This is a genomic window from Caldimonas hydrothermalis (assembly GCF_056746695.1).
Window position 1 is genome coordinate 111,952 of record NZ_JBWQXA010000010.1, and the last position, 41,223, is coordinate 153,174.

Annotated in this window: 27 protein-coding genes and 3 pseudogenes (1 of these 30 only partly in view); 25 read left to right on the forward strand and 5 right to left on the reverse strand. The window is 66.6% G+C overall.

Features of this window, described 5'->3' with window-relative positions; genetic code table 11:
• The 3 genes from ugpE to ugpB all read right to left on the reverse strand — a co-directional run.
• Nucleotides 1–415 carry the 5' end (the start) of a sn-glycerol-3-phosphate ABC transporter permease UgpE gene (ugpE, locus tag AC1ECW_RS13105; protein ID WP_409706061.1) on the reverse strand. Its footprint begins 440 nt before the window's first position, so only the first 415 of its 855 coding nucleotides appear in the window; its start codon is at nt 413–415; its stop codon lies beyond the left edge, outside the window.
• Nucleotide 416: 1 nt separating this feature from the next.
• Complete coding sequence (gene ugpA / locus AC1ECW_RS13110) at nt 417–1,298, reverse strand: sn-glycerol-3-phosphate ABC transporter permease UgpA (RefSeq protein ID WP_409706064.1); 882 nt, start codon at nt 1,296–1,298, stop codon at nt 417–419.
• Nucleotides 1,299–1,393: 95 nt separating this feature from the next.
• Entirely contained in the window at nt 1,394–2,710 is a 1,317-nt protein-coding gene (gene ugpB, locus AC1ECW_RS13115) for a sn-glycerol-3-phosphate ABC transporter substrate-binding protein UgpB (RefSeq protein ID WP_409706067.1), read from the reverse strand.
• A gap of 288 nt (nt 2,711–2,998) precedes the next feature.
• On the opposite strand from ugpB, the gene AC1ECW_RS13120 reads away from it, so the two are divergent.
• The 12 genes from AC1ECW_RS13120 (at nt 2,999) to AC1ECW_RS13175 (ending at nt 18,708) form a co-directional block, all read left to right on the forward strand.
• Nucleotides 2,999–6,907, forward strand: a complete 3,909-nt coding sequence (locus AC1ECW_RS13120) for a DUF3683 domain-containing protein (RefSeq protein ID WP_481202001.1) — start codon at nt 2,999–3,001, stop codon at nt 6,905–6,907.
• 14 nt (nt 6,908–6,921) lie between these two features.
• Nucleotides 6,922–7,401 carry an HIT family protein gene (locus AC1ECW_RS13125; protein WP_409708494.1) on the forward strand — a complete coding sequence of 160 codons (480 nt, stop codon included), beginning with the start codon at nt 6,922–6,924 and terminating at the stop codon, nt 7,399–7,401.
• 183 nt (nt 7,402–7,584) lie between these two features.
• Nucleotides 7,585–9,198, forward strand: coding sequence for a ShlB/FhaC/HecB family hemolysin secretion/activation protein (locus AC1ECW_RS13130; protein ID WP_409708497.1), 1,614 nt, complete (start codon nt 7,585–7,587; stop codon nt 9,196–9,198).
• Between the two features lie 73 nt (nt 9,199–9,271).
• Nucleotides 9,272–9,688 carry a gamma-butyrobetaine hydroxylase family protein gene (locus tag AC1ECW_RS13135; RefSeq protein WP_409708500.1) on the forward strand — a complete coding sequence of 139 codons (417 nt, stop codon included), beginning with the start codon at nt 9,272–9,274 and terminating at the stop codon, nt 9,686–9,688.
• Between the two features lie 73 nt (nt 9,689–9,761).
• Complete coding sequence (ubiE, locus tag AC1ECW_RS13140; protein ID WP_409708503.1) at nt 9,762–10,493, forward strand: bifunctional demethylmenaquinone methyltransferase/2-methoxy-6-polyprenyl-1,4-benzoquinol methylase UbiE; 732 nt, start codon at nt 9,762–9,764, stop codon at nt 10,491–10,493.
• A 121-nt stretch (nt 10,494–10,614) separates the two neighbouring features.
• Nucleotides 10,615–11,301 carry a Tim44 domain-containing protein gene (locus tag AC1ECW_RS13145; protein ID WP_481202002.1) on the forward strand — a complete coding sequence of 229 codons (687 nt, stop codon included), beginning with the start codon at nt 10,615–10,617 and terminating at the stop codon, nt 11,299–11,301.
• A 128-nt stretch (nt 11,302–11,429) separates the two neighbouring features.
• Complete coding sequence (gene epsE / locus AC1ECW_RS13150; protein WP_409702514.1) at nt 11,430–12,275, forward strand: polysaccharide export protein EpsE; 846 nt, start codon at nt 11,430–11,432, stop codon at nt 12,273–12,275.
• A gap of 9 nt (nt 12,276–12,284) precedes the next feature.
• A complete protein-coding gene (gene epsF, locus AC1ECW_RS13155) occupies nt 12,285–13,697 on the forward strand; it encodes a chain length determinant protein EpsF (protein ID WP_409702512.1) in 1,413 nt (470 codons plus the stop codon).
• Between the two features lie 14 nt (nt 13,698–13,711).
• Nucleotides 13,712–14,596, forward strand: coding sequence for a chain length determinant protein tyrosine kinase EpsG (epsG, locus tag AC1ECW_RS13160; protein ID WP_481202003.1), 885 nt, complete (start codon nt 13,712–13,714; stop codon nt 14,594–14,596).
• A 37-nt stretch (nt 14,597–14,633) separates the two neighbouring features.
• On the forward strand, nt 14,634–16,220 hold the full coding sequence (locus AC1ECW_RS13165; RefSeq protein WP_409702508.1) for an O-antigen ligase family protein: 1,587 nt from the start codon (nt 14,634–14,636) through the stop codon (nt 16,218–16,220).
• A 74-nt stretch (nt 16,221–16,294) separates the two neighbouring features.
• Nucleotides 16,295–17,755 (forward strand): oligosaccharide flippase family protein, encoded by a 1,461-nt coding sequence (locus AC1ECW_RS13170; protein WP_481202017.1) that lies wholly within the window; start codon nt 16,295–16,297, stop codon nt 17,753–17,755.
• Between the two features lie 233 nt (nt 17,756–17,988).
• Entirely contained in the window at nt 17,989–18,708 is a 720-nt protein-coding gene (locus AC1ECW_RS13175; RefSeq protein WP_481202004.1) for a hypothetical protein, read from the forward strand.
• Nucleotides 18,709–18,729: 21 nt separating this feature from the next.
• Here the strand turns inward: AC1ECW_RS13175 and AC1ECW_RS13180 are convergent, their stop codons facing one another.
• Both AC1ECW_RS13180 and AC1ECW_RS13185 read right to left on the reverse strand, forming a co-directional pair.
• Nucleotides 18,730–20,070 (reverse strand): PIG-L deacetylase family protein, encoded by a 1,341-nt coding sequence (locus AC1ECW_RS13180; protein WP_409702502.1) that lies wholly within the window; start codon nt 20,068–20,070, stop codon nt 18,730–18,732.
• Complete coding sequence (locus AC1ECW_RS13185) at nt 20,067–21,017, reverse strand: glycosyltransferase family 4 protein (RefSeq protein WP_481202005.1); 951 nt, start codon at nt 21,015–21,017, stop codon at nt 20,067–20,069. The genes AC1ECW_RS13180 and AC1ECW_RS13185 overlap by 4 nt, the downstream gene beginning before the upstream one ends.
• Before the next feature lie 570 nt (nt 21,018–21,587).
• Between AC1ECW_RS13185 and AC1ECW_RS13190 the strand changes: the two are divergent.
• The 13 genes and pseudogenes from AC1ECW_RS13190 to AC1ECW_RS13250 form a co-directional block, all read left to right on the forward strand.
• Nucleotides 21,588–21,986 (forward strand): annotated as a pseudogene (locus AC1ECW_RS13190) (formyltransferase family protein); the annotation flags it as partial.
• A gap of 213 nt (nt 21,987–22,199) precedes the next feature.
• Nucleotides 22,200–23,807, forward strand: a pseudogene (locus tag AC1ECW_RS13195) (AMP-binding protein); the annotation flags it as partial.
• A gap of 120 nt (nt 23,808–23,927) precedes the next feature.
• Nucleotides 23,928–25,787 (forward strand): annotated as a pseudogene (locus AC1ECW_RS13200) (MupA/Atu3671 family FMN-dependent luciferase-like monooxygenase); the annotation flags it as partial.
• A gap of 75 nt (nt 25,788–25,862) precedes the next feature.
• Nucleotides 25,863–26,204 carry a phosphopantetheine-binding protein gene (locus AC1ECW_RS13205; protein WP_481202018.1) on the forward strand — a complete coding sequence of 114 codons (342 nt, stop codon included), beginning with the start codon at nt 25,863–25,865 and terminating at the stop codon, nt 26,202–26,204.
• A gap of 34 nt (nt 26,205–26,238) precedes the next feature.
• Nucleotides 26,239–32,811 carry an SDR family NAD(P)-dependent oxidoreductase gene (locus AC1ECW_RS13210; protein WP_481202006.1) on the forward strand — a complete coding sequence of 2,191 codons (6,573 nt, stop codon included), beginning with the start codon at nt 26,239–26,241 and terminating at the stop codon, nt 32,809–32,811.
• A gap of 59 nt (nt 32,812–32,870) precedes the next feature.
• Complete coding sequence (locus AC1ECW_RS13215) at nt 32,871–33,881, forward strand: glycosyltransferase family 2 protein (protein ID WP_409702495.1); 1,011 nt, start codon at nt 32,871–32,873, stop codon at nt 33,879–33,881.
• 14 nt (nt 33,882–33,895) lie between these two features.
• Nucleotides 33,896–35,005, forward strand: a complete 1,110-nt coding sequence (locus AC1ECW_RS13220; RefSeq protein ID WP_481202007.1) for a DegT/DnrJ/EryC1/StrS family aminotransferase — start codon at nt 33,896–33,898, stop codon at nt 35,003–35,005.
• Nucleotides 35,006–35,806, forward strand: coding sequence for a 4'-phosphopantetheinyl transferase family protein (locus AC1ECW_RS13225; protein ID WP_481202008.1), 801 nt, complete (start codon nt 35,006–35,008; stop codon nt 35,804–35,806).
• Nucleotides 35,800–36,855 carry a glycosyltransferase 61 family protein gene (locus tag AC1ECW_RS13230; RefSeq protein ID WP_481202009.1) on the forward strand — a complete coding sequence of 352 codons (1,056 nt, stop codon included), beginning with the start codon at nt 35,800–35,802 and terminating at the stop codon, nt 36,853–36,855. Before AC1ECW_RS13225 ends, AC1ECW_RS13230 begins: the two co-directional genes overlap by 7 nt.
• 24 nt (nt 36,856–36,879) lie before the next feature.
• Nucleotides 36,880–38,151, forward strand: coding sequence for a glycosyltransferase (locus AC1ECW_RS13235; protein ID WP_481202010.1), 1,272 nt, complete (start codon nt 36,880–36,882; stop codon nt 38,149–38,151).
• On the forward strand, nt 38,148–39,125 hold the full coding sequence (locus AC1ECW_RS13240) for a glycosyltransferase family 2 protein (RefSeq protein WP_409702485.1): 978 nt from the start codon (nt 38,148–38,150) through the stop codon (nt 39,123–39,125). The genes AC1ECW_RS13235 and AC1ECW_RS13240 overlap by 4 nt, the downstream gene beginning before the upstream one ends.
• A 76-nt stretch (nt 39,126–39,201) precedes the next feature.
• Nucleotides 39,202–40,482 (forward strand): glycosyltransferase family 4 protein, encoded by a 1,281-nt coding sequence (locus tag AC1ECW_RS13245; protein ID WP_481202011.1) that lies wholly within the window; start codon nt 39,202–39,204, stop codon nt 40,480–40,482.
• A gap of 67 nt (nt 40,483–40,549) precedes the next feature.
• Nucleotides 40,550–41,223, forward strand: a 674-nt coding sequence (locus tag AC1ECW_RS13250) for a PKD domain-containing protein (RefSeq protein WP_481202012.1), incomplete at its 3' end; no start/stop codon positions are given.

Genomic DNA, 41,223 nt, shown 5'->3' on the forward strand with positions numbered 1-41,223 from the left:
CCTCGTAGGTCGGGCCGATGCGCACTTCCACCGGCAGCATCAGGGTGACGAAGATCATCCAGAACACCAGGCTGCGCAACGGGAAGCGGAAGTAGACGATGGCAAAGGCCGACAGCAGCGAGATGGCGATCTTGCCGATCGCGATCACCAGCGCCATCACCAGGCTCACCCCCATCATCGGCAAGGCGGCGGGCACGGTGCTGCCGGCGGCGGTCTCGCCTCCAAACAGTGCCACCTTGTAGGTCTCCCACAGGTGGGTGCCCGGCCGCAGCGACATGGGAACGGTCGAGGCGATCTCCTGCGCGGTCTGCGTCGAGGCCACCAGCGTCAGGTAGACCGGGAAGGCCACGATGGCCACACCGGCGATCAGGATGAAATGGGACAGGAAGGTCAGTCCCGGGCGGCGTTCGATCATGTCAGTACTGCACCTTCTTCTCGACGAAACGGAACTGGATCACCGTCAGCCCGATCACGATGGCCATCAGCACCACCGACTGCGCGGCAGAACCGCCCATGTCCAGCGCCTTGAAACCGTCGTAGTAGACGCGATAGACCAGGATGGAGGTGGACTTGCCCGGCCCGCCCTGTGTGGCCGCATCGATGATGGCAAAGGTGTCGAAAAAGGCGTAGACGATGTTGATGACCAGCAGGAAGAAGGTCGTGGGCGACAGCAGCGGGAAGACAATGGTCCAGAAGCGTCGCCAGAAGCCGGCGCCGTCGATGGCCGCGGCCTCGATCAGCGACCGGGGGATGGATTGCAGTCCGGCCAGGAAGAACAGGAAGTTGTAGGAGATCTGCTTCCACACCGCGGCCATCACGATCAGCGCCATCGCGTGGTTGGGGTTGAGCAGGTGGTTCCACTCCAGGCCCAGCAGGCGCAGCAGGTAGGCGATGGTGCCGAAGGGGGAGGCGAACATGAACAGCCACAGCACCCCGGCCACCACGGGTGCCACGGCGTAGGGCCAGATCAGCAGGGTCTTGTAGAAGCCGGCGCCCTTGATCACGCGGTCGGCCATCACGGCCAGCAGCAGCGAGACGGACAGGCCGATCACCGCCACCAGGACGGAAAACACCGCCGTGGTCTGGAAGGAGGCGACATAGGTCTCGTCGTGGATCAGGCGCTCGAAGTTCTCCAGCCCGACGAACTCGGTGGACATCCCGAAGGCATCCTGGGACAGCACGCTCTGGTACAGCGCCTGCGCGGCGGGCCAGAAGAAGAAGACCAGCACCACGGCCATCTGGGGAGCCACGAGCAGCCAGGGCAGCCACCAGGACTTGAATCGGACGCGTTTTTCCATGGTTGCAAACAATCAGCGCCTGCCTCATGCACGCAGGCATGGGCAGGCGCAGGAGGCCAGGGCCCGGACGCCACGCCGGGCAAAGGGGCGCGATTTTACGAGCGGCCGCTGTTGGCGCGCTCGAAGCGCTCCAACTGTTCGTTGCCGCGCCGCACCGCATCGTCCAGGGCCTGCTTGGCGGTCTTGCGGCCGGCCCAGACCTGTTCCAGCTCCTCGTCGTTGATGGTGCGGATCTGCACGAAGTTGCCCAGGCGGATGCCGCGCGACTTGTCGGTCGTCTTGCGGATCATCTGCTCCACCGAGACATCCGTGCCCGGGTTCTGCTTATAGAAGCCCGACTTCTCGGTCAGCTCATAGGAGGCCTTCGTCAGCGGCAGGTAGCCGGTGCGCTGGTGGCTCTTGGCGGCTTCCTCGGGCTTGGACAGGTGGGCGAAGAACTGGGCCACGCCCTTGTACTCGTTGTCCTTCTTGCCGGCCATCACCCACAGGCTGGCGCCGCCGATCACGGTGTTCTGTGGCGCGCCGGGCACGTCCGGGTAATAGGGCAGGGTGGAGATGCCGTTTTCGAACTTGGCGTTGCGCTTGATGTTGCCGTACAGCGCCGATGAGCCGGTCATCATCGCGCACTCGCCCGAGACGAAGGTGGCATCCGCGGCATTGCCGCGACCCTTGTAGACGAACAGACCCTGCTTGGCCATGTTGGCCAGGTTCTCGATGTGGCGCACATGCAGCGGGCTGTTGAAGGTCAGCCGCGCATCGAGGCCGCGCATCCCGTTGCCCTTGGTGGCGAATTCGGTGTTGTGCCAGGCCGAGAAGCTCTCCAGTTGCGTCCAGCTCACCCAGCTGGTGGTGAAGGGGCATTTGTGGCCGCTGGCCTTGAGCTTGGCCGCTGCCAGGGTCACTTCCGGCCAGGTCTTGGGCGGGGTGTTCGGGTCCAGGCCCGCGGCCCGGAAGGCGTCCTTGTTGTAGTGAAAGACCGTGGTCGAGCTGTTGAAGGGGAAGCTCAGCATCTGCCCGTTGGGGGCGGTGTAGTAGCCGGCCACCGCGGGCACGTAGGCATTGGGGTCGAAGGTCACGCCGGCCTTCTTCATCACCTCGCCCACCGGCACGATGGCGTTGCGGCTGGCCATCATCGTGGCGGTGCCCACTTCGAAGACCTGCAGGATATGCGGCGCGTTGCCGGCACGGAAGGCCGCGATCGCCGCCGTCATCGATTCGTCATAACTGCCCTTGAAGGTGGGCACGACGCGGTAGGTGCTCTGGCTGGCATTGAAGTCCTTGGCCAGGTCGTTCACCCATTCGCCCAGAGCGCCGCCCATCGAATGCCACCACTGGATTTCGACCTGGGCCTGGGCCGGTCCGGCCAGGGTGGCCGCCAGGGCCGTGGACAGCGCGAGAAGTTTCCGTTTCATGACGACTCCGTGAAAGATATGCGGGAGAGAACAAGGCCCGCGAAGGCTAGTGCCTGTTTGTGACAGGAGCGTTTCTGTCATGGAAGGTGCGGGCTCGCAAGCGGGTTAGTCCCATGGTTTGCGTCCGCGCAAAGATGGCAGCCCGTGTCCCCGTGTCCGTGTGTGTGCGCCGACGACAGTAGGCGCGGTGCGCACACGGTTTCCCTGGCCGGCGCCTGCGGCCTTGCTGCGCTGCGGTACGATTCACCTTTGCGCCCTCCCAGACCCAGCCCCACGCGCCAGGCGCCCATGAATGCACCGCTGCCCCTGAAGGATCTCACCGCTCCGGTGGACGCCCCGGTCGACGCGCCACCGCGTCTGCGCGAGATTCCCTACAACTACACTTCCTTTTCAGATCGCGAGATCGTCATCCGTCTCCTGGGTCTGCGGGCCTGGGAGGTGCTGGAGCGTCTGCGCGGCGAGCGCCAGACGGGCCGCTCCGCCCGCATGCTCTACGAGGTGCTCGGCGACATCTGGGTGGTCGAGCGCAATCCCTACCTGCAGGATGATCTGCTGGACAACCCCAGGCGCCGCCGGCTGCTGATCGAGGCCCTGCACCACCGTCTGCGCGAGGTGGAAAAACGCCGCACGCCGCAGCTCGACCCCGAGCGTGATGCTCTGGTTGGCGAGTTGCTCGTGTGCGCCCGCGGTGCCGTCGAGGCCTTTGCCCGCCGCTTCGACGAGGTGGCGGTCCTGCGCCGCCGCGCCATGCGCGTGCTGGGGCGCCACACCCGGCGCGACAACATCAAGTTCGACGGCCTGAGCCGCGTCTCCCACGTCACCGATGCCACCGACTGGCGTGTGGAGTATCCCTTCGTGGTCCTCACGCCCGACACCGAGGCCGAGACGGCCGCCCTCGTGAAGGACTGCATCGAACTGGGGCTGACTATCATCCCGCGCGGCGGCGGCACCGGTTACACCGGCGGCGCCGTGCCGCTGACCTGGAAGAGCGCGGTGATCAACACCGAAAAGCTCGAAGCCATGACCGAGGTGGAGCTGGTGAACCTGCCCGGTGTGAACCATCCCGTGCCCACCATCTGGACCGAGGCCGGCGTCGTCACCCAGCGGGTGGCCGATGCGGCCGAGCGGGCGGGGTTCGTGTTTGCGGTGGACCCTACCTCGGCCGAGGCGTCGTGTGTGGGTGGCAACATCGCGATGAACGCCGGCGGCAAGAAGGCCGTGCTCTGGGGCACCGCGCTGGATAACCTGGCGTCTTGGCGCATGGTCACCCCCGAGGCCCAGTGGCTGGAAGTGGTGCGCCTGAACCACAACCTCGGCAAGATCCACGACGTCGAGGTGGCCAGCTTCGAGTTGCGCTATTTCGAGGCCGACGGCAAGACACTGGTGCGCACCGAGCGGCTGGACATTCCCGGCCGCACCTTCCGCAAGGAAGGCCTGGGCAAGGACGTGACCGACAAGTTCCTGGCCGGCCTGCCGGGCATCCAGAAGGAGGGCTGCGACGGCCTCATCACCAGCGCCCGCTGGGTGGTGCACCGCATGCCGGCCCATGTGCGCACGGTGTGCCTGGAGTTCTTCGGCAATGCCCGCGAGGCCGTGCCCAGCATCGTCGAGATCAAGGACTTCATGTTTGCCGAGGCGAAAAAGCCCGGCGGGGCCATCCTGGCGGGCCTGGAGCACCTCGATGACCGCTACCTCAAGGCGGTGGGCTACGCCACCAAGTCCAAGCGCGGCACCCTGCCCAAGATGGTGCTGATCGGCGACATCGTCGGCGACGACCCGGATGCGGTGGCCCGTGCCGCGTCCGAGGTGGTTCGCATCGCCAACGCCCGTTCAGGCGAGGGCTTCATCGCTATCTCGGCCGACGCGCGCAAGAAGTTCTGGCTCGACCGCAAGCGCACGGCGGCCATCAGCCGCCACACCAACGCCTTCAAGATCAACGAGGACGTGGTGATCCCGCTGCATCGCATGGGCGAATACACCAACGGCATCGAGCGCATCAACATCGAGCTGTCGCTGCGCAATAAGCTGGCCCTGGTCGACCGCCTGGAAGCCTTTTTCACCCAAGGCCAGTTGCCGCTGGGCAAAACCGACGACGCCAGCGAGATTCCCAGCGCCGAGTTGCTGGAGGACCGGGTTCAGCAGGCCCTGGCGCTGCTGCGCGAGGTGCGTGAGCTGTGGTCGCAGTGGATGACCCATCTCGATGTGGCCCCACCGGACGGCGGGCGCAGCATCTTCGAGCAGCTCCAGGACCACAGCCTGCGGGCGTCGTGGAAGACGCAGATTCTCAAGCCGCTGCAGACGGTGTTCGCCGGTGCGGCGTTTGCGCCCATCCTCGACGAATGCCGGCGCATCCACAAGGAGGTGCTGCGTGGCCGCGTCTGGGTGGCGCTGCACATGCATGCCGGCGACGGCAATGTGCACACCAACATCCCCGTCAACTCCGACAACTACGAGATGCTGCAGACCGCCCACGAGGCGGTGGCGCGCATCATGAAGCTGGCGCGCAGCCTGGACGGCGTGATCTCGGGCGAACACGGCATCGGCATCACCAAGCTGGAGTTCCTCTCCGACGAGGAGATCCGCGACTTCATGGCCTACAAGCAGCGCGTCGACCCCGAGGGCCGCTTCAACAAGGGCAAGCTGATGCGCGGCGCGACGGTGAACGGCGAGGTGCTGCATGCCGACCTCACCAACGCCTACACCCCAAGCTTCGGGCTGATGGGTCACGAGTCGCTGATCATGCAGCAGTCCGACATCGGCGAGATCGCCAACTCGGTGAAGGACTGCCTGCGCTGCGGCAAGTGCAAGCCCGTGTGCGCCACCCACGTGCCGCGCGCCAACCTGCTCTACAGCCCACGCAACAAGATCCTGGCCACCTCGCTGCTGGTCGAGGCCTTCCTGTACGAGGAACAGACGCGCCGCGGCGTGTCGATCAAGCACTGGGAGGAGTTCGAAGACGTGGCCGACCACTGCACGGTGTGCCACAAGTGCCTGTCGCCCTGCCCGGTGAAGATCGACTTCGGCGATGTGTCGATGAACATGCGCAACCTGCTGCGCAAGATGGGCAAAAAGAGCTTACGCCCGGGCAACAAGATGGCGATGATGATGCTCAACGCCACCCGGCCCGAGACCATCAAGCTCTTGCGCACGGCCATGGTGGGTGTGGGCTTCAAAGCCCAGCGCCTGGCCAATGACCTGCTCAAGCGCGTCGCGCGCAAGCAGACGGCCCGACCGCATGCCACGGTGGGTACCGCGCCGGTCAAAGAGCAGGTGATCCACTTCATCAACAAGAAGCTGCCGGGGGGGCTGCCCAAGAAGACGGCGCGCGCCCTGCTGGACATCGAGGATAAAAACTACGTCCCCATCATCCGCAACCCCAAGGTCACGACGCCCGAGACCGAGGCGGTGTTCTACTTCCCCGGTTGCGGCTCCGAGCGCCTGTTCAGCCAGGTAGGCCTGGCCACCCAGGCCATGCTCTGGCACGCCGGGGTGCAGACCGTGCTGCCGCCGGGCTACCTGTGCTGCGGCTACCCGCAGCGCGGCTCGGGCCAGTACGACAAGGCCGAGAAGATCATCACCGACAACCGGGTGCTTTTCCACCGCGTGGCCAACACGCTGAACTACCTCGACATCAAGACCGTCGTGGTGAGCTGCGGCACCTGCTACGACCAGCTGCAGGGCTACGAGTTCGAGAAGATCTTCCCCGGCTGCCGCATCGTCGACATCCACGAGTACTTGCTGGAAAAAGGCATCAAGCTCGACGGCAAGGGGGCCTATCTGTACCACGACCCCTGCCACAGCCCGATGAAGCAGCAAGACCCGATGAAGACCGTCAAGGCCCTGGTGGGCGAGCAGGTGCTCAAGAGCGAGCGCTGCTGCGGCGAGTCGGGCACGTTGGGCGTCACCCGGCCGGACATCGCCACGCAGGTGCGCTTCCGCAAGGAACAGGAGATCCGCAAGGGCGAGGCCGCGCTGCGCAGCAGTCGCGCCGTGGGCCAGCAGGACAACATCAAGATCCTCACCTCCTGCCCGAGCTGCCTGCAGGGGCTGTCGCGCTACGGCGAGGACTTGAACAGCGGCCTGCTGGAAGCCGACTACATCGTGGTGGAAATGGCGCGCCAAATCCTCGGTGAGAACTGGATGCCCGACTACGTGAAAGCCGCCAACGACGGGGGCATCGAGCGCGTGCTGGTGTGAGGCGGGCGGCTCCCATGCAGGCGCACACCGCCACGGCCGACGGATTCGAACCCGCGCAACACCCGGTGGCCGGCTGCGAGCTGTGTCATCGGGCGGGCGGACGGCTCGTGGCGCGCCTGCCGGGTTGGCGCGTGATCCGCGCGGATGATGAAGCCTTTCCGGCCTTCTACCGGCTCGTGCGCCGCGAACATGCCTCGGAGATGAGCGATCTCGAGCCGGCCGAGCAACGGCGTTGCCTGGCATGGATGATGGCCATCGAGGCGGTGCTGCGCCGGGAGCTGGCGCCCACCAAGATCAACCTGGCCTCGTTGGGCAATGTCGTGCCCCATCTGCATTGGCACGTGATCGCCCGCTTCGACTGGGACTCCCATTTTCCGCAGCCTGTCTGGGGGCAACGCCAGCGGGTGGCGGAGGCTTCGGCGCTGGGGCTCGTGCGCGAGCGTCTGCCGGCGGTGGACCGGGCGATCGCTGCTGCGCTGCGCGAAGTGCCGTAAGAGGAGCACCTCTCCCCAGAACGAGGGTTGGCCGTCGATGGCTTCGGTGATGTAATCAAGGGTTTACACCTCCGGCAGCCGTGGCCTGCCGGCAACAGGCTCATGGATTTCGCTTGCATTGCCCGTTCTCAGGAACGCCTGCAGGATGGCCTGTGGACGCATTCGTCGCTCGGGAGACTGCGCATGACGGTGCGCGGCGCCGTCCGGTCTTTGCTGTTCGCGCTGGCCCTGGGGGCTGCGGGGCCGTTTGCGCTTGGCCAGGTGCAGCATGGGGTCGCCGAATCCGCCATCAAGGGGTTTGCGATCACGGGCGACAACCCCCTGAGCGCCGCGGAGACGGCGGCCCTGCTGGCGCCCTTCCTGCATCGTGAAAGCTCGCACGCCATGCTGCGGCAGGCTGCTGCGGCGCTGGAGCAGGCCCTGCACGAACGGGGCCATGGCCTGTACCGGGTCGAGTTGCCGCCACAGGTTCTGTCCGACACCATCATGCTGAAGGTGCTGCGTCAGACCATCGATCGTGTCCAGGTGGACGGACAGGGTCGGTATTTCGACCCCGCCAACGTGCGCGCGGCCCTGCCGGAGCTTCAGGAGCAGACCTCGCCGAACCTGCGACGCCTGGCGCGCGAGACCGCGGTCGCCAACGAGAATCCCTCGCGCCATCTGCAGGTGGTGCTGACCCCCGGGGCACAACCTGACACCATGTCGGCCACCGTGCAGGTGAACGAGCGCCGGCCGTGGAGGGTCGGCCTGGCCTGGAACAACCAGGGCACGCCCGAGACCGGACGCGACCGCCTCTCCCTGGCGGCTGGCCACGACAACCTCTTCGGCCGTGACCATGGGCTGGACTGGGTCCATACCACCTCACCGGATCACTCCTCAGACGTCCGCCAGTACGGCGTGCGCTATCGGGTGCCGTTGTATGACTGGGGGGGCGTGGTCGTGCTCGAGCATCAGCGCAGCGATGTCGTCGGCTCCTTCGGACTCGAGCCGGCCGGGCAGGCGCATCCCGCTTTCCAGGCCACGGGGGCGGGCCATGAGACGGGCCTGGGCTACACCCACCATCTGGCAGGTGCCGTGCACCGGCGCGCCCAGGTCTCGGTGAGCGTCCGCGACCGCTTGTTCCGGTCCGGCGAGGTGCCTGGAAGCACCCTGCAGGCGCAGGACCGCCGCACCCGGGCGCTGTCGGCGGACTATGCCGAGCAAACCCAAAGCGGGGCCTGGTCCTGGGGGTACCAGCTCGGGGTCACGATCAACCTGCCCCATGGGCGTGCGAACGAACTGGCGGCCTACCAGAGCGAGGACCCGGCGATCGAGACCACCCGCTGGAAGGCCTGGCGCGGCGCTGCCCATGCGCTGGCCTCGTTCGGCCCGGGTTGGCAACTGGCCGGCCGGCTGCAGGCGCAGTTCAGCTCCGACCTGTTGCTGGCGGGCGAAGCCTTTGCACTGGGCGGCATCGGCTCCGTGCGCGGCGTGCCCGAGCGTGCGCTGTACGGCGACTCGGGCCTGGCGGCCACTCTGGAGGCCAGCCTTCCTCCTCTGTGGCAGGGGCTGCGCGTCCTGGCCTTCATCGATGCAGGCTGGGTGCGCAGCGACGTCACCGACAGCCCGCTGCGCCGGCGTGAGGACCGCCTGGCCAGCGTGGGGCTGGGGCTGCGTTACGCCCATGTCAGCGGGGCGAGCCTGCGGGCCGACTATGCCCGCGTGATCGCCGGCAGCCGTGCCGACCACAACCTTCTTCCCGCCTCGCCCATTCCAGGGGACGATAAACTGCATCTGAACGTGTCGCTGGTGTTCTGAGCCCTTGGTCCCGGGGCGCCCAGACGCACACCCAACCCCTGCAAGGCGTGCCCACGCGCCTGGAATGCACCTCATGGCCGGCCTCGACAAGTCCACCCCCGTTCCCACCGAGATCACAGTGCACCAGCGCTCGCGGGTGCTCGAGTTGCGTTTCAGCGACGGGGCGCATTTCCGCGTGCCCTTCGAACTGATGCGGGTGTACTCCCCCTCGGCCGAGGTCCAGGGGCACGGCCCGGGCCAGGAGGTCCTGCAGACCGGCAAACGCGAGGTCGAGATCATCGCGCTGGAGCCGGTGGGCCACTATGCGGTGCAGCCCACGTTCAGCGACGGCCATGACTCCGGCATCTTTTCCTGGGACTACCTCTATTTCCTCGGGGCCGAACAGGATCGTCTGTGGGCCGACTACGAACGCCGCCTGGCCGAGGCCGGGGTCGATCGCGACGCCCCTATGCCGGACAAGGCCGCCGGGGGATGCGGTCATCATCCCTGAGCCGCCGCGCATGCCCCGCTGCGACGCGGGGTTGTCGGCGCGGCCTGCCGCAGCGGCACTTACGATGTGAATCATGAGCACCACCCATTTCGGTTTCCAGACGGTCGACGAGGCGGAGAAGGCCCGGCGCGTGCGCGGCGTCTTCGACTCGGTCGCTGCACGCTACGACCTGATGAACGACCTCATGTCGGCGGGGTTGCACCGGGTCTGGAAGGCCTACACGTTGGCCGTCTCGGGGGCCCGTCCGGGGCACAAGGTGCTCGACATCGCCGGCGGGACCGGCGATTTGGCGCGCGGTTTTGCCCAGCGTGTGGGCCCGTCCGGCCTGGTCGTGCACACCGACATCAACGAGTCCATGCTGCGCGTGGGCCGCGACCGCCTCATCGACGAAGGCCGGCTGCTGCCCACCGCCCTGTGCGATGCCGAGGGCTTGCCCTTCGCCCGTGACAGCTTCGACATCGTCAGCGTGGCCTTTGGCCTGCGCAACATGACGCACAAGGACAAGGCGCTGGCCGAGATGTGCCGGGTGCTGGTGCCCGGCGGCAAGCTGCTGGTGCTGGAGTTCTCCAAGGTGGCTGCGCCCTTGTCCAAGGCCTATGACTGGTACTCCTTCAACGTGCTGCCGCGTCTGGGCCAATGGGTGGCGGGCGATGCGGACAGCTACCGCTACCTGGCCGAATCCATCCGCATGCATCCTGACCAGCAGACCCTCAAGGCGATGATGAAGGAGGCCGGTTTCGGCCATGTGGACGTGCATAACCTCACCGCTGGCGTGGTGGCTTTGCATGTGGGCATCAAGTGCTGATCCCCCCCCGGGGCGCCGCCGGCCGGCCGGCGGCCCCGGAGTCCTGCCCCGGCATCTGGGGCTCGCGTGGACCGGGCTGCTGACCGGCATCGTTCGCGCCCAGCCCCAGGCCGACGCGGGCATGCTCACCAGTCTGGCGTCTGGGCTCGGTCTGTCGCGGCTGACCCACAGCTTGGGATGGGGGGCAGGGGCGGCCGAATGGTTGCTCGGACTCGGTGTGGCGGTGCTGGTGGGGGTGCTGGCCTGGCTGGGGCGGCGCCGCCGCGCCGTCACCGGGCGGACCGCCATGGCGGCAGCGCCCGACCGCCGGCGCAACCTCGCGCGCTCCTCGCTGGCCAGCACTGAGTACGATCCTTCGCATTTCGCCCCCGAGTCGAGCGTGCACCTGCGAGGGCCCGATGCCGGGGAGCATCGGGCCGGGCCCTGGTGGGGGGTGCCCGACGGGTTCGACTCGGCAGGCTTCCTGGACGCGGCCAAGCGCAACTTCGTCATCCTGCAGCAGGCCTGGGATGCCGCCGACCTGGCCCGTCTGGGCGAGCTGATGACCGATGACATGCTGGCCAATGTGCGAGCACAGCTCGCCGAGCGGGGGGACCAGCCCAACCGCACGGATGTCGTCACCCTGCAGGCCACGCTGCTCGGCGTGGAGGATCTGGGGGCCCACTTCCTTGCCAGTGTCGAATTCTCCGGGATGATCCGCGAGGAAGTGAGCGCTGGCGCCTCGCCCTTCCGCGAAATCTGGAACCTCACGAAAGCCCGCGACGGCCACCAGGGCTGGCTGCTGGCCGGTGTGCAGGCACTGCAGTGAAGCCGCGTCCTCCCTTACTTGAGGGCTGGTTGGCGCAGCCCTCCCAGGGCTAGACTGACCGCGTTGATCCCGATCTTCGGCGCAGGAGATGCGTTCGAGGTCGTCCTGTCGTGGGTTTCGTATTGGACATGAAGACGTTGAACCATTCCCGTCGTTTGACCCCCAGGAAACACACGACAAAGCGCCATTGGCTGCTCTTGCTGTTGGCGTTCCTGTGGGGGCTGTGTACCGGGGTCCAAGCGCAGCGCGCAGAGCACATCCTGGGCCCTGGCGACGTGATCCGGATTGCGGTGTACCAGAACCCCGATCTGAGCCTGGAGACACGCATTTCCGAACTTGGGGAAATCGCCTTTCCCCTCGTGGGGACGGTCCACCTGGCGGGTCGCTCGACCACGGCGGCACAAAGCGAGATCGCACGCCTGTTGCGCGAGGGCAACTTCGTCAACAATCCCCAGGTGAGCGTTCTGCTCGTGCAGGTGCGCAGCGCCCAGGTGTCGATCCTCGGCCAGGTGGCGCGGCCAGGCCGCTATCCCATCGAGAGCGTCAACACCAAGGTGTCCGAGATGATCGCGGCGGCCGGTGGCATCACCCCGGAGGGCGGCAACATCGTGACGCTCACGGGGGTGCGCAACGGCCAGCCCGTCCGGCTGGAGATCGACCTGCCGTCGGTCCTGCAGGGCGGGCGGGCCGACCTCGATGCGGTGGTGGCCAACGGTGACACCCTCTTTGTCGACCGCAACCCGGTCTTCTACATCTACGGCGAGGTGCAGCGCCCCGGGGCCTACCGTCTGGAGCGCGGCACCACCCTGATGCAGGCCCTGGCCCAGGGGGGTGGCCTGACCCAGCGTGGTACCGAACGCGGCATGCGCGTGCACCGCAAGGACGGCAGTGGCAACGTGCGTGTGCTGGAGCTCAAGCTGACCGACATCGTCGAGCGCGACGACGTGGTCTACGTTCGCGAATCGATCTTCTGAGCCTGCACCATGCCGCAACTCACGCCCATCCAGTACCTGCGGATCCTATGGGCCAGGAAGTGGCTGATCTTGGCCGTGTTCACCGTGGTCGCGACGGCGGGCATCTTGTTCGTCCTGAGCTTGCCCAAGCTGTACACCGCCAATGCGACGCTGGTCGTGGAGGTGCGCCCCGATCCGGTCCTGGGGGCCCTTTCGGCGCCATTCAGCATGGCCACCGAGCTGGAGATCCTGCGCAGTGACAAGGTGGCATCGAGAGTGGTCACCAAGCTGGGAATGCAGAATGATCCTGGCACCATCGAGGCCTGGATGAAGGACACCGCAGGCAAGATCCCTCTGGAGCGGCACTTGGCCGGTTTCATCCAGCGCAGCATGACGGTGGAGCCCGTGCGTGGGAGCAATGTGCTCAACGTGAGCTTCAAGCACGTGGACCCTGCGATGGCTGCCGCGGCGGCAAACGCGATCGCCCAGACAGCCATTGATGTGTCCATCGAGATGCGCATCGAACCGGCGCGCCAGTCGGCATCATGGTTCGAAGAGCAGAGCAAGGTGCTGCGCAACGAGCTGGAGGCGGCCCAGGCCCGGCTTTCCAAGTTCCAACAGCAAAAGGGCATCGTGGTCACCGACGAGCGCCTGGACCAGGAGACGGCCCGTTTGAATGCCCTGACGGCCGAGCTCGCGCTGGCCCAGGCGGAACGGCTGGACGCTCTCGGACGCCAACGCAATGCCGGGGACACCTCGCCGGACATCCTCCAGAGCGCTCAGGTGCAGGCCATACGGGGGCAGTTGACGGCCGCAGAAACGCGCCTGAGCGAGATCAGCCGCAACCTGGGTGTGAACCATCCCCAGCGCATCCAGATCGAGGCCCAGATTGCCGAGCTGAAGCAGCAACTCAATGCCGAAATGCAGCGCGTGTCCGGTAGCGTCACGGTGGTCAGCCGGGCCAGTGCTCAGAAGGTGGAGGCCCTGCGCGCGATGGTGGAGGCCCAGAAGCGCCAGCTCCTGGAGATGCGTTCGGCGAGGGATCAAATCGCCGTGCTCATGCGCGATGTCGAGACGGCGCAGCGGGCATACGACACCGTCAGCCAACGCAGCAGCCTGCTCAATCTCGAGAGCCAGTCCAGCCAGTCGATCCTGCGTCTGCTCAGTCCTGCCGTGGAGCCTCTCGAATACACCAGCCGCAAGGTCAAGATCGGCATCCTGGGGTCGATCATGGGAGGCCTGATGCTGGCCATCGGAATGGCCATCGGCATCGAACTGCTCGATCGCCGTGTGCGCGGTGAGGAAGACCTGTTAGGCATCGACGGTGCACAGCTCATCGGCGTGTTGGGGGCCTCGTCGACGGCGACATCGCTGCGTCGATTGGCCTCGACCGGGGGACCACCGGCCCGACCAGCGCTGCCCATGCCGGGGGCTGGCGGATGAAGATGTCGATTTCCGTGGTGCCGACGGTGCCGCGGGTCAACCGGCCCATCGGCGCCATCCTCGTCGATGCGGGTCGGCTTGCTCGAGAGGATGTCGAGCGCATCCTCAACGCGCAAAAGCAAAGAGGCTTGAAGTTCGGCGAGGTGGCCATCCAGATGGGTCTGCTGACGGCCGAGGACGTCCAGTACGCCCTGGCCGAGCAGTTTTCCTTTCCTTACATCCACCCTGCGTCGGAAGGCCTGCAGATCAGCCGGGAGCTCGAGGCGGCCTATGAGCCCTTTGGCCCCGCCGTCGAGCGACTGAGATCCCTGCGCAGTCAGTTGTTGCTGCGCTGGTACAACAAGAGTGAGCGTCGCCAGGTACTCTCGGTGGTCGGGACGCAGCGCAGGGAAGGGCGGACCTACCTTGCCGCCAATCTGGCCGTGGTGTTCGCTCAACTGGGGGAGCGGACTCTGCTGATCGACGCGAACTTCCGCTCGCCCAGGCTGCACGAGTTGTTCTCGCTGCAAAACCGAAGTGGGTTGTCCACCCTGCTGTCCGGGCGATCAGGGCATGATGCGATCGTCCACATCACCGAACTGGCTGGTCTGTTTGTCCTGCCTTCGGGCCCCGTGCCGCCCAACCCTCTGGAGTTGCTGGGGCAACCGGCATTCACCGACCTGCTCATGAATGCCCGTAACAGTTTCGACCTGGTGCTGATCGACACCCCGGGAACTTCCGAAGGTGATGACGCCGTCATGGTCACTGTGCAGGCTGGTGCCGCCTTGGCGGTGGCACGCAATGGCCACACACGGGTCAATGCGCTGCGCGGTCTGGTCGAAGGTCTGGGCCAGGTGGGCGTCGAGGTGGTGGGCACGGTCCTGAACGAAGTCCCCCGGCGCAAGAAGGCGGGGGGCTGAGTCGCGTCACGGTCACCAGTCCCGGTCCGGTTCTCCGATGCCAGAACACCTGCGCGCCCTGGTGGTGATCCTCGGGATCGCCGTGCCGGCCTTCTGGCTGGCCGGCAAGGTCGCCCCCTCCCGGTTGATGAGTCTGGAGGACTTCCGGCGCAGGCGCAATCTCTGGTTCGCGATCACCCTTCTGGCGTTCTTCTCGCACAGCTTTTGGCTGTACATCGTCGTGGCTGCCGCGGTGCTGCTGTGGCAGGTGCCGCGCGAGCGCAATCCCATGGCACTGTACCTGCTGCTGCTGTTCGCCGTGCCGGGTTTCGATCAACCCATCCCCGGCATGGGCCTGGTCAACTTCCTCTTCGACATCAACCATGCCCGGCTGCTCAGCCTGACGATCCTCCTGCCGGCTGCCTTGCGCCTGTCGGCCCGCACACCACCACGGCCTGCGGTCACGCGCATTCCCGATGCGGCGATCCTGTGCTTCATTGCCTACGTGTGCTTGCGGCAGATGGCCGTCGACACGGTGACCAACTCCCTGCGGGCGGGCTTCTATCTGATAACCGATGTGTGGCTGCTCTATTACGTGGCCAGCCGCAGCCTGCGCGACCGGGATCGCATGCGCGAGGCAGTGGCCGCCCTCGTCATCGCCCTGGGCATCCTGGCCGTCATTGCCGTGTTCGAGACCTTCAAGCACTGGCTTTTGTATGAGTCGCTGCGCCCTGCCTTGGGATTGCCGCCGCAGCCCATCCTGGTTTACCTGACCCGCGGAGAAGGAGGAGCCTTGCGGGCCAACGGTTCCGTGTTGAACGCCATTGCGCTGGGCTACACGATGATGATCGGGCTGGCCTTGCTCATCTACCTCCTGCCATCCATCCGGCCCCGCTGGATGGGGCGGGCCGTGGTGCTCGTTTTGTCGGTCGGTCTGCTGGCCTCGTTGTCACGCGGCCCCTGGTTGGGGACCGCGGCCATGGCCCTGGCGGCATCCCTGGTGGGTCAAGGGGCGCTCAAGCGGGTGGTCTTCGCTGGCCTGGTGGGCAGTGTCGCCCTGGGAGCCGTCCTGGCATCACCCTGGGGCGGGACGGTGGTGGACTATCTGCCGTTTGTCGGATCGGTAGAAGCGGAAAACGTCACCTACCGACAGAGACTCCTGGACATCTCGTGGATCGTGCTGATGGAAAACCCGGTCTTCGGGGCAAGGGATTTCTTGCTGCATCCCTTGATGGAGCAGCTCCGGCAGGGGCAAGGCATCATCGACATCGTCAACACCTATCTCGAGGTTGCACTGGCCAATGGGCTGATCGGTCTGGGGCTATTCCTCATCGCCCCGTTGTACGGGTTGTGGCGGGTGTGGTGGTCAGTTCGAAACCTCGATCCGGACGATCTCGAGGCGCTTGCGCTGGGGCGGGCGTTGTTCGGAGGGCTGATCGGTGTGCTGTTCACCATCGCAACCGTCAGTTCCATCAGCGTCATCCCGACACTGCTGTGGTTTGTCACGGCAGCATGCATCGCCTATCTCGGCCTGGGGCCGCGCGAGCCGGTCGCCACGAAGGTGTCGTCCTCGGTGGGCAAGGACGTGCCATGGCACTTTCGGGGGCAGATGATCCGCAGCGAGCGGGCTCTACGGGGAGGCTGACCAATGCATGATGTCCCGAGCCTGAAGGAGGGTGTGTGAGTCTGCATGGAACGGAGGGTCTGAATGCCGATCCGGTGCCCTCCCGGTCCGGCCTGCGTCGTTCGGCCCTGAGTGGAACGGCCTGGACCGCCCTCGGGTTTGCGCTGGCACAGGCTGGGCGGTTGGTCAGCAACATCATCCTGGCGGCGCTGCTCTTCCAGGAGGCTTTTGCGCTGATGGCAATCGTCGGGGCGATCATCCAGGGTCTGGCGATGTGCTCCGATCTTGGTCTGGGGCCCACCGTGGTCCAAAACCGACGCGGGGATCAGCGCGATTTTCTCGACACCGTCTGGACGCTGCAGATCCTGCGCGGAGTCGTCTTGGCCGCGCTGGCGGCGGCTCTGGCCTGGCCAGTGGCCTCGTTCTATGCGGCCAATGATCCCATGGCGCTGGAACTGCGTTGGCTGCTGCCGCTCGTGGCGCTCGGCATGGTCATCGAGGGATTCCAGTCCACCAAGACGAAGACGGCCGCCCGCCACATGGACCTCAAGCGCGTGACGGCCATCGACCTCGGGGCTCAGTTGTGCGGGGTGGTGGTGATGGTGGGCGTCGCCTGGTGGACGCGTTCGGTCTATGCGCTGGCTCTGGGCAGTCTGGTGACGATCACGGTCAACTGTGTGCTGAGCCACTGGATGCTGCAGGGGCCGGCGAATCGCCTGTGTTGGGATCGCCCGTCGGTGTCCGAGATCGTGCGCTTCGGGAAATGGGTTTTCCTCAGCACGGTGATTTTCTTTCTGTCCCAGCAGATCGACAAGCTGGCATTCGCCAAGCTGTTGCCGCTGGATCAGGTGGGCGTCTACGCAATCGCCGCCAATATTGCGATCCTGGCGCCCATGCTGATGGGGCGCATGCAAAATGCCGTGGCCTTTCCTTTGTACTCACGGCTGCTGGAGCGCCAGGAATCGCTGGCCACGGCTGTCGAGCGGTCGAAGCTGCCGATGCTGGGCCTGGGGGCCTATCTGGTGGCCGGAACCATCGCCTGTGCACCTCAGTTCTTTGCGATAGCTTACGATGAACGCTACGCTGATGCGGGACGGTATGTTCCGATCCTGATGGTGGGTGCTTGGCTGGCGATCGTGGAAGGCATGTATGGTGCCGCCTTTCTGGCCAGTGGCCGAGCCCATTGGGTCGCCGCCGCCAGCGCGACCAAGCTGCTGGCTTTTTGCGGACTGCTCTGGCCTGCCATCCACATGGGCGGGCTGACCGGGGCACTTTATGCCTTGGCGGCGGCAGAGTTCCTGCGTTTCATCGTGGTTGCGTTGCTGGGGCGGCGCCTGGGTCTGAGGAATCTTGTGCCCGAGTTGTGGTTCACCGTTCAGGCCCTCGGTGTGGGGTTTGGTGTGCTGTGGCTGGGCCACTGGCTCTGGCCAACAGAGCTGCCGCCTCGCAGTGCCGCGGGGGTGGCTTTGCTCGTGGTACAGGGGCTTCTGGTCACCGCTGCGTTTGCGCCGGTGTTATGGCGCGTGATGCATGTGGTGCGTGCGGCCCGGGCCTGAAGGGGTTTTCCGACATCGTTGCTTCCATGCTGCTGCAAGACTCTGAACGTTGCAATGCCGGACCGCCGAGGCTGGCACCTGGAAAGCCCTTCGACGGGCCCGGTCCCGTCGATGGCCTGAGGACCTCGTGGTCCTTTGAGCCATCCCGCACCAGATGGAGCCTGCGTCTGCACAGGCTCGTGCGAGGGCCTGTGTATGCGAGGCCGCGTCCACCCCATCTCGAACTTCGCCCCGTGGTGTCCAGGCCGCGCTGGGCGGTCTACTTCGTCTACTTGCCCGATGGCCGCTTGCAGGCCAGCCATCGCTTCACGCTGGCAAGCTTGCGCCGGCCAGGGCTGGCATTGTGCGTCGTGTGTGCCACACCCAAGGCCGGGGATGTCCCGCCGGATCTGCATGAGCAGGCCGACGCCCTGTACTGGAAGGGCCTGTCGGGCTACGATTTTTCTGCCTATACCCTCGCGCTGGAAATGGTGGCCCTGCGCTCGCCCGGCGCCGACGTGCTCGTCATGAACGATTCCGTGTTCGGGCCGTTCCAGGACCTGGGGGGCTTCATGGACGCCGCTTCCTGGGACCTGACCGGATTCACCGCGTCGGCCTTGTGCGAGAACCATCTGCAGTCCTACGCCTTCGTGCTGCGGCAGGTGACGCCGGACCGGCTTGAGCAACTGCGCCCGGTGTTTCCTCGGCACAAGGCCTACGATCGCATGGGGGAGGTGGTGCTGTGCCAGGAGTTGCAGCTCGCGCGTGTGGCCGCTCGGCACATGAGCGTGGGGGCCTGGTGGTACAACGATGCTCGGCGTTTCGATGACCCCTGCCTGCAGCGTCCCTTCGAGCTCCTGGACGCCGGGTTCCCTTTCTTGAAGAAGTCTTTGCTGGGCAAGATGGGCGACTGTCAGGATCCCCGGCGCGTGATCGAATATCTGCGCCGTCAGGGGCACCCCGTGGAGGCTTGAACGTTTCCCGGCCTGGTCGGCTCATGCCTGCGCCAGAAGTTGGTGGTCCCGCATCCGATAGACGAAGAAGATCTCTCGGGCCCGTACGGCCCGCCGTACATAGCTGAACGTTCCCATGTGGGCGCGCAACAGGGCATCGCGCGCCTCCCAGGCGGCCGACAACAGACCCCACTCGCGCCGGCGCGTGATGGACGGAGGCGAGCGCCGCATGTCATGCATCGCCTCGATGGCAAAGAGTTTGTCGATCTGATCCTGAGGCTGCAAAGGATGCGAGTGAAAGCTGCGCAGCGCTGCCATGGCTGCGGCGTTGGGCGGCAGCGTCACATCCATCCGTGGGGGACCGCTGGGCCAACGGGCGCTTTGAACCGGGTGATTCACGTACAGGAAAAGGGACCCGTCCTGAGGCTCGGCCTGTGCAAGGGCTTCGATCAGGGCCTGGGTGGTCATGCGATGGTCGATGTGAGCATCGAGCTGCGGATGAGGAGCAACGATGATGCGGGGCCTGACGGTCCGGATCAGGTGGACCAGATCAGCGACCAGACTGGTCCAGCAGGGGCGGGCGCCCGGCCGCAGCAATCCGGGCACGAGGGCGCGCCGCTGGGCCTGGAAGTCGATGCAACCCGCCTGGGATGGTCCGTGGTCCCGCTCGGGATGGGCGCGCATCGATGCCAGCGTCTCGTCGTAGTATCCGAGGTTGGCGACCCGGTCCACGCCCAAACCTGCCCACAGCGGGACGGTCAGGCTGTCCCAGACGCGCAGGCGGCTTTTGAGGTCCCTCTGACGAGCTGGGTCGGGTTCGATGTGACCATAGTTGGCCCCCCCCGCATCGCCAGCCGTGATGGTGACGACGGTGGCGTCGGTATGGCGGTACAGGCCGTAGGCGGCGATTTCCGCATCGTCCGGATGGGGAGCCAGCACCAGCGTGCGTTCACCGTGGACGGGAGGCTCGGGGAACACGAGGAGTTCGGCTGCGCCCGACCAGCGCATCCCCCGGACATGGCAACGAACTTCAAGGCCCTTGTGCCCCGGTTGCAGCAGTCCGCTGACATCGAGGTAACGTATCCCTTGAATACCTCGATCGAATGCGAATTGGCAGGTTGCGCCCTCATCGCGCACCAGCTTCAGCCGGGGGCCCTGCCAGCGACCGAGGGCGTTGGTTTGAACCGGCAAGCGCAGCAAGGCCGAGGACGCTCCCAGTGCCGATGGGGGCAGGTCGAACCCATGAGGCTGCAGCCGCAGAGCGTGAACCTGCAGGCCGGGGACATCGAAGCTGTAGAGATCGTCCGTCGGAAGGCCGCCGTCAGCAAGGCAGGCAGCTTCAACCGAGGGTAAGGTCTTCGCGGAGGACGTCGAGGCATTCATGGGAGATGCGTTCTCAGCAGGCCTGCCAGCCTGGCCGCCGCCGTGTGCTCGCTGTAGCGGGCTTCAAAGGTTTCCCTTGCGGCCTGGCCCATGCGCTGAACCAGGGACGGGTCCTGCACGAACCGCTCCAGGTAGTGGCAGCAGCCTTCGGTCAAAGTTTCCAGGGCTTCTTCGTAGCTGGGCCTCGGTGCGGGATTCAGCGCGACGATACCTTTCCACCGGCCATCGGCATCGACCGGCAGGGCAATGTTGAACCCGCACCGGCCATGCTCCACGATCTCGGGGAGGGCAAAGATGTTGCTGGTGATGACGGGCAGGCCCAGCCCCATCGCCTCGATGGCCACCCACCCCAGGGATTCGTCCAGGGATGGAAAGGCGAACACGTCGCAGCCCGCCATCAGCTTCAAGACTTCTGCGTTGTCGAGCGCGCCGTGATACTCGACCCAAGGCAGACCTTGCAGCCGCGCCCTTGTGGCCTCAATGTCCTGGTGATCGTCGGACATGATGCCTGAACGTTGCAGTTCGCTGACGACCAGCAGGCGCACGTCGGCACCCTGCTTGCGTAGGCGGTCCACCGCCGCCATGACGGCAGCGCCTCCCTTGTGCCAGAACAACCGCCCGACGAAACCGACGGTCAGGCAGGCCGGCGCGGCCTGCAGGTGTCGCTGCCTGGCATCACGGGCTTCCTGGGGGATGGACACCCCACCGCTGAAGGCGACGAGTTTGCGGGAGATCGGGTCGCGCAGGCCGGCGGGTAAGCGTGCGCTCAGGTGTCGGCGCGCCGCTTCGCTCAAGGGCATCAGCAGGCGGCAGTGGTCCGAGGCCATGCATTCCAGGGCTTCCTTCAGGGCACGTTCGGAGACTTTCCCGAAATAGCGTGGATATTCCATCTCGATGCTCGACACCCAGGGAAAACGGGCCACGCTGATGCCGTTGAACAGATGCACGGCGTCAACGACGGGACGGGTCAGGAAGTCGTAGCGATGGGCCCAGTGGGCGGGGCTCCAGGGCAGTCTGTGCAACGGCAGGCGTCGCACCCGCCTGTAGCGGATGTGGTGCGCCGCCAGAGGCAGGTCATGGCTGACCCGTCGCGTGCCATAGCAGGTGCTCGGATAGCCGATCGTCAGTTCGCAGGTCGAGGAGCTTGGCATCGGGAAGTGACAGGGCGCGGCACTGCGTGCTGCTCATGGGCCTTCGCACCGCGCGAGGCTTGCTGGAGTATCGCAACTCCAGCCGACCTCGATCCAGCCGGCGACTGGCGTTGGTGGCGTCCCAATGGGGGGGGGAACCCTCAACTGAGGGGGGAGGAGGGGCCGCTGCGACGCGAATAATTGCCTATGGCCCGTCGCGGTTGCCGTGGTGGCCTTGTGACACACAGGTGCAGCTTGCGAGGCCGATCTTTGTTCCTGTGGCGCATCCCCGAAGCCCTCCTCTGAGCGGAAGTTCTCATGTCGAATCCCTGGCGTTGTGTCCTGATTGGTTCCGAATCCCTGCTCATGCAGTGTGCACAGACGTTGATGCTGGCGGGCCACCAGGTCGTGGCGATTGTGACCGGCCGCAAGTCGGTGAGGCGTTGGGCGGCAGACCAGGGGATCCGTGTCCTGACGCAGGCCGATGAGCTCGTGGCTGCGAGCGACCTCCAGCCGATCGACTATCTGTTCAGCGTTACCAACCTGTCCGTGCTGGCCGAACCCGTGCTGTCCCTGCCGCGGCGGGCCGCCATCAACTTCCACGACGGCCCGTTGCCCGAGTACGCGGGCCTGAACACGCCGGTGTGGGCCTTGCTCAACGGAGAGCGGGAGTACGGCATCACCTGGCATCTGATGACGGGCCGGGTCGACCAGGGGGCGATCCTGGTGCAGCGTCGCTTTGCCATCGACGAGCACGAGACGGCCCTGAGTCTCAACACCAAGTGCTTCGAGGCCGGGATCGCCGGCTTCGAGGAACTGATGAGTCTGCTGGCTGCCGGGGATCTGCCCACACGCCCGCAGGACACGCCGCCACAGCGCTATTACCGTCGCAAGGACCGCCCCGCCTCGGCCGGGTCCATCGCGTTCGACCAGGAAGCCGCAGCCGTTGCCGCCTTCGTGCGGGCCCTCGATTTCGGCAGCTATGCCAACCCCGTGGGGATGGCCAAGTTCGTCCACGACGGGCATCTGGTGGGCGTGTCGCAGGCTCGCGTGCTGGCATCGCGGTCGGGGCAAACCGCCGGGACGGTGCTGGCAGTGGACGGGCTGAGCATCACGGTGGCCACTGCCTCGGAGGACGTGCAGTTGCTCGGGCTGTGCGATGCGCTGGGGCGAGCGCTGGAGGCCCCCGTCGTGCGGCCTGGCGTGCGCCTTCAGGCCCCCACGGGGGAGCAGGCCGAACGCCTGTCCCGGCTCGATGCTGAGGCCAGTGCACACGAGACGTTCTGGGTGGAACGGCTGGAGTCGCGCGATCCCGTGGAACTGCCTTACATCGATCGCAGCAGGGAGCCGGCGCCGCCAGCCTATCAGCATTGGGATGCCGCGCTGCCGTGGCACCCGGAGCCGGGGGGCGGTGCGGACGAGGTGGCGGCGGCCGTGGTGGCCCAGTTCGCCCGCCTGGCCGACCGCGAACGCTTCGACCTGGGCTATGCCGATGCGCAGGCCGGTCAGCGCCGGGCCGAGATGCGGCCATGGTTTGCTCCACAGGTGCCCTTGCGTGCCACTGTGGACTTTGCCCAGTCCTTTGCAGCGTGGCGCACCGCCTTCAGCAGCGAACTGGCCGAGTTGCGTCGTCGTGGCAGCTACCCGGCGGACCTGATCGCGCGGTCGGTCGAACTGAGGTCTCTGGCGGCATCGGCCGGGGATCCCGGCATCTTTCCGGTGGCGATCGAGATCGTGCCCTGCCTGGACGAGACACGCGCCCTGCCGGGCAGCGAGTGCACCGTGGGCATCACCGAGGATGGTCGGCAGGTACGCTGGCTCTTCGATGCTCACAAGCTGTCGCAGGCACGGGTGGGCGAGATGCAGGAGCAGTTGGAGGTGCTGCTCAAACATGCACGGATGCATCCGCAGTGTCCTTTGGGCGAACTGCCCCTGCTGAGTGATGCCTGGAGGGATCGCGTGCTGGGCCAGTGGAATGACACTGCGTCTGCGGTGCGCGCCGATGCCTGCATCCATCATCTGATCGCGGAACAGGCCGCCCGCACGCCCGACCAGGTGGCCGTGATTTGCGAGGATCAGTCCCTGTCCTATGCGGAACTCGATCGCCGCTCGAACCAACTGGCGCGGCGCCTGACCCAGCTCGGTGTGCGGCCCGATGGACTGGTGGGACTGTTCGTCGAGCGTTCGGTCGAGATGATGGTGGGGCTGCTGGCAGTGCACAAGGCCGGCGGAGCCTACGTGCCGCTGGACCCGACCTATCCCCCCGATCGCATTGCCTACATGATCGAGGACGCCAAGGTTCCGGTGCTGCTGACCCAGGAGCGTCTGCGCGACGATCTCCCTCCCCACCGCGCCGCCGTGCTCTGCCTGGACAGCGACTGGCCGTCCATCGCGACGGAATCGGCCGAGCCCTTCGACGGGGGGGCGCAGCCCCACCATCTGGCCTATGTGATCTACACCTCGGGATCCACGGGCCGCCCCAAGGGCGTGATGGTCGAGCACCGCAATGTGGTCAACTTCTTTGCCGGCATGGACCGCCACCTGGGCACCGAGCAGCCTGGCACCTGGATGGCGGTGACCAGCCTGAGCTTCGACATCTCGGTGCTGGAGCTGTGCTGGACGCTCGCGCGCGGCTTCAAGGTGGTGATCTCCTCCGATGAAGACCGCAGTGCCGCCTCGCCTGCCCGGGGCCCGCATGCGCACCGCCCGGTGGATTTCAGCCTGTTCTATTTCTCGAGCGATGAATCCGAAGGGGAGGGCGACAAGTACCGCCTGCTGCTGGAGGGCGCGAAGTACGCCGACCAGCACGGCTTTGCGGCGGTGTGGACGCCCGAGCGCCACTTCCATGCCTTCGGCGGGCTGTATCCCAACCCGTCGGTGACCAGCGCGGCCATCGCAGCCATCACGCAGCGGGTGAAGATCCGTTCGGGCAGTGTGGTGCTGCCGCTGCACCACCCGGCGCGCATCGCCGAGGAATGGGCGGTGGTGGACAACCTGTCCAAGGGGCGCGTGGGCATTTCCTTCGCGTCGGGCTGGCAACCCAACGATTTCGTGCTCAAGCCCGAGAACTTCGCGAAGAACAAGCAGGTGATGCTCGAGGGCATCGAGACGGTGCGCAAGCTCTGGCGCGGCGAGGCCGTGAGCTTCCCCGGCACCACGGGCCAGCCGGTGGAGGTGCGCACGCTGCCGCGCCCGGTGCAGGCCGAATTGCCGTTCTGGGTGACCTCGGCGGGCAACCCCGAGACCTTCATCGCGGCCGGCCGGCTGGGCGCCAATGTGCTGACCCACCTGCTGGGGCAGTCGGTGGAGGAGCTGTCCGACAAGCTGGCGGCTTACCGGAAGGCCTGGAAGGATGCTGGCCATCCGGGTGAAGGCCATGTCACCTTGATGCTGCACACCTTCGTCGGGCCCGATGAAGCGACCGTGCGCGAGAAAGTCCGCCAGCCGCTGATCGAGTACCTGCGCAGCTCGCTCAACCTCGTCAAGCAATACGCCTGGTCCTTCCCGGCCTTCAAGCGCCGCGAGGGCATGGATGACACCAGCGCCAACATCGACCTGCAAAGCCTCAGCCATGACGAGATGACGGCGCTGCTGGAGCATTCTTTCCATCGCTACTACGAGACCAGTGGACTCTTCGGAACGCCGCAGACTTGCCTGGCGATGGTGGATCGCCTCAAGGGCATCGGTGTGGACGAGATCGCCTGCTTGATCGATTTCGGCGTCGACTCCGAGTCGGTGCTGTCGCACCTGGAATACCTCAACCAGTTGCGCAAACTGTCCGCGCCACGTCGCGTGGCCTCGGGCGACTACTCGCTGGCCGCACAGATGGAGCGCCATGCGGTCACGCATCTGCAGTGCACGCCCTCGATGGCGCGCATGCTCACGCACGACGACAAGGCCGTGGCGGGTCTGAAGAAGCTGCGTCGCATGATGGTGGGGGGCGAGGCCCTGCCGCCCTCGCTGGCGCGCGACCTCAAGGCGCTGATCCCCGGCGTGCTGATGAACATGTACGGGCCGACCGAGACCACGATCTGGTCGGCGGTGCAGCCGGTGGATGCTGTGGATGGCATCGTGCCGCTGGGCCGGCCGCTGGTGAACCAGGAGATCTACATCCTCGACCGACGCCAGCAGCCTGTACCGGTGGGCGTGCCCGGCGAGCTGGTCATTGGCGGCAAGGGCGTGGTGCGGGGCTACCTGCATCGCCCCGAACTCACGGCCGAGCGCTTCCTGCCGCACCCCTTCCGCGGTGCGGCCGGCGGGCGGGTCTACCGCACCGGTGACCTGGCGCGCCAGCGCCCCGACGGCACGGTGGAATTCCTCGGGCGCCTGGATCACCAGGTCAAGGTGCGGGGCTACCGTATCGAACTGGGCGAGATCGAGGCCCGGCTGCTGAGCCACCCGGCGGTGCGTGATGCGGTGGTGGTGGCGCGCGAGGACAGCCCGGGCGATGTGCGCCTGGTGGCCTATCACGTGCCGCAGGCGGGCCAGACGCCGGCTGTGGCCGAATTGCGCGACCATCTGCGTGCTGGCCTGCCCGAGTACATGGTGCCGTCGCACTTCGTCTCGCTGCCGGCCTTGCCGCAAACCCCCAACGGCAAGATCGACCGCAAGGCCTTGCCGGCACCCGACAGCGGTCCCGCCCCGGCACCGGCGGCCAGCTTCGTGGCGCCCACCAGCGACCTGGAAGAGTCGATCGCCGCGATCTGGAAGGACGTGCTCAAGCTCCCGCAGGTCGGCACGCGCGACAACTTCTTCGACCTCGGCGGGCACTCCCTGCTGGCTGTGCAGGCCCATCGCCGCCTGCGCGAGGCCCTGGGGCGCGATCTGTCGATCACCGACATCTTCCGCTTCCCGACGATCGAGAGCCTGAGCGCCTACCTGGGCCAGGACGGCGCCGACGGCGCAGCCGCCCAGCAAGGTCGCGACCGTGCCCAGGGCCGCCGGGCGGCCCTGCAGCGCCGTCAGGGCCTGCGCACGGCCGCCACCACGGACCAGGGCGTCTGAGCCTGGATCGACCGCTTCTCCTTGGACTGAACGCATGAACGACACGTCTTCCGCCGGCTTTGACACCGACATCGCCGTGGTGGGCATGGCGGGGCGCTTTGCCGGCGCGCGCAATCTCGACGAATACTGGCGTAACCTGCGCGACGGCGTGGAGTCGCTGACCCGCTTCACCGAAGAGGAACTGCTGGCCGCCGGCGTCAAGCCGGCCCAGTTGCGCGACCCGAACTATGTGCCGGTGGGCGCTGTGCTGCCCGACATGGAGATGTTCGACGCCGCCTTCTTCGGCTTCAGCCCGCGTGAGGCGGCCATCATGGACCCGCAGCACCGGCATTTCCTCGAGTGCTCGTGGGAGGCGCTGGAGAACGCCGGCCACACGCCCTCCCAGTTCAAGGGTTCGATCGGTGTGTTCGGCGGATCGGGCCACAACGCCTACATGCCCTACAACCTGCTGACGAATCCGCAACTGGTCTCGTCGGTGGGCTTTTTCCTGATCCGCCACACCGGCAACGACAAGGACTTCCTGACGACCCGGGTGTCCTACCTGCTCAACCTCAAGGGCCCGAGCGTCAATGTGCAGACGGCCTGTTCGACCTCGCTGGTGGCCATCCATCTGGGCGTGCAAAGCCTGCTCAACGGTGAATGCGACATGGCGCTGGCCGGCGGGGTGACGATCGAGCTGCCGCACCGCCAGGGCTATGTCTATCAGGAAGGCGAGATCCTGTCGCCCGACGGCCATTGCCATGCCTTCGATGCCGACTCGAAAGGCACGGTCTTCGGCAGCGGCGTGGGGGTGGTGGTGCTGCGTCGCCTGGCCGATGCCATCGCTGATGGCGACCACATCCACGCGGTGATCAAGGGCTCAGCCGTCAACAATGACGGCTCGATGAAAGTGGGCTACATGGCCCCCAGCGTCGATGGCCAGGCCCAGGCCATTGCCGAGGCGCTGGCGATCGCCAACGTGCCACCCGACACCATCACGTACGTCGAGGCTCATGGCACCGGCACGCCGGTGGGCGACCCCATCGAGATCGCCGCGCTGACCCAGGCCTATCGAGAAGGCACCGACAAGACCGGCTACTGCGGCATCGGCTCGGTCAAGACCAACATCGGCCACACCGACACGGCAGCCGGCGTGGCCAGCTTCATAAAGGTGGCCCTGGCGATGCAGCATGGCCAGCTGCCACCCTCGCTGCATTTCTCCAAGCCCAACCCGGCCTGCGAATTCGAGCGCAGCCCCTTCTATGTGAACGCCACGCTCAAGGACTGGACGCCGCCGCCGGGCGTGCCGCGCCGGGCCGGCGTCAGCTCGCTGGGCGTGGGGGGCACGAATGCCCATCTCATCCTCGAAGAGGCGCCACCGCGCCAGCCGTCCGGCCCCTCGCGCGAACATCAGTTGCTGATGCTTTCGGCCAAGTCCCAGGCTTCGCTGGATGCGAACACGGCCGCGCTGGCCGCACACCTGCGCGAGCACCCGCAGATCAACCTCGCCGATGTGGCCTACACCCTGCAGGTGGGGCGCGAGCCGATGAAGCTGCGCCGCATCGTCGTGGCTCGCGATGCCGCCGACGCCGCCCAGGCACTGGAGGCGATGGATCCGCAGCGCGTGATCAGCCTGCCCGGGGCCATGGGCAGCCACAGCCTGGCGTTCATGTTCGCCGGCGGCGGCGCGCAGTATCCCGGCATGGGGGCTGACCTGTATCGCAGTGAGCCGGTCTACCGCCAGGCCGTCGACGAATGCCTGGCGCTGCTGGCCAAGCGCAGTGGCATCGACTACAAGGGCCTGCTCTTCCCGACGGTCGGCCAGGAAGAGGACGCGGCACGTCGACTGGAGCGGCCCTCGCTGGCCCTGCCGCTGCTGCTGACGACTCAGTACGCGCTGGCCAGGCTCTGGATGTCCTGGGGCCTCACGCCCTCGGCCATGATCGGCCACAGCATGGGCGAGTACACGGCGGCCCATCTGGCCGGGGTGTTCAGCCTGGAAGATGCGCTGACCTTGGTGGAGCTGCGCGGCCGCCTGTTCGAGACCCTGCCCGAAGGCGGCATGCTCAGCGTGCCGCTGCCCGAGGCCGAGGTGCAGGCGCGTATCGGCCCGGAACTGTCGATTGCCGCGGTGAACGGCCCCTCGCTCACCGTGGTGGCCGGCCCGGTGCAGGCCATCGAGGCGCTGCAGCAGGCCTTGCAGGCCGAAGAGATCGAAGCGGCCCGCGTTCGCATCAACGTGGCGGCGCATTCGTCGATGCTCGAACCCATTCTCGAGGAGTTCGGCGCCTTCTTCCGCCGTGTGGCCATGAAACCGCCCACGTTGCCCTTCGTCTCCAACCTCTCCGGCACCTGGATCACCCCGGCCGAGGCGACCGACCCGCAGTACTGGGTGCGCCACCTGCGCCATACCGTGCGTTTTGCCGATGGCCTGCAGGAGCTGCTGAACGACGAAAGCCGCATCCTGCTGGAGGTGGGGCCCGGTCGCACGCTGTCGTCGCTGGCCCGCCAGCACAGCGCGCGCAAGCCGCAGCAGGTGGTGCTGAACTCGTTGCGCCATCCTGACGAAAAGGTCGATGACCAGGCCTATGTGTTAGGCATCCTGGGGCGCTTGTGGGCCGCGGGTGCACCGATCGACTGGGCGCGTTTCCGCCAGGGCGAGCGACGGCTTCGCCTGCCGCTGCCCACCTATCGCTTCGACCATCAGCGCCACTGGATCGAGCCCGGCCTGTCGCTGCAGGCCGCCCCGACGCTGGAGGAGCGCCTGGCCCGCCATGAGGACATGGCCGACTGGTTTTACGAGCCGGTGTGGAAGCGTTCGGCTCGGCCCCAGCCCGAGCCGCTGGCGGGGCCGGTGCTGGTGTTCGAGGACGAGGCCGGCCTGGGCGAGGAACTGGCCCGCCAGCTGCGCGAGGCCGGCCAGGTCGTCACGCGTGCGCGCCCGGGCAAGGCCTATGCCCAGCGGGGCGACGGCAGTTTCACGATCACGCCGGACGCGGCGGGCGATTACGACCGCCTTTTTGCCGCTTTGCGCGCCAGTGGTGCGCTGCCCAGCCGCATCTTCCACCTGTGGTCGGTCACCGGCGATCGCCGGCTCGACAGCAGCTTGAAGACGGTGGACGAGCTCCAGCGCCTGGGTTTCTACAGCCTGCTGCAACTCGCGCAGGCCATCGGTCGGGAGGACCTGGGCGAGCCGATGCGGCTCGCGGTGGTCACCGACCGGCTGCAGCGCGTCGGGGCCGAAACCGGCCTCATGCCGGCCAAGGCCACGGCGGCGGCGGTGTGCCGCGTGATCTCGCAGGAGTTCCGCCACATCCGTTGCTGTGCGGTGGACGTGCAGGTGCCCCCCCGTGGCTCGCGACAGGCCGTGCGGCTGGCGGCCGATGTCGCGGCCGAACTGGCGGCGCCGCCGTCCGACGAGGTGGTGGCGCTGCGCCTGGGCGAACGCTGGCTGCAGGATTTCGCGCCGGTGCGGCTGGAGCGTCCGGCGCCCGGCCGGGCCGGTTTGCGCGAGCGTGGCGTCTACCTGATCACCGGCGGTCTGGGCGGTGTGGGCCTGGCCCTGGCCGAACACCTGGCGCTGTCGGTGAAGGCCCGCCTCGTGCTGGTGGGCCGCTCCGGCCTGCCGCCGCGCGAGGGCTGGGCCGAGTGGGTTCGCGAGAAGGGCCCGCGCGAGGCCACCAGCCGGCGCATCCGCCAGGTGATGGCCCTGGAATCGCGCGGTGCCGAGGTGATGGTGGCTCAGGCCGACGTCACCGACCTCGTGCAGATGCGCCAGGTCGTCAAGCAGGCGGTGGCGCGCTTCGGCGCGTTGCACGGCGTGCTCCACACCGCGGGCGTGCTCGACGATGGTGTCATCCAACTCAAGGAGCCAGGGGCCGCTGCTGCGGTTCTGGCGCCCAAGGTCCAGGGCACGCTCACCCTCGATGCGGCGCTGGGCGACCTGCCGCTGGACTTCCTGGTGCTGTTCTCGTCCATCAGCTCGTTTGCCGGCCTGGCCGGGCAGTTCGACTACGCCGCGGCCAACGCCTTCCTCGACGCCTTCGCCCAGGAGCGCACGGCCCGTGACGGCCGCTACACCGTGGCCATCAACTGGAGCCAGTGGCAGGAGGTCGGCATGGCGGCCGAGCTGGCACGTCGGCTCGGTATCGGGGCCTCCGAGGCCGCGCAAGGCGAAGGGGTGCCAGTGGATCACCCGCTGCTGGACCGCTGCCTGCTGGACACCGACGACGAGCGCGTGTACAGCACCCGCTTTGCGGTGGAGCGTCACTGGCTGCTCGACGAACACCGCATCCGCGGCGGCCAGGCTCTCATTCCTGGCACCGGCTACCTGGAAATCGTGCGGGCTGCGGCGATGCAGCACCGCGAGGCGCGCACGCTGGAGCTGCGCGACGTGACTTTCCTGTCCCCCTTCATCGTGCGCGAGGGCGAGGAGCGCGAGCTGCAGGTGCGGCTGCGGGCGCTGCCGGGCGGGCAGCATGACTTCGCGCTGCGCAGCCCCGCGGGTGGCGGCGACGAAGCCGGCTGGAACGACCATGTGCGCGGCGAGGTGGGCTATGTGGACGCCAAGCCGCCGGTGGCTCAGGCGCCGGCCGCCATTGCTGCGCGTTGCACGGTGCGCGCCCAGCACTTCCGGGGCGATGAGCAAGCGGTGCACCTACAGTTCGGGCCTCGCTGGAGCAACCTGCGGCGCATCGACTTCGGCCAGGGCGAGGCCTTGGCGATGCTGGAGCTGCCTGAGGCCTTCACCGGCGACCTGCTGCAGTTCGAGTTACACCCGGCCCTGATGGACCTGGCCACGGCCGGGGCGCAGTCGCTGATCCCGGGCTTCGACGAGGCGCGTGACTTCTTCGTGCCGGCCTCTTACGGCTGCCTGCGGGTGTTTGCGCCCCTGACGGCCAAGGTATACAGCCATATCCGCCTGCGCCCGCCCACGCAGGCGGTGGCGCAGTTTGCCGTCTACGACGTCACGATCATGGACGAAAGCGGCCGTGTGCTCGTGGACATCCGGGAGTTCACGATGGTCCGCGTGCGCGACAAGGCTTTGCTCGACGCTTTGCCAGCCTCAGGCGCTGCAGCGGGGCAGCGGCCGCGTGCCACGGCCAACAAGGTTCTGGAGATGGGCTTGTCCGAAGGCCTGCGCAGTGCCGAGGGCGCCGAGGTGCTCGAGCGAGTGCTGGCCGATGGCCGCCTGGCACAGGTGGCCGTCTCGCCGCAGGACCTGCACGCCACTCTGGAGAAGCTGCGCACGCCCGTTTCGCCTGCGCCTGCAGCCTCCGAGCAGGCCGATGAGTCCCGCGCCGACTGGAAAGCCCCTCGCACCGAAACAGAGCAACTCATTGCGCAGATGTGGGGTGAGATGCTCGGTGTGGCCAAGGTCAGTGCCAGCGACAACTTCTTCGACCTGGGCGGGCATTCACTGCTGGCTGTGCAGGTCATCAACAAACTCAAGCGCAAGACCGGCAGGCTGTTGCCCCTCACCGCCTTGCTCGAGGCTCCCACGGTGGAGGCCCTGGCGGCATTGATCGAACCCCCACCACCGGACGCCGCGGCGGGCGAGACGAACCCGGGCGACAGCGCCGCGCCGGCCGCGCGCGTGCCCGGCGATGCCGTGCCGGCCCTGCCCAGGACGGTGGTGCGCATCCGTGCCGGCGGCGACCGGCCGCCGATCTTCTTCGTGCACGACGGCAAGGGCGAGACACTGCTGTATCGCACCCTGGCCCTCAAGCTCGATGCGGGCCATGCGATCTACGGCCTGCAACCCGAGATGCGCCATGACGGCAGCTACGTGCACACCCGCATCGTCGACATGGCCGCGGCCCATGTCCGTGCGGTGCGCAGTGTTCAGCCCGAGGGGCCGTACCTGCTGACCGGCCTGTGCGCGGGCGGCGTGATCGCCTTCGAGATGGCGCGTCAGCTCGAGGATGCGGGACAGCGAGTCATTTTCGTCGGCATCATGGATGCCGCGGACGTGCATGCCCAAGAGCGTCCCTTCCGAGTGGCCCAGAATCGGATCCACCGCTTCCTGGGCACGCTCAACGATCCGAGTGCCGGCTCCACGCTGCAGCGCATCGGCAGGGCCGTGCCGAAGATGCTGGCCAAGACCCGAAACCTGGCGCTGTACGAGGTGCAGTCCCGGTTGGAGCGCTTCCACAACGCACGCAAGGTTCGGGCCATGCGCGATCAGGCCGAGCGCGGCGAAGTGGTGTCGCCGGTTGCGGAAGAGGACCATGGGCTGGACTTCCTGAAGATGTACGAGGTGGCCCACAGGGAGCATCAGCCCCAGGGGGTGTTCCGCGGCGGGGATGTGGTCGTGTTCCGTGGTCTGCAGGGTGATGGGAGTCAGGCCGATGAACCGTACAAGAACATTTACAGCGACCCCCAACTGGGATGGGGGCCTCGCGTCGAGAGTGCGTTGAGCGTGATCGACGTACCGGGTGGCCATACGAGCATGCTGCAGGAGCCTCATGTCGGCGTGCTGGCTGGGCAGTTGCAGCGATGCATCGATCGAGCCATCTCACGTCATGGGGTGCAGCGCGACCGAGGGCAACCCGAGGACGATTCACGGGCGGCCGACGCTCCTGTCGTCGCACGGCGTTGCGAGCCTCAGCCGGCCGAGGTGGAGTGATGGGCTTGCAGCCTGTACCGGCCACTGCCGTGGAGCCGGGGGAAGGACGTTCCAGCGCGGTGGAAACGCTGGTCGTGATCGTCAACTACCGCACCGGATCTTTGGTGGTGGACTGCCTTCGATCGCTCGCATCCGAGCCAGATGTCCGGGAGGGCCGGGCGTGTGTGGTCGTGGTGGACAACGCATCGGGCGACGGCTCGGCCGCGCGGATCCGCCAAGCCATCGAGACGAACGGGTGGCAGGCGTGGGTGTCGGTCCTGGAGTCGGAGCGCAACGGGGGGTTCGCCTACGGCAACAACCTCGCGGTTCGCGCGGCACTTCAGTCCGGTCGGCCGCCAGCTTACTTCTGGCTCCTCAACCCGGACACCGTGGTGCGGCCGGGAGCGCTTGGTCATCTCGTGCAGTTCATGCGCCAGCACCCTGGCGCGGGGATTGCCGGAGGGGGGATCGACGAGGGCGACGGTCGCGCCTGGCCGTACGCCTTCAGGTTCCCGTCTGTCTGGAGTGAGCTCGAAAACAGCTTGCGTCTGAGGCTGGCCAGCCGCCTGCTCAGCCGCCATGCTGTGGCCCGTCGCATGGGGGATCGTCCCGAGGAAGTGGAGTGGGTGTCCGGCGCGACGATGATGGTGCGCCGGGAGGTGTTCGAGGCCATCGGGTTGATGGACGAGGGTTATTTCCTCTACTTCGAAGAGACGGACTTCTGTCTGCGCGCGGCCAGGGCGGGATGGCGCTGCTGGCATGTGCCTCAATCCCGGGTGATGCACATTGCTGGTCAGAGCACTGGCCTGACCGGGCGGCTAGCGGTCGTGCCGCGGCGCCCGGCCTACTGGTTCGAGTCCCGCCGCCGCTACTTCGTGAAGAACCACGGCTGGCTCTATGGTGCTCTGGCTGACGTCGTTTGGATCCTGGGATTTGCATCCTGGCGTGTGCGTCGCTGGATGCTGGGCAAGGAGGATACCGACCCGCCCAGGATGCTCCTCGACTTCATTCAGCACTCCGTGCTGTGGCAACCGGGCCTGTGGCGGGCTCGACGAGAAGTCCCAGTGAATCAGAGGGCGGCGCGATCCTGAGCGCGCCAGGCATCATGTCGCCGATCCATGTCACGCGCCCAGTTCTGCCGCCGCTGCAGGAACTTCTGCCACACCTGCAGGAGATATGGGATCGGCGGATCCTTGCCAATGCTGGCCCGTTCCATCAGCGCTTCGAGGCGCGCTTGGCCGAATACCTCGGCGTCGATCACCTGAGCCTGTGCAGCAATGCAACGGTCGGGTTGATGATGGCTTTGCGGGACATGGGTGGCGAGGGAGAGGTGGTGACGACACCGTTTTCGTTCGCGGCCACGGCCCATGCAATTGCATGGGCCGGATTCACGCCGGTCTTCGCGGACGTGGAACCCGAGTCCTTGAACCTTGATCCCGAGGCCGTCGAACGTGCGTTGACCCCTCGCACTCGGGCCATCCTGGCGGTTCATTGCTACGGGCATGTCTGCAACGTCGAGCGTTTGGCAGAGATCGCTCAGTCCCGGGGGCTCAAGCTTATCTACGATGCTGCCCACGCCTTTGGCGTGCGTTGGCGGGGGCGCAGCGTGCTGCGGCATGGAGACCTGTCGGTCCTGAGCTTTCACGCCACCAAGGTCTTCACCACCTTTGAGGGGGGTGCCATCGTGGCCGCGGATCCTGCCACGAAACAGCGCATGGATCGCTTGCGCAACTTCGGTATCGTCGACGAGCACGCCATCGAAGGCCTCGGGCTCAACGGGAAAATGAATGAGTTCTGCGCGGCCCTGGGCCTGGTGCAGCTCGATCACGTGGAACAGGCCATCGATGAGCGTCGGCGGATCGATCAGCGCTACAGACACGAGCTGTCTGAAGTCCCGGGGCTTCGCTGCCTGGGCTGGCGGGATCCCGAGACACCCAACTTCGCCTACTTCCCCATTCTGGTGGATTCGGCCTACGGCATCACGCGCGATGCGCTGCAGGCAAGGTTGCGGGAGCACGACATTCATGCTCGGCGCTACTTCTCCCCGCTGCTCAGCGATCTGCCGGCCTATCGGCATCTGCCCTCGGCCGCGCCGTCGAACCTGCCGGTGGCTGTGGGGGCAGCATCCCGTGTCCTGTGCTTGCCCATCTTCCCCGGATTGCGGGTCGACGAGCAGGATCGGATCGTCGAACTCGTTCGGGGGGCAGGAGGGTAGATGGAAGCGATCGCGCAGCCGGTCGGCCACGGGGCCATCGTTCCCGGACGCCCCGGCGATCTCGGAAGGCCCCGTCTGACCCACCTGGGTGAACACCTGGGAGTCCGCCTGTGGCTGGCGTACCTGGACGAGGATCTTTCGGCGGACGAGGCGGCGCTGCTGTGCGAACAGGAGCTTCAACGCGCAGCACGTCATCACCGCGAGGAGGACCGGCGACGTCGGCGGGTGGCCCGCTGGGCCTTGCGAATCGTGCTTGCGCAGACCTTGGGCCTGGAACCAGCCACCCTGCGGTTCCAGACCGATCCGCAAGGCAAGCCCCATCTGGCCGGGAGCGGTCGAGCGGCCTGTCATTTCAACCTGAGCCACGCACAGGACCTTGCCCTCATCGGCGTGTGCGCACAGGCTCCGGTGGGGGTCGACCTCGAAATCCTGGCCTCGGTCGCCGATCTGGCCGGTGTATCGAGCCTGGTTTTCACGCCGGCTGAGCGTGACGAACTTGCACGGCAGGCTGGGGCTTACGACACTGCCTTCCTACGGGGCTGGACTCGCAAGGAGGCCTGCCTCAAGGCTGTGGGGACGGGGCTGGGGCTGGACCCTGCCGGCGTGGAGGTCGGTCTGTCCACGCAGGATCGTGAGGTGCGGCTGCACCTGCCGAGTCACGGGGCGCGGGCGATCGTGGCACTGCGGTCGCTGCCGGCGTCGGGCATGGACGGCACGCAGACTCCTTGGGTCGCGGCTGTTGCACGGCTTGTCGGGACCACCGGTGCATGGCCCGAGGTCGGTGGAGTCGGGTCATGCTGAACCTTCCGCTGCTGCGACGTCAATGTCAACGTCTTCTGGTGTGGCGTGCCCCGGAGCTGGCCCGCATGGCTTCGCGGTCCTGGACCGTCTGTCCGGCCGAGACGGTGCGGATTCCGCCCGCCCTCACGCTGCCCGGTGCAACCGAGAAGATCAAGGCGCTGTCTCCCTGGCGGGACTGGCGCAGTGAGAAGCTGCTGCTGGAAGGTGGGTGGATCGAGCATGCGGCCTGCACGACCCATCTGCTCGAAAGGGTGGACGTGGTGGAGGCCTTCCTCTACTGCGGTGCGGCCAGGGATCAGGTCGGTTATGGGGCAGAGCGATGGTTCTATGAAGGGCTGGGTCCGCGCATCGCGCTGGACACGGCCGAGCTGGCCACCAGCCGCAGCGGCAGCCACTTCTTCGGCACCTTCTTGCTCGACGACATGCCTTTGGGCCTCTTGTCTCAGGGCAGGGAAGACGTCATCGGCATGGTCAAGCGCCCCTACGAGCACGAAGAAGGCTATCGCCGTCTGCTCGATCTGCCACGCCCCAGAGAGGTCCGGCATGCCCACATCGGTCGGTTGACGATCCACGTCGACTTCGCGCAGAACTCGCACAAGCGCAGGCGCTACGAGGAACTGAGATCGCGTCTTCGGCGGCACCTGACATCGGTGGTCGCATGCCGCGGGGCAGGAGTGTATGTGCGCAGAGGGCTGAGCGGAGAGCCTCGTGTGCTCAGCAACGAGGAGGAGGTGGTGCGCATACTGTCCGATGCCGGCTTCGATGTGCTGGATCCGGCAACGCTGACGGCCGATGAGATTGCCAGCCGGTCCCTGGAGGCCCGGATCGTGGTCGGTGTGGAGGGTAGTCACCTGTCGCATGCTATCTACAGCATGGCTGAAGATGGGGCCTTCCTGGTGCTGCAGCCTCCCGACCGCTTTGCGTTGGCGTACAAGGAGTATGCCGACCGCATGGAGATGCGCTTTGCCTTGCTGGTCGGAGACCGGGCGTCTCAGGGATTCTCCGTGCCGGCCAGCGATCTCCTGAGGATGCTGGACAGGTTGATCTGAGGGACTTGGAAACGGCGGTGGAACATGGTCCTGGATGGCCAACGGAAGCTGCAACCCACCGAAGCGGCGCGGGAGCTGGTGCTCCTGCCCAGCTTGAAGGCCAGCCCAGGCCCTGGCGGAGGATGGGTTCTGACCCGCAAGTACCTCAATGGGGTGGCCGAGTACGCGAGATCCTGGCCAGGGCCGGTCACCAGCCTGGTGAGGCTGGCCGATGAGCCCCTCTCGGATATGGATCCGGTCGAGGTGGGCCCTGGCGACGCCGGGCCCAGGGTCGAGCTGCGACCCTCCGATCCCCACGCCTTCCGGGAGCGCCTGCGTCACGCAGCCGCCGTCCTGGCATTCTTGTCCCCTTTCGAACTGGAGACGGCGCGGTTGTGCCATGAACTGGGCGTGCCGCTGATCTTCACCAGCGAATACACGTTGCGTACCGAGTGGCAGATCCTCGAGGCGGAGGTGGTCAATCCCTTGCTGCGGTGGCGACGAAAGCTCTGGGCGTGGCAGGCCGAGCGTAAGCGCCGGGACGCTCTCCGGCTCGCCGCAGGGCTTCAGTGCAGCGGCACCCCCACATACGAGGTCTATCGCCGCATCCGCCCGGATGCGATGATCTTCTTCGACAACCGGGTGCCTCGGCATGCCGTCATTCAGACTTCGCAACTGTCGCTCAAGCGAGTAAAGCTCCTGGAGGGCGGCCCGCTGAGGCTGGTGTTTGGCGGGCGTCTGATCGCGATGAAGGGGGTGCGTGACCTGCCGCGCTTCGCCCTTTCTCTCAAGCGGATGGGGGTGGCCTTCACGCTCGACATCTACGGTCGCGGCGTGCTCGAGCGCGAGCTCGAACATGACATCCAGGCCAGGGGGTTGCAGAAGGAGGTGAGGTTGCGAGGTGTCATGGATTTCGACAGCGAATGGATACCGATGCTCAAGGACCGGGCAGACCTCTTCATCTGCTGCCACCCTCAGGGCGATCCCTCCAGCACCTACCCCGAAGTCATGTCCTGCGGCGTGCCGATCGCGGGGTATGCCAACGAGGCTTTCGTCGGCGTGGTGGGGCATTCGGGCGCAGGGTGGGTCAGTCCGATCGGAGATCCGCAGGCGCTGGCTTGCCTGGTGGCCCGACTGTCGAACGACCGAGGCGAGATCGCGCGTGCTGCCGAGGCGGCGAGGCGCTTCGCGCAGCGCCACGCCTTCGAGGCCACGTTTGCGGCGAGGGTGGCACACATAACGCGTCTGAGCCGGCTGCCCGAAGCCGAGCTGCGCCTGGCTGATCGACATGCGCCCGAAGCGCGGGTGACAGCATGACATTCGCCGATGTCGGGGTGGTGGTGATCGGACGCAACGAGGGCGGGCGTCTGCTCCGGTGCCTCCAATCCGTCCGAGGCGAAGCGCAGGTCGTCTATGTCGACTCCGGGTCGACGGACCAGTCGGTCGAACTGGCACGGCGCATGGGCGCCCAGGTGGTGGAACTCGACATGCGCCAGCCTTTCACGGCGGCCCGCGCCCGCAACGCCGGTTGGCGCCGCCTGCTTGAATGCTGCCCGGGCATCGAATATGTTCAGTTCGTCGATGGGGACTGCGAGGTGGTTTCCGGCTGGCTGTCCCTCGCGAGAGCCTACCTGCGTGATCATCCCCGTGCTGCAGCGGTTTGCGGCCAGCGCCGAGAACGGCATCCCGAGCGGTCGGTTTACAACCGCCTGTGTGACCTGGAGTGGATCAAGCCGCCAGGCATTATCCAGGCCTTCGGGGGTGACGTGATGCTGCGCGCCGACGTCCTTGACGCCAGCGGAGGCTACCGCGACGACCTGATCGCTGGCGAGGAGCCCGAATTGTGCGTAAGGCTGCGCCGGGCAGGCTGGGAGATCCACGCACTGCGCGACGATATGACGCTCCACGACGCGGCGATGACCAGCTTCCGGCAGTGGTGGCAGCGCGTGGTGCGCAGCGGTTATGCCTACGCCGCGGGCGTGGCGCTCCATGGCCGCTCGCCCGAACGGCACTGGGTGCGTGAATCGGCGCGCACATGGTTCTGGTCGCTGGGCCCGATGGTGCTCGTCTTGGTATTCCTGCCTGCCTGGGGACTGGGTGCGCTGGCCATCCTCGGTGTCTACCCCTTGCAGGTCCTGCGGCTGTTTCTGAGGAGCGAAGGCTCATGGCGCGATCGCGGCTTGCAATCCGTGTTTCACACGCTCAGCCGATTTCCGGAACTCGTGGGCCAATGCCGCTACCTGCGCGATCGATGGCAGCGGCGACCTTCACAATTGATCGAATACAAATGATCGACCTTCTTCGATGGCGAGTCCTGGCTCGGTGCTGCGCGATGCGGGGCCGACAGGTTCGTTCTGGGGGTTGACCATGGGCGCAGACTATCTCCTGGCTGTCCAGGCGGCTGCCTTCCCTGTTTCGCCCACCGCTTTTGCAACGGAAAGCGCCTTTGCGCAGCATCTGCGCGAGTTGCGTGCCGGTCTGGGCGAACAGTTCGATCGGCTCGTGCTCGTGGCTCCGTGCATGACCGAGGAACAGTACGAGACGCAAAAGGCCCATCTCGGCATCGTCGACCTGCGGACGGACGGGGTGGCATTCCTCCCTGCACACACGACGGCGACAACCCCTTGGGGGTTCTGGCGGCGCGAGGTGGGGCGCATCTGGCGGGAGGTCGGCGTCGCCGTCTCGAAGGCGGCAGTCGTGCACTCGGGAATGTCCACCGACCTGTGGCGTCCTTTGATGGGATTGGTCAATCTGCGGGCATGGTGGGCTGGCAGGCCGGTGATCTTCATCGTGGACATCGACTTCCGTCAGCACTCAAAGCGCTATCACCGGCTGGGTCTGTGGGGCCTGCGCAGCTATTGCGTCAACCGCTTGCTCTACGATCCTCTCAAGTGGATGCAGGTCTGGCTTGCACCGAGGATGTTCCAGTTGGTGTTGCTCAAGAGCGCCAGCATGGTGCAGGACTTCGGGCGGGGCCGGCCCAACGTGCGCAACTTCTACGACACCGTTCATGGTCCCGACGATGTCCTCGATGAACTCTCCCGGCAGGCACGCTTGGAATGGCTGAAGCAGGATGCGCAGACGCTGGAGGTGGTCTTCTTCGGGCGACTGGTGCCGTACAAGGGTCTGGATCGCGCCATCGAGGCCGTCCGCCTGGCTGGCGAGCAGGGCTGCGATGTGAGACTGACGCTGATCGGGGAAGGCGACTGCCTGGCGTCGCTGCGTCGGCAGGTGACACAGGCCGGCCTGAACGACCGGGTGAGGTTCGAGCCTGCGGTGCCTTATGGGGCCGCGTTGTTCGAGCGCCTGGCTCGGGCGCACGTCTGCGTGGCCTGTCCGCTGGTCGAAGATACGCCCAGGGCCGCTTTCGACGCGATGGCACGAGGCCTGCCCCTCGTGGCCTTCGACATCACCTATTTCCGGGATCTGGCCCAGCAAAGCGGGGCTGTGGCACTGGCACAATGGCCTTCCGCGCAGTCGTTGGCAGATCAGTTCAAGGCCTTGCATGCCAACCGTGCCAGACTGGCCGAGATGGCTGATCGAGGACTGACATTCGCACGTCAGAATACGCAGGCATACTGGCTCGCACGTCGGCGTGACTGGATGCTGGAGTTGCTGCATCTGCCCGGTGCGCAGTCCCGGGCGTGAACGGCCCTTCCTCGGTGGTGGATGGCAGGTCCGGCGCAACCGCCGGTGCCGCAACTCGGAGGTGTTGATGAGAGCCAAGAAAAACAAGGTCGGGCGGCGTCTATCCGTGCACGTCGGCCTGGTGCTGATGCTGGGAGCCTGTGGAGGAGGGGTAGGCTTGCAGGCCACGACCGAGACCTCCGGTGTGTCCGCGATGGCGCCTGGATCGATCGACCCCACCGTCACCGCGCGCACTTGCACGCAGGCCACGGCCTGGTCCGGGGAGCAATCCAGGTCACAGTCCATCGTCGCGCGTGTGCATGCTTCGCGAACCGCAGGCGTGGCGCCAATGGCCCTCCTTGTCGACGCAACCGCCACGAGCGCGGCCAGCTCCAGCGTGGATGTCTACAGGGAGGTGAGCTACACCTTCGATTTCTGTGATGAGCGGGGCGAACGTTGGAATCTCACCGGCCTGCCGAAGAACACCCAGACCGGTGGTCCGCTGGCGGCCCATGTGTACGACCTGCCCGGTGTCTACACCATCCACATGCGGGCGACGGATGCCTCGGGGGGGCATTCTGTGGCCACGGTCACGGTGGTGGTGCACAACCCCGACATCGTCTACGAAGGTCGTCGCACGGTATGCGTATCGCCGACGGCGAACTATGCGGGGTGCCCGAGCGGGGCGCTGACGCAGACGGGGCTGCCCAGCAGCTACAGCGGCAAGCGCGTGCTGCTGCGCCGTGGCGAGAGCTTCGGCCA

Bases quoted from the DNA above. Each gene is read 5' to 3' on its own strand.
- ugpA (WP_409706064.1), bottom strand. From the start codon at position 1,298: ATGGAAAAACGCGTCCGATTCAAGTCCTGGTGGCTGCCCTGGCTGCTC.
- ugpB (WP_409706067.1), bottom strand. From the start codon at position 2,710: ATGAAACGGAAACTTCTCGCGCTGTCCACGGCCCTGGCGGCCACCCTG.
- AC1ECW_RS13120 (WP_481202001.1), top strand. From the start codon at position 2,999: ATGAATGCACCGCTGCCCCTGAAGGATCTCACCGCTCCGGTGGACGCC.
- AC1ECW_RS13125 (WP_409708494.1), top strand. From the start codon at position 6,922: ATGCAGGCGCACACCGCCACGGCCGACGGATTCGAACCCGCGCAACAC.
- AC1ECW_RS13130 (WP_409708497.1), top strand. From the start codon at position 7,585: ATGACGGTGCGCGGCGCCGTCCGGTCTTTGCTGTTCGCGCTGGCCCTG.
- AC1ECW_RS13135 (WP_409708500.1), top strand. From the start codon at position 9,272: ATGGCCGGCCTCGACAAGTCCACCCCCGTTCCCACCGAGATCACAGTG.
- ubiE (WP_409708503.1), top strand. From the start codon at position 9,762: ATGAGCACCACCCATTTCGGTTTCCAGACGGTCGACGAGGCGGAGAAG.
- AC1ECW_RS13145 (WP_481202002.1), top strand. From the start codon at position 10,615: ATGCTCACCAGTCTGGCGTCTGGGCTCGGTCTGTCGCGGCTGACCCAC.
- epsE (WP_409702514.1), top strand. From the start codon at position 11,430: ATGAAGACGTTGAACCATTCCCGTCGTTTGACCCCCAGGAAACACACG.
- epsF (WP_409702512.1), top strand. From the start codon at position 12,285: ATGCCGCAACTCACGCCCATCCAGTACCTGCGGATCCTATGGGCCAGG.
- AC1ECW_RS13165 (WP_409702508.1), top strand. From the start codon at position 14,634: ATGCCAGAACACCTGCGCGCCCTGGTGGTGATCCTCGGGATCGCCGTG.
- AC1ECW_RS13180 (WP_409702502.1), bottom strand. From the start codon at position 20,070: ATGAATGCCTCGACGTCCTCCGCGAAGACCTTACCCTCGGTTGAAGCT.
- AC1ECW_RS13210 (WP_481202006.1), top strand. From the start codon at position 26,239: ATGAACGACACGTCTTCCGCCGGCTTTGACACCGACATCGCCGTGGTG.
- AC1ECW_RS13220 (WP_481202007.1), top strand. From the start codon at position 33,896: ATGTCGCCGATCCATGTCACGCGCCCAGTTCTGCCGCCGCTGCAGGAA.
- AC1ECW_RS13225 (WP_481202008.1), top strand. From the start codon at position 35,006: ATGGAAGCGATCGCGCAGCCGGTCGGCCACGGGGCCATCGTTCCCGGA.
- AC1ECW_RS13230 (WP_481202009.1), top strand. From the start codon at position 35,800: ATGCTGAACCTTCCGCTGCTGCGACGTCAATGTCAACGTCTTCTGGTG.
- AC1ECW_RS13235 (WP_481202010.1), top strand. From the start codon at position 36,880: ATGGTCCTGGATGGCCAACGGAAGCTGCAACCCACCGAAGCGGCGCGG.
- AC1ECW_RS13240 (WP_409702485.1), top strand. From the start codon at position 38,148: ATGACATTCGCCGATGTCGGGGTGGTGGTGATCGGACGCAACGAGGGC.
- AC1ECW_RS13245 (WP_481202011.1), top strand. From the start codon at position 39,202: ATGGGCGCAGACTATCTCCTGGCTGTCCAGGCGGCTGCCTTCCCTGTT.